Raw genomic sequence first — 56,212 nt, 5'->3', positions numbered from 1 at the left:
ACGCCCGCCTCAGATCCGAGATCGCCATGCTGCGCAACGCGCTCATCGCCGCCCTGCTTCTGGTCCCGGCCGTGGGGCTCGCGGCGGAGGTCGATTGCAGCACCTCCGCGAACCAGATGGACGCCAACATCTGCACGGGCCAGGAATTGGATCGGGTCGATGCGGAGCTGAACCGGCGCTACGCGACCCTGCGCAGCAAGCTCGACGAGAACGGCCGACGCAATCTGGTCGCTGCCGAGCGCGCCTGGATCGCCTTCCGCGACCTCGAGTGCAACCTGAGGACCGGGTTCGACACGCTGGCGCCCGGCAACAACGGAAGCATCGCGCCGATGCTCCTGGGCCAATGCAAGATCGCGTTGACGCGCCAGCGAATCCAGGACCTCGCGGCTCAGATCAGGTGTCCGGGCGGCGACCTGTCCTGCTCGCCGTGACCGCGCCCCGTCGCCCTCTTCCACCACCGCCCTGAGCGAGATCCCATGATCATCGTCACGACCGAGAACATCCCGAACTATCACGTGCGCGAGGTCCGGGGCCCGTGCTTCGGCGCCGTGGTGCACAGCCGCGGTGCGGTGGGCAATCTCACCGCCGGCCTGCGCAGTCTGATGGGCGGCGAGATCAACGAGTACAGCCAGTTGATCGAGCAGGCCCGGTCCCAGGCGATCGACCGCATGGCGCAGAACGCGGCGCAACTCGGCGCCAACGCCATCGTCATGATGCGCTTCGATACGGCAGACACCGATCAGTCGATGATGGGCGTCGTGGCCTACGGCACCGCCGTCATCGTCGACGCCCGCTGAGGCCGCAGGCCGGGGCCGTCCAGGGCTGCGGTCCGCGCCGACCTCTCATCACCAACCGCGCGCAGGATCCCCCTCTGCCGGGTAGCGGAGCGCGCGAACCGGATCCGATCGCCATGAACCACGTATGCTCACGCCTGTTGCGGGCCTCGGCTCCCGTCCTTGCCGGGCTGCTCGCATGCCTCGCGGTGTCGACGGGTTCCAGAGCCGAGCCGCCCTCGGCCAAACTGTGCCTGACCGAGACCTCGACACCGGGCACGACGGATTGCATGAACCGCGCGTTGCACGAGGCGGATGCGAGGCTCAACGCGGCCTACAAGAAGGCGCTGTCGGTGATCGACCACGACGATCGCACGCAGGATCCTGACGCCAGGGCGCTGTGGAAGACGCGACTCGAGAAGGCGCAGCGCGCCTGGATCGCCTTCCGTGACGCGGATTGCGGCGACCTGACCTTCAGCGAGTGGGCCAACGGGAGCGGCGCGAACCCGGCTGTCCCCGCTTGCCTCTACGACAAGACCGTCCAGAGAACCGCGGATCTTCTCGGCCGGTACCCGCTGCATTGAGGGGCGCGACAGTCCGGCGCTTGCCTGATGACGCGCGGACGCGGCTTCGATGGCGTTGCCGATCGTTGGCCGCGTTCGTCGGAAGACGGGCCGATCCGGCCCGCGGCATCGGACGGCCGAACGCTCAGCCCGCTTCGATCGGCCCGGGCGGTCGCGGCGTGGGCGGCTCGGCCGGCGGGTCTCCGTCGGGCGGTGCGGGCTCGGGCAGCGGATCGTCGATGGGGGGCAGCGGATCGTCCCCGGGCCGCGGCGTATCCGATGACATGGCGTGCTGTCCTGTCCGATCCTTCTAACCGTCGCGGACGTAACGCGCGGCGGTCCGGTCGGATGCAGCCGCGTCAGCCGAAGGTCAGCGCCGACCGTTCCCGCAGCGCCCTGCGGAGGGCACGGCTGAGGTCGGCGACCGAGTAGGGCTTGTGCAGGAGCTCGAACCCGTGCGTGCCTTCCGAGGCCAGAACGTGACTGTAGCCTGAGGCCAGCACGACGGGCAGGTACGGACGGCGGCGCCTGATCTCCCGGGCCAGATCGACGCCGTTCATGCCCGGCATCACCACGTCGGAGAAGACCACCTCGATCTCCTGGTCGTTCGCCTCGATCGTGGCGAGGGCTGCCTGCGCGTCCTTGACCCAGACAGCCTCGTATCCGAGCTCCACGAGGGCCTGCCGGGCGAAGGCGCCGACCTCCTCGTTGTCCTCCACCACGAGGACGGGCGTGCCGTGCCCCTCGGCCAGCGGCTCCGGTTCGTCCGGCGCGGCATCGCTGACTTCCGCTTGGTGCGATCGCGGCAGGAAGAGGGTGAAGGTCGTACCGACGCCGACGACACTGTCGACCGCGACGTCACCGCCCGACTGCTTGGCGAAGCCGAATACCTGGCTGAGTCCGAGCCCGGTGCCGTGTCCGACGCCCTTCGTCGTGAAGAAGGGCTCGAAGATGCGCTCGAGCAGATCTGCCTCGATGCCCGAGCCGGTGTCCGAGACCGACACGGCCACGAAGTCTCCCGGCACGGCCGGATGCGCCCGCAGCGCCGGGATGCGGTCCGCGCGTCGCACCTTGATCAGCAGACGGCCCTCGCCCTGCATGGCGTCGCGGGCGTTCACCACGAGGTTGACGAGGGCCGTGTCGAACTGGCTCGGGTCGGCATCGACGTGGCAGCGCAGGGTCCGGCCGCCCGAGTCGGTGCCGGCATCGGTGTCGGTCGCGACGTGGATGCGCGCGCCGGTCAGGGTACCGACCATGTCGGCGATGGCGGCCACGGACTGGACCACGTCGAAGATCGCCGGTCGAAGCGCCTGCCGGCGCGCGAATGCCAGCAACTGGCTGGTCAGCTTGGCGGCGCGGTCGACCGTGTCGGAGATGGCGTCGACGTAGCGGCCCCGGCGATCCTCGCTCAGGCCCGGACGCTTCAACAGGTCGGTCGACGACTTGATGACGGTCAGCAGATTGTTGAAGTCGTGCGCCACGCCGCCGGTCAATTGCCCGACCGCCTCCATCTTCTGCGACTGGCGCAGCTGCTCCTCGAGGGTCCGGCGCTCCGTGACGTCCCGCCCGGTCGCGTGGAACCGGTCCCCGCGCGCGATGGCGTTCCAGGAGATCCAGCGGTACGCGCCGTCGGCAGTCCTGAAGCGGACGTCGAGGTCGGACAACCTGTGGTCGATGCGCAGTGTTTCGAACGCGCTGGCAGCCGTCTCGCCGTCGTCCGGATGAATCAGGCTGTCGATGCGGATGCCGACCAAGCTGCCGGCCGGCCAACCGAGGAGCTCCGTCCAGGCCGGATTGACCGCCTGACAGGTTCCGTCGAGGGCGCAGACGACGAGAAGGTCGCGGCTCGTCCTTCAGACGAGGTCGTGCTCGATCCGCCGGTCGCGAATCCGCGCCTCCCGCCGCTCCTCGTCCGACTGCTTGACGGCAAGATCCTCGAGGAGGACGGCGACGCGGCTCTGGATCCCTGTGCCGATCCGCATCGCGTGAACCTCGAGGACGGGCCCGGTTCGCGACATGGAGCCCTTGAAACGGGCACTGCGCCCGGATCGCGCGACCTCGCCGAGGATGTCGAGCCAGTGTTGCGCGTCGTCCGGCAGGAACTCGCTCATCCAGCGGCTCTCCGCGGCGGCGAGGCCCGACCGGCGCTCGAAGGCGGCGTTGGTCTCGACGAGCTGGCAATCCCGGGTCCTGCCATCCGCGTCGAAGCGCAGCTCGACGATGCAGAAGCCGACCTCCTCGTCCGCCGGCGGACCCCGCAGGTAGGAGGCCTGCGCGACCGCCTGGGCCTCCCGCTCCCGGAAGCGCGTGAGGTCGAGCTGGCTGCCGAAGAAGAACAGCAATTCGCCGTGCGGACCGAACACGGGGCTGATGTACAGCTCGTTGACGAAGGTGCTGCCGTCGCGCCGGTAGTTCAGCAGTTCCACCACGACGTCGCGTCGCGCGGCGATGGCGGCCCGGACGCGGGCGATGTCGGCCGGGTCGGTCGCCGGCCCCTGAAGGAAGCGGCAATTGCGCCCGATCAGCTCCTCCGCCGTGTAGCCGGAGAGTTCCAGGAAGGCGCGGTTGGCGAAGACGATCGGATTGTCGGGCAGGTTCGGATCGGTGACGATCATCGCCATCCGGGTCTTGTCGGCGGCGGTGAACAGGAGGTCGGACCGGGCGGTCCCGACACCGGCCAAGCTCGTGGTCGGGACGGCCGGGAGCTGGGTCGCGCGCAGGCGCGCGTTCTCCTCCACCAGCGCGCGCTCGCGCCGACGCAGCCGCTCGACCTCCCCCCGAAGATCTTCCATGCTCATGGTGCGGTCTTATCCGGAGCCGCTGCCGGGTCCAACGGCTACCCGCACCCGGACGCGAGGCGGGGGTGTGACCTCTGGTCCCGACAGGAGCGTTCGTCGTCGCGCGGCGTTCGGAGGTCACGACCTGGGGGAGGGGCCGTGCGGCCACCCCGATCCCGGCGCAGGACCAGGAAGGGCGCGTTCGGTGTGGCCGAGGCCTGATACGTGAGAGCCGCCCGGTTTCGGAATCGGCGCCCCGCGAACGCGAACGGCCGGGGCGCTGCCCCGGCCGTTGCGGCGTTCTAAGGGTCGCGGCTTACCGCAGGAGCTGGAGGACGCCCTGCTGGGCGGAGTTGGCCAGCGACAGGGCCGAGATGCCCATCGACTGACGGGTCGACAGCGCTTGCGAGTTCGCCGCCTCCTGGTTCAGGTCGGCGTTCGTCAGGTTGGCCGAGCCCGTCTGCAGCACGTTGATCAGCTGCTTGGAGAAGTCCTGGCGGTTCTGAACGACCGACAGGTTCGAGCCCAGCGTGCTCGCCGCGGAGTTCAGGGTCGCGCCCGCCGTGGTCAGGGTGGCCAGCGTCTTGTTGACGTCCGAGTTCAGCAGGAAGTTGCCGAGACCGTTCTGGCTGGTCGAGCTGTTCGAGTTGGTGATCGAGGTCAGGCCGAGGCCGTTCGAGGTCGCGTCGACCGAGGCGACGTTGAGGTTGGAGCTACCGGTGTCGTTGAACTTGATGTTCATGTCATTGCCCTTGCCGGCAATGAGGTTGACGCCGTTGTAGCTGGCGTCGCTGGCGAGCTGCGTGATCTGGTTGAGCAGGTTGTTGTACTGGTTCGCCAGCGAGGCGCGCTGGGCCGTGCCCGAGATCGACAGGTCGCTGGAGACGACAGTGCTGGCGGCGGTGCCGTAGGTCGAGGCGGTGGTCGCCGAGGCGGTGAAGCCGAGCGCCGTCTGGCTGCCGGAGTTCTGGAATTCGACGTCCGCCTGGGCGTTCAGGACGATCTTGGTGCCGGTGCTGTCGGCCGAGAAGATCGCGCCGGCACCGAAGGCACCGCTCGACGAGGTCGAGGCCGAGCTGACCGCGGCGTTGAGCGCGGCCACCGTCGCGCTGATGCTCGAGGAGGCGTTGATGGTGGCGGAGACCGAGCTGCCGTTGATCGTCAGCAGGACCGTCTGGGAGGCGGTGCTGGCGCTGTAGGCGTTGGCGGCGGTGCCGGTGGTGGAGAGCTGGGTCGAGAGCGCCTGGTTGGCGATCGACTTGGCCTGGTCCACGAGCTTCTGGATCGAGGTGATGCCCTGGTTGGCGGCCTGGATCGACTGGATGCCGTTGGAGATGCCGTCGAGGAGCGTGTTCAGGCTCGAGGAGCGGCCGTCGAGGGCCTGAGAGGTGAAGAAGTTGGTCGGGTTGTCGAGGGCGGAGTTGACCGTCTTGCCGGTGGCGAGACGGTTCTGCGTGGTCGCCATCAGCTGGGCGGTGTCCTGCAGCGAGAGCAGGTTCTGGCGCGTCGCGGCCGACAGGGTGATGGAGGACATGGATCGCTATCTTTCCAACCGGAGCAACCCGATTCTCGGGGATGCCTAAGAATACCGGTTAGGGTTAAGTCCGAATTAACTGCGCGAGTATTTTCGGCGAATCGGTAGCCTTACCGGGAAGTGTACGAGCGACGGGCACAAACTTGGCCCGTCGGCATCGGTCAGGGTCGCGGCGGCTCAGCTGCCCACGGAGATTTGCGCAGTTGCTTCCGCGCATTGCTGCACGGGCTGAACAGTCGATTGAGTCGCCGCGCCACGCGACGCATCCTCAGTCGAGGGCGTAACCGAGCAAACCTTCGGACGTGTGTCCCTCGCAGTCCGCTGCCGTCGACACGAAATGATCTTGGCCGCCGGCGATGCAGCGGTAGATCGGGTGGCTGCCCGGCCTGTGCGCCTCGTAGACGTAGCCGGTCTGGCCGAGGGGCGTCTGGCCCTCGCACCGCGGGTCCCGGCTGAGGAAGTGGTTCTGCCCCGCCGCGCAGCTCATCAGCATCGCGGTCCCAGGGGCCGGAAGCGTCAACGCGGTGCCGACGCTGCGCTCGACCGTGTAGCCCGGCCCGATAAAGCCGGTCGTCACCCAGTGGCCGTTGGGCCCGAAGGCGCGCCGCAGGGGAAGGCGGTCGGCGCCGCTGGGCCGCCGCGCCTCGGTGATCCGCCACGTACCGGGGTAGGGGTCGCCGCCCGAGAAGAACACCGTGACGTCCGGCAGGAACGGCGTCAGCGAGCCGGCTCCGTCGCGCTGGAAGCCGGGGCTGTGGTTCAGGTAGAAACCGGTGACGTCGGAGTTCAGGTAGCCCAAGGGCGTCCAAGTGGCCGGCGCGCCGCTCAGCACCGCCTTCAGGGGCATCTTGAACAGACCCATCTGGTAGGTTTCCCGGTCCGGATTGCGCCCCGGGTCCTTGCAGGCCACCTGCTGACACACGCGACCTGGCAGCCCGGTGATGACGTAGACCTCGCCCGCCTTGGGGTCGTAGGCGAAATCCGAGTTCGGGTTGATGGTCGAGCCGTCGGTGGCGACGTTGGGGACCCGCGCCGGCGCCCCGAAATGCACGCCGTCGGCCGTGTGCCGGACGTAGAGGTCCCCGAAGCCCCGCACGCCCTGCGGCCCGGTGAGATCCGTCGTGAAGACGAAGACGCCGGACCGGCCGTCAGAGAAGGTCGCGGGCTGGCCGGTGCCGTAATTGCCCTGCGCGACGACCGGGTTGATCGGCTTGATGACCGGTTCCGGGTAGTCGACCCACGTCACCTTGTCGTTCGAGAAGGCGAGGCCCGTCTGGTTGTTGTGTCCGGGTAGGTTGTCGGCTCCCGAGTAATACATCGCGTAGGCGTAGCTCTGTCCGTCCGCCGGGTTGACGAAGCGGCCACGGATCACGCTGGGATCACAGACGTACTGCCGGTTCCAGGAGCCGGGCGTCGGCTGGAACACGATCCGCGCCGGCGAGAAGCCGGTTTGCGGCGTGTAGGAACGGTGGAAGATGACGTCGGTCTTGCCCTGGCCGCACCACCAGATGTCGGTGGTCCCGTTCTCGGTGATGACGCTCGGCGCGTAGTTGTAGCCGGCCGGATTGGCCTCGTTGACGAACAGCGGCTGCGCCTCCGGCCCCATCCAGCCGGCCTCACCCGCCACCGGCGCGGCGAGCACCGCCAGCAGCACCCCGACGAGAGCGCTCCTCGGCGAAACGAAATCCGGTAACACGCTCACACCCATCCCTCGCTCCGGTCCGCTCCTGCACCCGTGACGCCGCGGCGCTCCGGCGGAGGCTGACGACGCGAATGTGGCCGTCTGATATCCGGCGGCTCGGACCGTCGGATCGTGTCCGGACCTTCCACCGGGGCGGAGAGGCCCTTCAGCCGGGGGCAGGGTCACGCACCGGTCTTGGGTTCGGCAGCGCGGCGGCAGATCGGCCTCAGGGCGCGGTCGAGCAGCGATTGCCGGCCGAGGATCATCTCGAAGAAATCGTACTCACCCGGCCTGAAATTGGCTTTCAGGAACTGGAAGTGCATGTGGAAAGGCTTGAGGCGCAGGCGCTTGTAGTCGTCCTCCGGTATCCTGTCCTTGACTCCTGCGGAGCGGATGAGCGGGTTGCAGGCGAGGAACGCCGGTCGTCCGAATCCGAGATCGAAGATCGGATTGAAACCGTAGCAGTTGAGCCAGTCCTGGGGCGCCTGGTAGTCGCACCAGACGATGCGGTCGCTGAAGACGAGCGTCGCGATGTCTCGGCGCAACGTGCGGGCCTCGTGCTGAAGCGCGACGAAGGGCAACCCCGAGCCCAGCGTGACCAGGGACAGCCGCGGATGCGCTCGATCGTCGGTCCCGAGGCGCGCGAGGACTTGCGCGGCGACCTCGACCGCCATGGCGGCGCCCAGGGAATGGCCCACGATCAGGACCTCGTCGGGCGCGTCCGCGGGGTTCGCACGCCAGTGCGCCATTTCGGCCAGAACACGGTCCCGGAAGACCGCGATCCGGTCCACGTAATCCGGTCGCCGGCCCGTCGCATGCTGCCAGAAGAAGATGCGGATGCTCAGGATATGCCAGAAGAACAGGCGGCCCAGCGCCTTCTTGGCGCCGTACAGGAGCGCGAGCGCGGCGGCGGCGAGAAACAGCGCCACGCAGACCGTGTCCGCCACCGCCGACGGGCTGACGGCGGCGAAGATCGCGGTGCCGAGCGCGATCAGCAGCGCCGGGGCGACGAAGGCGACGAAGAACGGGAAGGCGCTCAGCAGGGTGTAGGGCCATCCGAACCGGGACGTCTTGAAGAACAATCCCTGCGTGAGCCCCGCTACGGCGCTCCGGGCCAGCAGCGCGAGCTTGCGCGACGCGGGGCGCGCGAGATCCGAATGGACGATATCGCTCCAGACCAGGGTCTCGCAGCGGACGGCCGCGCCGTCCCCGTCTGCCGGCGCGCCGACCTCCCAGCTCCGGCTCAGACCATCGGGGTCGGTCCGGATCTCCGAGACGGCGCGCGGCATCGCCCCGAACCGGGCCGTGTGACGGTGGAGTTCCCGCTTGAAGAAGGCGGGGAAGCGGATGCCGCTGCGGGCGTCGAACCCGTGGATGAAAAAGACGTGCCGCCGCGCCACCGGCGCCGGATGAAGGTCTCTCAACTTGAAAGGCGTGAATGATAAGTAGCCGCGGACCATGTGATCGAACAAGAACGAGAGCACGAGGCCGATGCGTGGCGGTCGGCGGCGCCGGCAGGGGCGGCTCCATTGCACGATCGCGGAGGGCTCCACAACAGCGCGCGGGTGAAATCGGTTCCGCCGCCGGCCAGCATTCATGATCCGGCCGGCGTCACGGCCTCTGTCACCCGGCAACACCGCCGGCGTCAAAAAGCGGCGCCGTGCGCGAGAATGACTGGACTTGGGAAAACTGAGCCTCCTACGGTGCGGGACGCGGGGGCGGTGTTCAAGATTCGTATGGGCTTTATCGAGGCCGTGAGGGCGCTCCGCAGCAACGCCCTCCGACGTCACAAGATCGGCCACATCCAGGCCGTCTTCGACGCTGCACCGAGTGGTTGCATCGTGCTCGCGGGCGATTCGCACGCGGCTCACCTGCCGCGACCGGTCGTTTCCCGTCCCGTCCTGAATGTCGGTCTCGCGGGTTCGACGGCGGGTTCCTATCGCCGCGCCCTCGACCTGCTGCGCGCGCCCTTGCCGGCCTTCCTCGCGATCCTGATCGTCGGGACCAACGACATCCGCTCGCCGTCGGCGCTCGCGAGGTCGGCGACCGAGGACTTCTCCAGCCACGCGGATCGCATGGTCGATCGCTTCCAGGCCTGGACCCTCGACACGCTGGTGTCGGCGCTGCCGCCCACGCCGGTCTCGAAGGCCTCCGAGCGCGACCCCGCAGCGGTCGAGGTGTATTCCGATCTCCTCCGCGACGTGTGCGTGCGCCGGGGCGTCTCGTTCTTCGATCCGTTCGCGTCGCTGCGCGGGGCCCGGTTCGGGCTGGCGGAGGATGACGCCTTCATCGACGGGACGCATCTGCGCGATTACGCGGCGGTGGCCGCACGCATCACCGGCCACATCCGCGATCGATATGGGCTGGAGCGCTACCTGGAGACTCCGCTCCCGGGTTTCGATGAGGAGTATTACAGGAGCTGGTACGCCGACACGTGCCAGTACCCCCACGGTCTGGCGCGACACTACCTCGATCTCGGCTGGCGCGAGGGCCGTGATCCGAGCGGGCATTTCAGCACCGACGGGTATCTCGACGCGAATCCGGATGTCCGCGCGGCGGGCGTCAACCCGCTGGTCCACTTCCTGGAGGTCGGCTTCGCGCAGGGGCGGACCGGCTGGCAGAAGTCGCGGGCGCATCCGACGCGCTGTCGCGGCATCGACGCGGGCATCTGACGGCGGCGCTGCCGGCCCCGCGCACGCCATCGTGACCGACGCCGCCGCAAAGCTGGCGCAGGTCCGTGTACGCATGCGACCATGCGCATCCTCCTCGCGGTCCCTCTCATCGTCCTCGTCAGTGCCGGAGCTTCGGCCGGAGAGCCCCTCCTCGACGGTCCCGTCGTCGCCGGCGGATTCGGGATGGGGGGGGCGGACTATTACGGCGATGTCCGCAGCCGGATGCCGTTCACCGGGGAGGCTCCGCCGCGGCCGGTCGGGATGGCCGACATCGTGCGCGTCCGGGCGGCCCGCGGGCGCGCCGCTACCGCTTCCCGGCGGCAGGCCCCGCATCGACCGGCGCATCGCGGCTGAGTTTCTCCGGGCTCCGCCGATCCGGAGCGACGCGGTCCAGGTGTGGGCTCAGTGCCGGTAGCGTTCGGCCAGGGCCATGAGGGCCTGGGCGAGTTCGGTGAGGTTGGCGGACGCGGCCTCGACCTGCCGGGTGCCGGCGGCCGTCTGCTGGCTGGCCTGGCGGATGTTCTGCAACGCCCCCATCACCTGCTCGATGCCCAGCTGCTGCTGGTTGGTCGAGGCCACGATCTGCTGGAACGTCTGCACGTTCTCCTCCACCCGCGCGGTGATCTCCTCGATCGTGCGCTGCGTCGTGTCCGAGCGCGTCTTGCCCGCCGCCGCGCGCTTGACCGCCTCCTCGGTCAGCATCACCGACGTGTTGATGCCCCGCTGGATCTCGCCCAGGATCGCCCGCACCTGACCGGTCGCCGCCTTGGCCTGGTCGGCCAGGAGCTTCATCTCCGCGGCCACCACCGCGAAGCTGCGCCCGCTCTCGCCGGCCGCGGCCGCCTCGATGGCGGCGTTGAGCGCCAGCAGGTGCGTGCGCTCCGAGATGTCGTTGACCGTCTCGATGATGTCGCCGATCGTCTGGGTCTTCTCCGACAGGCTGACGATGTTGCCCGCCACGGCTTCCGCCTGCTCGCGGATCGCGTCCATGGCCTTGGCGGTGTCCGACACCGCGCGCAGGCCCTGGCGCGAGGTCTGCGCGGTCGCCTGGGCGGTGGCGATCACCTCCGTGGCGCGCTTGGAGATCTGCGCGCCCGAGTGGGTGATCTCGTCGACCGTGGCGGCCGTCTCCTGAACCGCGGCGAACTGCTGCTCGACCGAGGCGGCCTGCTCCTGCGCCGAGGCCCGGATCTCCGCCGCCGCCGCGTTCAGGTCCGCCGTCGCCGCGCGGTTCGTCCGTGCCAGGTCCGACAGCCCCGCGACCATCGTGTTCAGCGTCGTGCTCAGACGGCCGACTTCGCCGCCAGCGCGGACATCGAGCTTGCTCGACAGGTCCCCCTCGCCGACCCGTCCCACGAAGCCCATCACCCCCACCAGCGGCCGGACGACGAGGCGGTTGATGGCGACCCCGATGCCCAGGCAGATCAGCAGCGTGATCAGCGTGCCGCCCCAGAGGGCCAGGCCCTCGTTGCGCTCGCCGCGCGCGACGCGCTCGGCCAGCCCGGCCCGCACCGCCCCTTCGAGGCCCTCGATGGCCGCGAGCTTCTCGCGGAAGGTATCGAACAGCCGCTTGCCCTGACCGTCCGCCTCGATGTGGACAGCCTCGTCCCTCTTCGCCGGATCGGCCGCGATCCGGACGGCGACCTCGCCCACCTCGGTCTGCCAACTGCGCGCCGCCGCCACGGCGTCGGCCAGAAGGCGCGTCCGCTCGGGATCCTCGCCGATCAAACTTCTGAGCCTGTCGATCGCCTCGTCGAGCGTCTGGCGACCCAGGCGATACGGCTCCAGGCTGCCGTCGCGGCCGGTGATCAGGTAGCCGCGCAGTCCGGTCTCCTGATTGAGCATGGCCGCGCGGAAGCCGTCGAGGGCGCGGATCAGCTGATTCGACCGGCTCCGGGCATCGGTCGCGTCCCGCAGCTGATCGGCCGTGATCAGGACCGCGCCGCTGGTGAGGACCGACACTAGGGCGATGACACCGATCGCACCGCCCAAGATGCGGTTTAGTCCCAGCGTTCGCGGCATGGTCTGCTTCATCCTGCTCGGCCCTGCGGACGGCTCTGGCTGGGCCGCGACCCGTACACGCTCGCCTCTTAGCGCCGCCGACCGGCCGACGCGAGCCGCATCGTCCGGCTCAGCCCCGATATTTACGAGTTATAAACCTACAAGCGACTTGTACTTGTGCAAGCGAGCGATCGTGTATGCATCTCAACAGCCGTAGCCCCAGTTTTCGATCGTAAAGGCTTTTCAGAAGGCGTTTGCGTCGCGCGAGATGTTGATTTCTTTCCTGATCGATACCGATCGCAAGGCGGATCCACTCGACGCGAACCTTCGCGCGCGCGCCCGCGTCGAGCAGCTGGACGTCGCGCTGCGCTTGGTACCCTTCACGATTCTTGTGAGTCTCAGCGTCGTACAGGTCATCGTCTACCTGTTCTGGAACCCGGCCAATCGCGCCTATCTCGCCGGTCTCGAAACGCTCATCCTGCCGCTGGCGGTGGTCTCGCTCCAGCAGTGCTGGCGCTGGCGCTCCCGTCCCAAGCCGCTCCAGGTGCCGTCGTCGTTCGTGCAGGGCGTCGTGCTGGCCGCGCAGGCCTACGGGTTTCTCCTGGCCTCCATCCCGGTCATGCTCTTCTCCGGCGCCGACGCGCACGGGCGGCTGCTGATCGCCTCCAGCATCGCGGGCCTGATCGCGACCGGCATGAGCGCGGCGGTGCTGCCGCGGGTCGCCATCGGCTATTCCGGCCTGATCATCCTCGGCTCGTTCATCGCCCTCGGGACGACCGGGGAGGCCTTCTACATCTACGTCGCGGTCCTGCTGTTCTTCTACGCGATCTTCATCTGCTTCACGATCCTGCATCTGAGCCGGCTCCTGACGATGCGGGTCATCGCGCAGATCGAGCTGGAACGGCAGCAGGAGTTCACCCACCTCCTGCTCAACGAGTTCGAGGAGAGCGCCAGCGACTGGCTCTGGGAGACCGATGCCGACCTGCGCCTCCAGCACGTCTCGCCGCGCCTGATCGAGGTCGCCGGCTCCTCCGAGCGCCAGCTGATGGGCCTGCCGCTGGAGCGGCTGCTGCTGCCGCCGGTGGCGCCGCCCAGGAGCCACTCGAGCACCACCCTCTGGAGCTGCATCGCCGAGCGGCGGGCCTTCCGGAACCTGCACCTGCAGCTCGATATCGCCGGCGAGCGGCGGACCTGGTGCCTCAGCGGGAAGCCGACCTTCGACCGGGCCGGCGCCTTCTCGGGTTACCGCGGCGTCGGCTCGGACGTGACGGAGAAGCGGCGCTCCGAGGAGCGCCTGTCCTATCTCGCCCTGCACGATTCCCTGACGGATCTGCCCAACCGGGTCCTGTTCCACCAGCTCCAGGAAGCGGCGCGGGAACGGCTCGCGCAGGGCGATCGGTTCGCCGTGCTGGCCCTCGACCTCGACGAGTTCAAGAGCGTCAACGACACGTTCGGCCACGCGGCCGGCGACAAGCTCCTGAAGTCGGTCGCCGAGCGGCTCCGGAGCTTCGAGGCCTCCGATGTCCAGCTCGCCCGCCTCGCGGGCGACGAGTTCGCGGTCCTCGCCACCGGCCGGAGCGCCCGGGACCTGCACGCGATCGAGGCGCTCGCCAACGGCATCGTGGAGGCGCTCGCGTCGCCGTTCACCATCGACGGCATCCGGCTGACCGTCAGCGTCAGCATCGGGATCGCGATCGCTCCGCAGGACGGTTGCCAGGAGATCATGCGGCGCGCCGATCTCGCGCTCTACCGCATGAAGAGCGAGGGCCGGAACGGCTACCGCTTCTACGAGGCCGAGATGGACGAGCGGATCGAGGCCCGCCGCGCCCTGACGGCCGATCTGCGGGGCGCCCTCGATCGGGACGAGTTCGTCCTCTACTTCCAGCCGATCGTGGCGGCCAAGGAGTGCCGCGTGCGCGGCTTCGAGGCGCTGATCCGGTGGAAGCACCCGGTGCGCGGCTTCGTCTCGCCCGGCGAGTTCATCCCCCTCGCCGAGGAGACCGGGGTGATCATACCGCTGGGCGAGTGGATCCTGCGGGAGGCATGCCGGATCGCGGCCGGCTGGCCGGGGGATGTCCGCATCGCCGTCAACCTGTCCCCGCGGCAGTTCCGCCACTCGGACCTGACCCAGCTCGTCCGGTCCGCCCTGCGCACGAGCGGGCTGGCCGCCGCGCGCCTGGAGCTCGAGGTGACCGAGTCGGTGTTCCTGGAGGCCACGCCGGCGATCAACGCCACGCTCTCGAAGCTGCGCGAGATGGGCGTGCGGCTGTCGCTCGACGATTTCGGAACCGGCTATTCGAGCTTGAGCTACCTGCGCCGGATCGCCTTCGACAAGATCAAGATCGACCAGAGCTTCGTCCGGGACCTGCCGCAGGAGCGCGGCGCGGCGGCGATCGTGAGCGCGATCATCGACATGGCGACGAGCCTCGACATGACCATCACCGCCGAGGGCGTGGAGACGGACGCGCAGCGCGCCTGCCTGCTGGAGCAGGGCTGCCACGAATTCCAGGGCTACCTGTTCAGCAAGCCGCTGCCGGCCGAGCAGGCCGCGGCGCTGGCGCGCAGCCGTCAGCTCCTCCCGGCGGCGGTCCGGGCGGCGTGAGTCGGCCTCAGACGCCGAGGGGCGCGACCTCGGTCGGGCCGCCCCCACCCGCGACGGCGTGCGGAGACGTCTTCGGCCAGTACGGCAGGAAGCCCTCGATGATGGTCCGCGGGATATCGAGGGGCCGATAGTGGACGGTGTCCACGAACATCAGCGACTGTTCACCCCGCCCGAGCAGCCCGTTGACCTCGCTGTGGATCTCGTGCGCCAGGGTCACGAATTTCCGGTTGTGGCTCGCGATCGAGATCCGGACCGTGACAGGCTCGAACTCCATCGCCTCTCGGCGAAAATCGTGATGGAAGGACTTTGTCAGGATGTAGAAGTCCGTCGATTTCAGGTCGAAATTCGGCATGCAGATGTTGAAGAACAGCTCGCGCGCCTTGCCGACCCAGCGGACGTAGTTGGCGAAATAGACGTTCCCGACCGAATTGGTGTCGTCGTAGGTCGGGATCAGGCGCAGGACGAACCAGTGGCCGTCGAACCCGTGTGACGCCACGGCATCCGTCTGGTCCACCGCGACGGGTACCGGCGCCGCCCGCGGCGTTCGCTCCGCCGCCGGGATCAGCTCAGCGACCGGCGGCGCCGCGCGCCAGCCGAGGATCTCCGCGATCATCGGGAGGGCGCCGATCAGGCCGATCAGCGGCGCGATGGCGAGCAGCGCCCAACTCGGCGCCAGGTAGCCCGTCGCGAAGATCAGGCACGCCGTCGCTCCGATCATGGACGTGAGGACCGAGTCGTACCGGCGCGTCGCGCCGAGCGTCTCGCATACGAGACACGCCGCCGCCCCGACGAGGAGCGTGGCGAAGGGCATCATCAGGTAGAGGAGCGAGAGGTTCGCCCAGATCGCCGCCGCCGCGGTGGCGAGCGCGGCACCGAGGATCCAGACCGGCGACGCCACGAGTCCCGCCGGCACGAAAGCGAGGAGCGGCGAGTTGCTGCGCGCCGTGATCGATGTCCCGAGCCAGCGCGTGGCGGTGTAGAAACTGTCGATCGTGGTCGCGGCGGCGATCGCCGTCCAGATGACGAAGGCCGCAACAGCGCCGGCCGCGGGGTCGCGACCGATCGCCTGCGCCACGGCCGCGTAGGCTCCCGGAACACCGTCCGACGAGATGATCGGCGTGCCGAGTCCCGCCCGCGCGGCGAGCAGCGCGTTGATCGTCAGGAGGCCGAGGAACAGGAGCGCGCCGGTGACGTAGGCCGCGCGCACCGATCCGCCCGACCGCCGGATCTCCACGGCGCGCTGCCACTGCTGGATGTCCATCCAGGGCCCGAGCAGGAAGCCGACGAGCGAGGGGATGACGAGCCCGTAGAAGCGCTCGTCGAAGGCCTGGAGCGGGACCTCCCAGCCGCTCCCGTCCCCGGGCAGCCCTCCGAGCAGGACCGCGCCCGCCGCGAGCCCCACAACCAGCGCCCCGCCGTGGATGACCCGGATGCCGCGCAGCGGGACCGCGTGGCCGATCGAGCAGGCGACGAGGACCAGCGCGACCACGCCGACGGCGGCCTCGTGGCCGAACAGCGGGATCCACGCGTAGGCGGCGAATCCGAAGATCGTGATCGCGACGGCGAAGAACTGTGCCCCCATGAACAGCAGGGCGTACGGCCCCTGAACGGCGGCCACGATCGTGTCGAGGTTCCGGCGGGGCGCGCCGAGGACCCAGCCGAACAGGCCGAGCCCCGTCGCGTTCGGCAGCGCGAAGGCAAGAAACCCGAGCCAGCCGTAGGTGAGCGTCACATGGATCGCGTAGAAGAACCCGAGCCCCCAGAACCACGACAAAGCAATCGTGGGCGCCCAGGCCGCGGAGCGGATGAACTGGGAAGGCATTGTGGCTGCAAGCGCTCCGAACCTAGAGCAGCAATAGCGTATCAGATTCGTTTCGGGAATATGGCGGCCAAAAAAGAAGGCGGATATAAGATATCCATTAACGGAAAAACATCGGGCTTCTGGCCTGCGGTGGGCGCTCCGAGGAGCCCGTATTCCCGCGGCTCTCGGCCTGTGTCGTAGGGTCCGGTGCTCCGCCTAGTCGGCGGTCTTCTGACTGTCGCGGACCAGATCGACGAAGTTGCCGACCAGAGCGGCTTTCGCAGGGGTCCACAGCGCGAAGACGTCGGCGCGGATGCGGGGCCCGTCCAGCGGCCTGTAGACCACGCCGGCGTGCGCCAGCCGGGCGACGTATTCCGGGATGATGGCGATGCCCAGGCCGGACGCGACGAGGCTCGTCAGCGAGGCGGCCTCGACGGCCTGATGGGTGATGGTGGGGACGAACCCGGCCTCGACGCAGCAATCCCAGAGGTATTTGGCGAACAGCGAGTCGGACATGCGCAGGAACACGAACCGCTCGTCGCGCAGGTCAGCGAGCCGCAGCCTGCCCCGCGCGAGGCGGTGCCCGTTCGGCAGGACGGCCTTCACGGTCTCGCTCCACGCGCGGACTCGGACCAGATCGGCATCCTGCGGTGGGGCCCGCAGGAAGCTCACGTCGGTCTGGCCGGCCTTCAGCATCGCGATCTGACGGTCCGGCGACATCTCGTGGATCCGCAGATCCACGGCCGGGTAGGCCTGCGCGAAGCTGCGGATCGCGTGACCGAGCGGCCCGGCCAGCATCGAGCCCGTCAACCCGACATTGATGATGCCGGCGGTGCCCGCGCCGATGGCCCGAGCCCGCTCGACGGCCTCGGCGGCCCGCTCCAACAGGTTGATGGCCTGCATGTGAAAGTCCTGACCGGCCCGTGTCAGCGCCACGCGCCGGGTCGTCCGCTCGAAGAGGGCCGTCCCGATCTCGTCCTCCAGATCGCGGATCTGCTGGCTGAGCGGCGGCTGCGCGACGCCGAGGCTCTCCGCCGCGGCGGTGAAGCTCAGGTGCTTGGCGACGGCGACGAAGTAGCGGAGATGGCGCAGTTCCATCGCGTCATTAGAACTCTCAAAGTTTCAATCTAAACGAAATAGATATTTGACGTCTAGATCGTCCGGCACGATTTTGCCGCCGGGAAGGCCGGCCCGGCACTGCGCCGCCTCAGGCCGCCGCGCGCCGCGATCGCGTCGATCGAACCCGCCCACGAGAGGCGGGGCGTTCGCGGCCGGGTCCGGGCTAGCCGTTCCAGGGAGGTTGCGTTGAAGCGCTTGTTCGGGTCGCTGTTCGGGCAGGTTGTCGCCGCCCTGATGATCGGCATCCTCGTCGGCCGGCTCTGGCCCGACTTTGCCGTCACCCTGAAGCCGCTGGGCGACGTCTTCATCAAGCTCATCAAGATGGTTGTCGCGCCGCTGGTCTTCGGCGTCGTCGTGCACGGCATCGTCGGTGCGGGCGACCTTCGGAAAGTCGGCCGCGTCGGCCTCAAATCCCTGATCTATTTCGAGGTGGTGACGACCATCGCGCTCACGCTGGGCCTCGTCCTCGCCTACGTCGTCGCGCCCGGTCACGGGATGAACGTCGATCTGGCGACGCTGGATGCCAAGTCGCTCGCCAGCTACACCGACCGGGTCGGTCAGGTGACGGGCACCGTCGACTTCCTGATGAAGCTGGTGCCGACGACCTTCGTCGACGCCTTCGCCAAGGGCGACATCCTCCAGGTCCTCCTCCTCGCGCTCCTGTTCGGCTCCGGCCTCTCGCTCCTCGGCGAGCGCGGCAAGCCCCTGGCCGACAGCCTGGAGCGCATCACCGAGGTCCTGTTCCGGATCATCGGCTTCATCGTGCGGCTGGCGCCGCTCGGCGTGCTCGGCGCGGTCGCCTTCACGGTCGGCAAATACGGCGTCGGCTCCCTCAAGCAGCTCAGCATGCTGGTGGTGCTGTTCTACGCGGGGGTGGCGCTCTTCGTGGTCCTGGTGCTCGGCAGCATCATGCGGCTCGCCGGCTTCAGCCTGTTCAAGCTGCTCGTCTACCTGCGCGAGGAACTGACCGTCGTGGCCGGAACCGCCTCCTCCGACTGCGTGCTCCCGCAGGTCATGCGCAAGATGGAGCGGCTCGGCATCAAGGAATCGACCGTCGGCCTCGTGATCCCGACCGGCTACTCTTTCAACCTCGATGCCTTCTCCCTTTACCTGACCCTCGCCACGGTGTTCATCGCCCAGGCGACCAACACCGACCTGTCGTTCGGCCACCTGATGCTGATCCTCGGCATCGCGCTCCTGACCTCGAAGGGCGCCCACGGCGTGCCAGGCTCGGCGATCGTCGTCCTCGCCGCGACGCTCTCGGCGGTTCCCGAGATCCCGGTGATCGGGCTGGTCCTCGTCCTGTCGGTCGACTGGTTCGTCGGCATCGCCCGCGCGCTCGGGAACCTGATCGGCAATTGCGTGGCGACCGTCGTCATCGCCGCCTGGGAAGGCGACATCGACCGGGCGCAGGCCAACCGCGTCCTGAACGGCGAGGACACCACCGACACGGCGGAGATCCTCGACGCACCGGTCGCGGAGCCGCACACCGCGTGACCGATCCCCGGCCCGACGTTTACAGCTTGAAGTCGAATCGCGGAGACCGACCATGAGCGCTGGAGCCTACAATCCCCCCTGCGGAGGCCTGCCCGGCCAGACGCGGCTGATGACGGGCCGGGCGGTGTTCACCGAGGCCTACGCGGTGATCCCCCACGGCGTGATGAGCGACATCGTCACCAGCCGCCTGCCGGGCTGGGACGATGCCCAGGCCTGGATCTTGGCCCGGCCGCTCTCGGGCTTCGCCGAGACCTTCGCCCAGTACCTCATGGAGGTCGCCCCCGGCGGCGGCAGCCAGGCCCCCGAGCCGGAGCCGCAGGCGCAGGGCGTCCTGTTCGTGGTCGCCGGCACGGCCAACCTCACACTGGACGGTGCGCGCCACCCCCTGCGGCCGGGCAGCTACGCCTACCTCGCCCCCGGCGCCGCCTGGGCCCTGCGCAACGACGGCCACGAACCCGTGCGCTTCCACTGGGTCCGCAAGGCCTACCAGCCCGCCGCCGGCCTGGACGCGCCGAGCTCCTTCGTCACGCACGAGTCGGCGGTCGAGCCGGCCGGCATGGTCGGCACCGACGGTGCCTGGGCGACCACGCGCTTCGTCGCCTCCGACGACCTGCGCCACGACATGCACGTCAACATCGTCAGCCTGCGCCCGGGCGCCTCGATCCCGTTCGAGGAGACCCACGTCATGGAGCACGGGCTGTTCGTGCTGGAGGGCAAGGCGGTCTACCGGCTGAACCGCGACTGGGTCGAGGTCGAGGCGGGCGACTTCATGTGGCTGCGCGCCTTCTGCCCGCAGGCCTGCTACGCGGGTGGCCCGGGCCCGTTCCGGTACCTGCTGTACAAGGACGTCAACCGGCACCCGGCGCTGGCGCCGCGCGGGCTCGGCCGGTGAGCGCGGACCCCCGCACGCTCGTCGCCCGGCCGCTCACGGCCGAGGCGTTCGCGCCATTCGGCACGGTGATCGACGCGGCCGCGGTGGCGCCGCGGCCGATGAACGGCGGGATGGCGCGCCGCTTCCACGACATGGCGGCGGTCGAGGTCGTCGGCGAGGGCTCGCGCGTGGTGATCGGGCTCGTGGAGGCGCAGCCCTACCCGATGCCGCTGCGGCTCGACCTCGTTGAACGGCATCCGCTGGGCGCGCAGGCATTCCTGCCACTGAGCGCGGCGCCGTTCCTGGTGGTGGTCTGCCCGGACGCGAGCGGGCGTCCCGGGCCGCCGCGCGCCTTCGTGACGGCGCCGGGGCAGGGGATCTGCTACGCGCGCAACACGTGGCACGGCGTGCTGACGCCCTACGGCCAGCCGCAGGACTTCGTCGTGGTCGACCGCGGCGGCCCGGGCGCGAACCTCGAGGAACACACCTTCGCCGAGCCCTGGACGGTGCATCTGCCCGGCCAGGACTGAAGGCCGGCGCGGATCGCGCCATCCGCGCCGTCGCCGCGCGACCTCGGTCACGCGCGTGCGGGACCGCCACGCGCGGTGCAGAGCGTGTCAGGGGGCACCCGGATGCAATCATTCCCGGGGGCGAGGCTGCGAAAGTCCGTTGACTGGCACCGGTCAGCGGCTATCGAGGCCGCAACCAGAGAGTCCGCACCAACGCGGACCCGAGGAAACGCCGGGCCGGCAGGCCCGCACCGGAAAGGCCGCCATGTCACTGGACCGCACGCCCCTGTCCCGCCGCCGATTCCTGGTGACCGGCTCGACGGCCCTCGTCGCCGGCACGCTGGCGGCCCCGCACGTGGCGCGGGCGCAGAAGGCAGAGTTCACCTACAAATACGCCAACAACCTGCCCGACACGCACCCGATGAACATCCGCGCCCGCGAGATGGCGGAGGCGCTCCGCACTGAGACCGGCGGCCGGTTCGACCTCAAGATCTTCCCGACGAGTCAGCTCGGCTCCGACACCGACACGCTGAGCCAGCTGCGCTCGGGCAGCGTCGAATTCTTCACGATGTCGCCCCTGATCCTCTCGACCCTGGTGCCCAACGCGTCGATCAACGGCATCGGCTACGCCTTCCCGAGCTACGACGCCGTCTGGCCGGCCATGGACGGCGAGCTCGGCGCCTGGGTCCGCCAGCAGATCGCCAAGGCCGGCCTCGTCGCCATGGAGAAGATCTGGGACAACGGCTACCGGCAGACCACCTCGTCCACCCGGCCGATCGCCACGCCCGACGACTTCAAGGGCTTCCGGATCCGCGTCCCGGTCTCGCCGCTCTGGACCTCGATGTTCAAGGCCTTCGACGCGGCACCCGCCTCGATCAACCTGAACGAGACCTACTCGGCCCTGCAGACCAAGATCGTCGAAGGCCAGGAGAACCCGCTCGCGGTCATCTCCACGACGAAGTTCTACGAGGTGCAGAAGTACTGCTCGCTCACGAACCACATGTGGGATGGGTACTGGTTCCTGGCGAACCGCCGCGCCTGGGAGCGCCTCCCGCCGGACCTGCGCGAGACGGTCGCCCGCCACATCAACGCCGCCGGGATGAAGGAGCGGGCCGATGTCGCCCAGCTCAACGCCAACCTGCAGGCGGAACTCTCGAAGAACGGCATGGTCTTCAACAAGCCCGACCCTGAGCCCTTCCGCGACAAGCTGCGGAAGGCCGGGTTCTACGCCGAGTGGAAGGGCCGGTACGGCGAGGAGGGCTGGTCGCTGCTCGAGAAGGCCTGCGGGAAGCTCACCTGATGGTCGCCGCGGGGGCGCCGCGCGGCGGGGTCGCGCCGTGCTCCCGGCGGGTGATGAATCTCGCCCATTTCCTGCGGAGGGCCGCGCGCCGGTTTCCGGACGCGATAGGGCTCGCCTGGGGTGCGCGGCACTGGACCTGGGCCGAGCTCGACGCCCGTGTCGACGCGATGGCGGCGGCGCTCGCCGCCCGCGGCGTGACCAAGGGTGACCGCGTGCTGGTCCAGGCGCGCAACAGCAACCAGCTCTTCGAGTCGATGTTCGTCTGCTTCCGGCTGGGGGCGGTCTGGGTGCCGGCCAATTTCCGGCAGACACCCGCGGAGATCGCCTATCTGGCGCGCGCCAGCGGCGCCTCCACGCTGATCTGCGGCGCGGGGTTTCCGGACCACGCCGCCGCCGTGCGCGAGGCCTGCCCCGACCTGGACCGCGTCGTCGAGATCGGGGGCGCAACCTTCGGAGCCGATTACGACACGCTCGTCGCCGACCATCGGGGCGCGGCCGCCCCCGTCGCCGATGTCGAGCACGACGATCCGTGCTGGTTCTTCTTCACCTCGGGGACGACGGGCCGCCCGAAGGCGGCGGTCCTGACACACGGCCAGATGGCCTTCGTCATCACCAACCACCTCTGCGACCTGATGCCGGGCACGACGGAGGCCGACGCGTCCCTGGTCGTCGCGCCGCTGTCGCATGGGGCCGGCATCCACCAGCTCGCGCAGGTCGCGGCCGGCACCAAGACAGTGCTGACCGCCGGCGAGCGGCTGGACCCCGCGGAGGTCTGGGCGCTCGTCGAGGCGTGGCGCGTCACGAACCTCTTCACCGTGCCGACCATCGTGAAGCTTCTGACCGAGCATCCGGCCGTGGCGGCGCACGATCATTCGAGCCTGCGCCACGTCATCTACGCGGGCGCGCCGATGTACCGGGCGGACCAGCAGCACGCGCTGCGGGTGCTCGGCCCGGTGCTGGTGCAGTACTTTGGCCTGGGCGAGGTGACCGGCAACATCACGGTGCTGCCGCCTCGCCTGCACGCGGCCGAGGACGGGCCGGACGTGAAAGTCGGCACCTGCGGGTTCGAGCGCACCGGCATGCAGGTCCAGATCCAGGACACGGAGGGCCGCGAATGTTCGCCCGGCGCCACCGGGGAGATCTGCGTCTGCGGCCCAGCCGTGTTCGCGGGCTACTACGACAATCCGGAGGCCAACGCGGCGGCCTTCCGCGACGGTTGGTTCCGGACCGGCGATCTCGGCCACCTGGACGCGGAAGGCTTCCTGTTCATCACCGGCCGCGCCTCGGACATGTACATCTCCGGCGGCTCGAACGTGTATCCGCGCGAGATCGAGGAGAAGCTCCTGACCCATCCGGCAATCACCGAGGCCGCGATCCTCGGCGTGCCGGATCCCGCCTGGGGCGAGGTCGGCGTCGCGGTCTGCGTCGCGCGTCCCGGAACCGCGGTGGAGGAGGGCGAGCTGATCGCGTGGCTGTCGGCCGACGTCGCCCGCTACAAGCTGCCGCGGCGCGTGTACTTCTGGGACTCCCTGCCGAAGTCCGGCTACGGCAAGGTGACGAAGCGCGCGATCCGCGAGGGACTGGAAGAGCGGGGCGACCTGCCTCTCGACGGGCGGACGGTCCGACAGAGCCGATGAGGCACTCGGCGATCCCGCCCGGTCGATGCGGCGCCCTCTGTCCTCGCGCCGCCGAACGGATCTGATCCCCTCGCGAGGCCGGCTGTGTCCAAGCCGGCACCGACTCGGTACGAGGATCCGAGCGCGCGTCGCCGCCGCACTGCACCGACCGACGGCAGACATACGTCCGAGGCGAACGGCCCGGTCCGCTTCGCTCCGCGCGCATCATGATCCCGCTGCATGACAGCTCGGAGATGCGGAGCCCCTGACATGTCCCCACGGCCCGCGCATATTGCATTGCAGCAATCCGGGCGCCCCGCCCGGCCCTGAGCGGGATCCGAATCCGATGACAGTGCTCGCGAACCTCGTCAGCCGTCTCGAGGATGCAGTGCGACGCGCCGCGGCCGAACGCTACGCCGAGCAGCGCGAGCGGATCATTCGCACCGGCGGCGCCGGCATGATCTGACCGCGCTCGGCGCCTACGCCTTGGTCGCGGTCGTCAGAGGAAGCCGATCGAGAACCAGGGGACAAGGATGATGACGAGGAGGCCGATCAGCAGGGCCACGATGTAGCCGACGATCGGGCGCATCCCGGCATCGGGATGGATCCGGCTGATGGCGCAGGCCGCGTAGTAGCCGACGCCGAAGGGCGGGGCGAACAGGCCGATTCCCATCGCGAGGATCACCACCATCGCGTAGTGGACCTCGTGGACGCCGACCGCCCGCGCGATCGGGAACAGGAGCGGCCCGAACAGCACGATCGCCGGGATGCCCTCCAGCACCGAGCCCAGAATGATGAAGGCGAAGGCCGAGACGAACAGGAAGCCGAGCGCGCCGCCCGGCAGGCTCTTCATTACCTCGGCGAGCGTCTGAGAGAAGCCCGACTGCGTCAGCGCCCACGCCATCCCGGTGGCCGCGCCGATGATCAGGAGGATCGCGCCGGACAGGGTCGCTGTGGTCACCAGCATCGGGTAGAGCCGCCGCCACTCGAACTGGCGGTAGATCAGCAGACCTGCCAGAGCCGCGTAGACGATGCCGATGGTCGAGACCTCGGTGGCGGTGGCGATTCCCTCGACGACAGCGAAGCGGATCACGAAGGGCAGGGCGAGCGCCGGGATCGCGACCAGGAAGGCGCGGCCGATGACGCGGCCCGACGGACGGGCCACGTGGCTCAGGTCCTCGCGGCGGTAGCGCCACCAGACCAGCGCGCACAGCGTCGCGGCCAGAACGAGGCCCGGGAGCAGGCCGCCGGTGAACAGGGCGGTGATCGAGACGCCGGTGACCGAGCCGATCGTGATCAGCACGATCGAGGGCGGGATTGTTTCGGTTTGCGCACCGGTGGTGGCGAGCAGAGCGACGAGATCGCCCTCCTTGGCGCCCCGGGCCTTCATCTCGGGGAACAGCACCGGCGCCACGGCCGCCATGTCGGCGGCCTTCGAGCCGGAGATGCCCGAGACGAGGTACATCGCCCCGACCAGAACGTAGTGCAGGCCGCCGCGCACGTGGCCCAGCAACGAGGCCAGGAACCCGACCATGGCGCGGGCCATGCCGGTCATCTCGATCAGCAGGCCGAGGAACACGAAGAGCGGCACAGCGAGCAGGATGAGGTGGCTCATGCCCTCGTCCATGCGGCCGACCACCACCATGGAGGGCGCGTCGGTGGTGAGCGCGATGTAGGCGAAGGTCGAGAGGCCGAACGCGAAGGCGATCGGCACACCGGAGAAGACCAGCGCGCCGACGCCGACGACGAAGAACAGCAGCAGGTTGAGATTGCCGAGGTTGGCGAGCCACGGCTGCAGCGCCAGCAGGCCCGCGGCAACGCCGCCGCCGAGGACCAGCGCCCCCGCGGTCAGCTTCCAGTCGGCGGTCTCGAGGAGGCGGATGAGGGCCACGATCAGCATGAGGCCGAGGCCGATCGGCAGGGCGGCGGCGCGCCAGGCGTTGTTGAGCTCCAGAGCCGGCGTCTGGACGAAGGTCTCCTCGCTGGCGAACTCGAAGGCCGGCTCCAGCAGCAGGGCCACGAAGATCAGGCCGGCGACCAGAGCAACGGTCTCCAGGAAGGCGCGCAGACGCGGGCCGCTCATGGCCACGAAGGCGGTCATGCGCATGTGCTCGGCGCGCCGGAAGGCGACCACGGCGCCCAGCATGGCGAGCCACAGGAACAGGATCGAGGCGAGTTCGTCCGACCAGATGATGGGGTCACGGAACACGTAACGGCTGACGACACCGCCGAGCAGCACCGCGATCTCGGCCAGGACGAGCAGCGCCGCCGGGATCTCCACGAGGTAGCCGAGCCCGGCATCCAGCCGGCGCAGCCAGCCCCGGGCGCGCAGTGGCGGTCCCGACAACCCAATCCCAGCCGTCGACTCGACGGCCGCAACATCGATCTGCATGGCGCCCCTCCGTCGGAGCCGCTCCCGACGCCGCTGGCGGCGGGATCGGCCCACATGCGTCTTCGCGTGTTTCTCGTGGTGCGTCTCGGCGCGCCTTCGCTCTCCGATACCGTTATCCGGTCCGCCGGCAAACACTTCCGGTCGGTCCGCGCGATCCGTCCTCAGGATGCGGGCGTGCCGCGCCGCCGTACTTCCTTCTCCAGTCCCTACGTGTGGCCGCCCCGGCGCCGCTCGGGATCGCGCCAGCGGTTCGGTGTCCGAGCCCTGCCCATGGGCGGGTCACGGCTCCGTCTCCCGGAAGCCGTCGGTCTCCTCGCGAAACGTGTCGAGCGCCGCGAGCGACCGTAAGGTCGGGTCCGGTGCGGCGCCGGGCGAAGATGCGCAGGCCGACAGGGCGAGCGCCGGCGGTAGCAGACGCTGGAGGCCGAGGCGCGTCTCGGGCGTCGGACGGCGCGTCAGGGCTTCGGTCCGCGCGAGTTCCGCCGTCGACTTCCGGCGGATCCGGGCCCGTCGTCGCATGGCCCGTGCCGCGTCAGGCCCCCGCGCCGTTGAGCAGGCGGTAGGCGCGGATCACCTGGCTGTCGTCGGCGGCGCCGTCGCCGCGCCCCGCGCTCGAGACGAAGAGCTGGTGGGCGAGCGCCGCGAGCGGCAGCGCCGCCCCGACGCCGCGGCCGGCTTCGAGCACGATGCCGAGGTCCTTGACGAAGATGTCGACCGCGCTCGTGACCCGGGGCGCGTCCTCCAGCATCCGGGGACCGCGGTCACGCAGCATCCAGCTGGCGGCCGAGGAACCCGAGAGGATCTCCAGACACACGCCGAGGTCGACGCCGACCTGCCCGGCGAGCGCCAGCGCCTCGGCGGCCGCGGCGATGTGCACGCCGCACAGGAGCTGGTTGACGGCCTTCACGGTGGCGCCCTGTCCGGGTCGCTCGCCGACGTGGAAGATCCGGTCGCCCAAGGCGTCGAGAACCGGCCTCAGCGCGGCGAGGGTCCCCGCGGGCGCCGCCGCCATGACGGTGAGGGTGCCGGCCTGCGCGCCGACGACCCCGCCCGAGACCGGCGCGTCGACGAAGCGGCGGCCGGACGCCGCGACGCGCTCGGCGAGGTGCTCCACCGATCGCGGCGGGCAGGTCGCCATCAGGACCGCGATGCCGTCCGGCGCGAGGGCTTCGAGGGCGCCCTGCGCGAACAGCACGTCCTCGGCCTGCGCGGCGTTCACCACCATGAGGAGGAGCGCGTCGGCGCCCGCGGCGGCTGCGGCCGGCGTGTCGGCCGCGGCCCCGCCGGCCGCCGCGAAGGCGCCCCGGCTCTCGGGCCGCAGGTCGTAGCCGCGGACGGCGAATCCCGCCGCGACCAGGTTGGTCGCCATCGGCAGGCCCATGGCGCCGAGGCCGACGAGGGCGATCTGGCTCAGAGCCATGCGCGGATGCTCCGTGCCATCGCGGTGGCCGAGATACCGTAGCGGTCGTGGAGCGTCGGCAGGGCGCCGGCGTCGAGGAACTCGTCCGGCAGCCCGATCTGGCGGAAGCCGCGGCCCGGTCCGACGCCCGCGCGCATGAGGAGACCGGCCACCGCCTCGCCGAGCCCGCCGATCACGCTGTGATTCTCGGCGACCACCACGAGCCGGCCGCCGCGCCCGGCCTCGTGGAGGATCGTCGCCGCGTCGAGGGGCTTGATCGTCGGCACGTGCAGCACCGCCACGTCGACCCGGTCGTCGCGCAGGGCCTCGGCGACCTCCAGGGCGCGCATGGTCATGAGGCCCGAAGAGATCACGAGGACGTCGCGGCCGTCGCGGATCGTCTTGGCCTTGCCGAGCTCGAACCGGTAGCCGTACGCGTCGAGCACGAGGGGGACGTTGCCGCGCAGGAGCCGCAGGTAGACCGGCCCCCTGTGGGCCGCCATGGCGGGGACGACCTGCTCGATCTCGTGGGCGTCGCAGGGGTCGATGATCGTGAGGTTCGGCATCCCGCGGAAGATCGCGAGATCCTCCGTCGCCTGGTGGCTCGGGCCGTAGCCCGTGGTCAGGCCGGGCAGGGCGCAGGCGATCTTGACGTCGAGATTCTCCTCCGCGATCGCGAGGCAGATGAAGTCGTAGGCGCGCCGCGCCGCGAACACCGCGTAGGTGGTGGCGAAGGGCGTGAATCCCTCCCGGGCGAGGCCCGCGGCCGCGCTCATCAGCAGCTGCTCGGCCATCCCCATCTGGTAGAAGCGCTCGGGATGGGCCTGCGCGAAGATGTGCAGGTCCGTGTATTTCGACAGGTCGGCCGAGAGGCCGACGATGTCGGGGCGCGTCTCGGCGAGTGCGACCAGGGCGTGGCCGAAGGGCGCGGCCTTCGTGCGCTGCCCGGGCGCAGCGAGTGAGGCGATCATCGCCGAGGTCGTGGCGCCGCCGGCCGCGCGGAGGGAGGGCCTCTCGTACTTGGAGCGTCTCACCGCGCTCTCCCCTCGTCCAGGATCGCCAGGGCCCGCTGCCACTCGTCCGGCTCGACCCGCAGGAAGTGGTTGCGCTCGCGCGTCTCCAGGAACGGCACGCCCTTCGCCATGCGGGTGTCGCAGATGATGATCCGGGGCCGCGGGCCGGGGTGGTCGCGGGCGGCGTCGAAGGCCCGGACCAGCGCGTCGATGTCGTTGCCGTCGACCCGCTGCACGAACCAGTTAAAGGCCTCGAATTTCGGTGCGAGCGGCTCGAAGTCGAGCACCCCGGTCGAGGCGCCGTCCGCCTGCATGCCGTTCACGTCGACGAGGCCGATCAGGTTGTCGAGCCTGAACGAGCCGGCCGACATCGCGGCCTCCCAGGTCGAGCCCTCGTTCAGCTCGCCGTCGGAGAACAGGTTGTAGACGAAGCTCCGGGAGCGCTTCCGCTTCAGCCCGAGCGCCATGCCGACCGCGATGCCGAGCCCGTGGCCCAGCGAGCCGCCGGTGATCTCCATGCCGGGCGTGTAGGCGGCCATGCCGGACATCGGCAGGCGGCTGTCGTCGCCGCCGTAGCTCGCCAGCTCGTCCTCGGGGAGGATCTCGGCCTCGATCAGGGCCGCGTAGAGGGCGATGGCGTAGTGGCCGATCGACAGCAGGAAGCGGTCGCGACCCTCCCATTCGGGATCCGCGGGCCGGTAGGTGAGGGCGTGGAAGTAGCTCACCGCCAGCACGTCGGCGATGCCGAGCGCCTGGGCGATATAGCCCTGGCCCTGAACCTCGCCCATGCGCAGGGCGTGGCGGCGGATGCGATAGGCGCGCTCGGCGAGCGGCACGTTGGAGCCGGCGCGCGGCCGCTCGGTCGGGACGTCGATCGCCACGTCGGCCTCCTCAGTGGATCAGCATGCCGCCGTTCACGTCGATCACCGCGCCGGTGATGTACGTGGACAGGTCGGAGGCGAGGAACAGGCAGGCGTTGGCGACGTCGTCCGCCACACCGAGGCGCCCGAGCGGGATGCCGCTGGCGATCTCGGCTGTCAGCTCGGGCGTGAGCTTGCCGCCCGTGATGTCGGTCTGGATCAGGCCAGGGGTCACGGAATTCACCCGCACCCCGTCGGGCCCCAACTCCCGGGCCATCGCTTTCGCCAAGCCGAGGACGCCACCTTTGGCGGCGCTGTAATGGGGCCCGCCGAAGATGCCGCCGCCCCGCTGGGCCGAGACCGACGACATGCACACGATCGCGCCTGAGCCCCGGCCGCGCATCGTCGGGATCACCGCCTGGCTCATGTAGAGCGTGCCGCGCAGATTCACGTCGGTGACCGCGTCGTAGTCCTCCGGCTCGATCTCCATGATCCTGAGAGGCTGGGTGATGCCGGCGTTGTTGACGAGCACGTCGATGCGCCCGAGGCGGCCGACGATCTCATCCGCCGCCGCAGAGCAGGCCGCCCGGTCGGTGACGTCGCAGGCCAAGCCGACATGGCCCGGCCCGATGTCGCGGGCGGCGGCCTCGGCCTGGCCGACGTCGAGATCGAGGACGGCGACGCGGGCGCCGTGGCGCGCGAAGAGCCGCGCGGTGGCCTTGCCGATGCCGCGGGCGGAGGCTGCGCCGGTGATCACGCACACCCGGTCGTTCAACAGCATGGAAGAGTCCTCCCGCCGATCCGCGACTGCGCGGGATCGAACCTGTCGTCGCGACGGGAGACACCGGGCCGTCAGCCGCGCGTCGAGTCCTGAGGCCGCGGATCGAGCACTCTGCGGCGTCGTCTTCTCGCGCCTGTCTTGTCGGGAGGAGAGTGTCGGCGCGGCGCGCCCGCGACAAACGCGGAATTTGCACCCGCAGGTGAATCCCGGTCATCTTTGTCCGCGTTCAGGCGAGGTCGGGACCCAGCGGTACCCCGAGCTCCTCGGTCAGCCATCGCGCGAAGACCCGGAGCGGCGCCCGCCGGCGCGCGTCGGCCGGACAGACGAAGTGGTGGCCGACGTAGCTGAGGTCCTGCGAGCGCCCGGACAACGGGGCGACGAGGCGCCCGGTCGCCAGTTCCCGCTCGGCGAGGCGGGTGGATTCCAGGGCGACGCCGAGGCCGTCCGCGGCGGCCGCCAGGGCCAGGAAGCTCCGGTCGAAGCGGATGCCCGCGCTCGGCTGCGTCGCGAGTCGGTTCCGCTCGAACCAGTGTGTCCAGCGCACCTGCTTGTTGTCGCTCTGGATCAGGGTCTGCGCCAGCAGATCGGACGGCTCGCGGATCCGGGCCGCCCGCGCCGGGTCGCAGAGCGGCGTGACGGTCTCCGGGCCCAGCGGCAGCCGCACCAGACCTTCGCCGCGGGGCGGTCCGTACACGATGTCGGCATCGAACTCGTCGGTGATGAACCGGGCGTAGTCCATGCCCGCGGCGAGCCGCACTTCGACGCCCGGATGGGCGCTCAGGAACCGGGCCAGCCGCGGCGCCAGCCACTGCGCGGCGAAGCTCGGCGCGCAGTGCAGCCTGAGCAATTGCGGCCCGCGATTGGCCACGAGATCGAAGCCGCGGTCCAGTTCCGCGAAGGCGCGGCCGACATGGTCGCGGAGCGCCTCCCCGGCCGGTGTCGGCGCGATGCCCTGGCCCACCCGCTCGAACAGCGCGACGCCCAGGGTCTCTTCCATCTTGCGCAGGGCATGGCTGACCGCGCTCGGGGACAGGTTGAGTTCACCGGCCGCGGCCTTGAACGACCGCCGCCGCGCGGCAGCCTCGAAGATCCGGACGGCGGAGAGGGGTACGGGCGGCCTCATCGCGGGTAGAATGGGCCGCGACCGGCGCTGCTGGCAACGGGGCCGGCCGCAACACCGGTATTGCGGCCGGCGTGCGGCGGGATCAGGCCGACCGGGGACCGCGGACCCGGACCGGTGCGGCGACCGGGACGATCTTGCCCTGTTGCGCGACTTCGCAGAGGACGGCCACCATCGCGTCGGCCTGCGCCTCGAGATCGGGCGGCCCGACATCGTCGCGGGTGTTGCGCCACGCGATGAAGATGCAGGCGAGGATGGCGGACGCGCTAGCCGCGAGGGGCGCGATGATCATTGCCGCCAGGGCGCTCACCGGCGCCAGGATCGCGGCTGTCGCGAGGCCGCTGACGATGGCTGCGGCAATCAAGACGATCATCGGAACCTCGCCCGATCTGCGTGCCGGGTCCTGCGCCCGATCACTGTCCCAGGATCACGTCACAAAAGTTTACGCTTCGTTAACGGGAAGCTTCCGGTCGATAATCTTTCGTCGAACGCCCCCCCGATTGCTGCACAATCAGCGATTCCGAGGCCGCGTGAACAGCTCGGCGGCCAGGTTTGTCCCGCCGCCGTCGGTCTTTCGGGTCGTGCGGCGCGTACCGGCCAGGCGTTGACATCCTGATCGACGCCGCGGGCGGCATCCGGATCGACAGGCGATGGTGATCCAGCAGGTCCGGTCGATCGCGGTGACTGATCCGACGCGGCTCACTGCCAGACCCGGGCGGTCGCGGGCCGCGACTACGCCGGTCGTGACGGGACCTTACCGCCCCTGATCACGTCTTCGGCTTTTGCAGAGGCGCACCCGTCGCGGTCGACGTGGAGACCACATACCCCGATCTGTTCGAACTGATACGTTCGGATCAGGTCTGGTACAGACCGATCCCTTGATGCCCCGGGTTCGGCGATGGTAGCCCGAGCGCTAGTGTCGTGTGGGAATTCCGTCTCCGATGGCCATCGATGTTCGAGCAGTCGCGCGCCTGCGCGAGATCGCAGCCGTCGTTGGCTGTCCGGTCGAGGCCTTCTACGCACCGGACGGCGACGCCTGCGAGCTGTGCATGACCTCCGAGCTGTTCCGCCTCTGGCAGGCGATACAGGAGCCCCAAGCCCGGCAGCGCATTCTGAACAGCGCGCGGCGCGAGGCTCTCGGTGAGGCCATCCACGCGGAGGCCGCGGAATAGAGGTCTTGCCGTCGCCGCTCGCTCGGCCGCGCCGAGGGGCGGGAAACGGCTCCCTGTGCCGTCAGCGCCCCTGCGCGATCCAGCCCAGAACCGTCGCGCAGCGCTCAGCCTGCTCGCGGGTCAATCCCGACGCGACGGCCGCGCCGTTGCGGTAGACCACGAAGGTCCCGTCGTCGGTCGCGCGGATCTTCACGGACGCCATCATTCGGCTCCCGACGTCAGAGCCTGAAGCTGCGAGAGGCCGGCCGCGGTGATCTGCCAGACTGCCACGGATCCATCCGGGCCATCGTGCAGGTCGATCCGCTGGAGATGCCCCGTGCTCTCGAGCGCCGTCAGCCGGCTGTGATCGCTGGGCCAGGAGGCGTCGGCTTTCTGGCGGATCGAGATCTGGTAATCCCGTGCCTCTGCAGCCTTGTTGAGAAGGCGGCGCTCGTGATTCACTCGCATCGGCACTCCGGCTCAGCTCGGATCGGTACGCAGTAACTACGGACAGGCTGGCCGATACGGTTAAGCTTTGCAACCCCGGGGCCGGAACGGCCTTTGGATCGTCCCGGCCGCGCACGCCGCCATGAGCGGATGGGAGCTCGCGCCAAGACGCCTTGCCGGGTCGGCCCTGCGCCGTGCTCCTCGCGTTCGTGCGAGCGCGACCAAAGAGAAGGGCCGACCGGGGAGACCCGGCCGGCCCGTCTCTTCGACGTGCGTGGCGCTTACCGCAGGAGCTGGAGGACGCCCTGCTGGGCGGAGTTGGCCAGCGACAGGGCCGAGATGCCCATCGACTGACGGGTCGACAGCGCCTGCGAGTTCGCCGCCTCCTGGTTCAGGTCGGCGTTCGTCAGGTTGGCCGAACCCGTCTGCAGCACGTTGATCAGCTGCTTGGAGAAGTCCTGGCGGTTCTGAACGACCGACAGGTTCGAGCCCAGGGAGCTCGCCGCGGAGGTCAGCGTGTTGCCGGCGCTGGTCAGGGTCGCCAGGGTCTTGTTGACGTCCGAGTTCAGCAGGAAGTTGCCGAGACCGTTCTGGCTCGACGAGTTGTTCGAGCTGGTGATCGACGACAGACCGAGACCGCTCGCCGTGGCGTCGACCGAGGCGACGTTGAGGGTCGAGCTGCCGGTATCGTTGAACTTGATGTTCAAGTCATTGCCCTTGCCGGCAATGAGGTTGACGCCGTTGTAGCTGGCGTCGCCGGCGAGCTGCGTGATCTGGTTGAGCAGGTTGTTGTACTGGTTCGCCAGCGAGGCGCGCTGCGTCACGCCCGAGATCGACAGGTCGCTGGAGACGACGGTGCTGGCGGCGGTGCCGTAGGTCGAGGCGGTGGTCGCCGAGGCGGTGAAGCCGAGCGCCGTCTGGCTGCCGGAGTTCTGGAATTCGACGTCCGCCTGGGCGTTCAGGACGATCTTGGTGCCGGTGCTGTCGACCGAGAAGATCGCGCCGGCGCCGAACGAGCCGCTCGACGCGGTCGAGGCCGAGCTGACCGCAGAGTTCAGGGCCGCAACGGTGGCGCTGATGCTCGAGGAGGCGGCGACCGTTGCGGAGACCGAGGTGCCGTTGATCGTCAGCAGGACCGTCTGGGAGGCGGTGCTGGCGCTGTAGGCGTTGGCGGCGGTGCCGGTGGTGGAGAGCTGGGTCGAGAGCGCCTGGTTGGCGATCGACTTGGCCTGGTCCACGAGCTTCTGGATCGAGGTGATGCCCTGGTTGGCGGCCTGGATCGACTGGATGCCGTTGGAGACGCCGTCGAGGAGCGAGTTCAGGCTCGAGGAGCGGCCGTCGAGGGCCTGAGAGGTGAAGAAGTTGGTCGGGTTGTCGAGGGCGGAGTTGACCGTCTTGCCGGTGGCGAGGCGGTTCTGCGTGGTCGCCATCAGCTGGGCGGTGTCCTGCAGCGAGAGCAGGTTCTGACGCGTGGCGGCCGACAGGGTGATCGAGGACATGGGTCTTATCTTTCTGATTTGATGCACCCGTTTCTCGGGTACGGCAGTAATCGTCCGCCAAACGTTTCGCAGGGGTTAAATCAATTGCCGACTCCAGGTGCGTCCGAAGTGATCGTTAATGAATCGATCCTTGAGAGGCTCAGTATTTATGCATCTCGGGCCGTCTTCAAGATCCATTAACCATCCGCAGCCATAAGCTGTGACGCAGACCAATTCTGTCGCGCCTGCCCGACCGGGGCCGATCCGGTTCGGCCGGCGCGGAGAGGACGGGGCGAACCTTGCAGGGAGCTCAGATGTGATCGCTCAAGCGTCCAGTGATGTTGGCGCCGCGACCCCTTCCGCGTCGCCGAAGTTACCCCATGTGGCGATCGCGATCCCCTGTGGGACCATGGTCCACGCGGACTTCGCCGTGAGCCTCGGATCGATGATGCACTCGCTCGGCGAGATGCCGATGTCGATCGTCGTCGGGAAGTCGTCGATCGTCGCCGACGCCCGCAACCTCGGCCTCGAATACGCGCAGAAGTACGGGGCGGAGTACGTCCTGTTCATCGACAGCGACATGACGTTTCCGAAGGACGCGCTACTCAAGCTCCTCGTGCGGCAAGTCGACATCATCGGCGCGACCTATTCGCGCCGCACCGCCCCGTTCCACTTCCTGGGCGACATTCTGCCGGAGCAGCCGGCCGACGCGCCGAAGGGTCTGCTGGAGATGTCCCGGATCCCGACCGGCTTTCTGCTGATCAAGGCCACGGTCTTCGACAAGCTGAGGAAGCCCTATTTCCGCTTCCGCGTCGACGAGGAAGCCGGCGTGAACATCGGCGAGGACTTCGACTTCAGCGATCGGGTCCGCGCCGCCGGCTTCCGGATCTGGTGTGATCCGTATCTCAGCAAGGAGCTCGGCCACATCGGCGAGCAGTCCTTCAAGCTCTGACAGCGACGCGTGCCGAGGCGCGCGTCGCCCGACACGGTGAGGCCTGGGAATGAGGATCGCGATCATCACGCCGTCGAGGCTCAAGCCCTCGACCCTGGCCGGAAAGGCCGGTCAGTACTTCCTGGAACACGCGATCGAGAGCGCCAACGCCCAGGAGCTCGACCGGCCGGCGACGATCCACTTCTTCGTCGGGACCGATCCGGAGACCGAGATCCCGGCGCGGCTCGCCGCGCACCCGCAGGTCACCTTCGCGCGCGGCGCGCGCAAGGGGCAGATCCCCGCGCTGAACGCGGCCATCGGCGCCGTCGACGACAGCTGGGACCTCGTCGGCTTCCTCGAGGACGACGATCACTGGCTGCCGCCCTATCTGGGCTTCGCGTTGAGGGCTCTCGAGAGCTTCGATTTCGTGTCCTCCACGCAACTGGAGACCGACGAGGCCGGCGAGGTGGTCCGGATCAACGACTTCGCGACGCCGTCGGGCTGGCTGATGCGGCGGGCCACCTTCGCGCAGGTCGGCGCGATCAGCCCGGCCTCGAAGTGGCACTACGACAACGAGTGGCTCGGCCGCCTCGCCGAGACCGGCCTGCGCCGCGCCCACCTCGTCGAGGCGACGGCGCCGGTCACGCTGCAGGACGCGATCCAAGTCCGTCCGTGGCTCGCCAACGTCCTGCGCAACGGCGGCCCCAACGTGCGGCTCGTGCGCCACAGCTTCGTCCTGCCGCTGGTGTGCCGCCTCGTGCATCCGGGCTCCGGGACCTCGGATGTCGGCCAGGGCGGCACGTCCAAGGCCGAGAGCAACGCCGAGTACCAGCGGCTGGTCGACCGCTTCGGCCGCATCCCCTGGTGAGGCGCCGGGCGGATCACTTGGCGCCGGCACCCTGATGCCCCGGAGGCGCGCGCCCTAGGCGGCCCGCCCGCGAGCGCGCCCGCGCAAGGCGTCCTGGAACGCCGCGAAGACCCGGCGCATCTGCGGCGCCTTGTAGGGAAACAGGTCCACCGGATCCATGTCGTGGACGACCATTCCGGTATCCGCCTCGAAGATCAGCAGCCGGCCGTCCGCGCTCTCGGCGCAGTCGATGACCAGGTAATCGAGACCGATCCTGCGGTGGATCTCGGCGAACGCGGCGCGGTGGCGCTCGGCGAAGTCGGTGTCGAACGCGGCCATGGCCGCGGCCTCGACCTGCCGCTTCACCGGATCCTCCAGCATGCCGGCGTTGAGGTAGTGGATCATCCAGTGATCGCGGATGGCCATGTGGCAGAGGTAAGGCACACCGTCGATCAGGACGACGCGGAGCTTCCGGAAGAGGCCGTCGGGACCGCGATAGTCGCAGTACTGCGTGACGTAGAACGCCTCGGCGGCCGTGTGCGCGAGGTAGAGTTGCAGGTCCTCCGCCCGATCGACCTTCTGGAGCTCGTTGCCGGCATGCGTGTCGAGGGGGCGCACCAGCAGCGGGTAGGTCGGGCCCTCCGTCTGGCGGGACGCGGCCGCGCTCAGAACGGACCGGCTCACGCGGACGACGTCGGGTGCCAGGATCCCCTCCGCACCGCGCAGCGCGTCCGCGATGCCGTGCCGAGAGGTCTTGAGCACGTGGCGCGGGTGATTGACGATCGGCCGCGTCCAGTGGTCGGCCGCCGCCGCGAGGGCTTCCAGCAGCGGCTCGGCGGTCCGCGCGTAGGCGATGCCGGTGACGATCACGTCGTGCGCGGGCAGATCGCGCGGCACCGGCTCACCGGGCCGAAGATAGAGGTAGGTGAGGCCGAAATCGCCGTCGTTGAGCAGGAAGTCGATCGGCGTGTTGGCCATCAGATCGCCGGCGGTCACCAGGACGAGGACGCGGACCCGCGCCTGATCCGGGTTCGAGCGCAGCGAGAAGAGCCGCTGCCCGTCCAAGACCTCGTTCTGGAGCGCGAGGCCTTCCGTGAAGCGGTGCTTCAGCAGCAGGATCGTCGCCATGTCCAGCGCCGTTCCCGCGTCGAGAGCGGAGTCGCCGCCTTCCGCGAGGATCTCGGCGGCCAGGGCGGCCATGTCGGCCCCCTCGAAGGCGGCCCGGATGAGGCGTGCCGGGCCGATCATCGGGTTCGGGTTGTCGATCCCCGCAACGTGCGCTTGCATCAGAGCCTCCGAGCCGTGGGGCCGCCGCGGCGATCCCGGAATCGCGATCAGGTGTTTGGAATCGCGCACCGCGGCACGACGCCCACACTCTGACGGCACGGAGGTTTACGAAGCGCTAACCATGTTCCCGGTCCGCGGGGCGGTCGCCGCTCAGTCGCGCCGCGGCGCCGCGCCCGCGCGCCGGAGCGCCTCGGCCAGCGCCCCGCCCGGAGCGGGATCCGGCACCGGGCTCGGTCGGCTCCGCGGCGCGTCCTGCTTCGGCTCGCCCGTCCGCCGCGCCGGCTGGCCCGGCTCGACGGGATCGTCGAGCCGCATCGACAGCGCGATGCGCTTGCGCGGGACGTCGACGTTGAGGACCAGCACCCGGACGACCTCACCGATCCGGACCACCTCGGTGGGCGAGGCGATCCGTCGCCGGGCCATCGCCGAGATGTGGACGAGGCCGTCCTGATGGACGCCGATATCCACGAAAGCCCCGAAGGCGGCGACGTTGGTGACGACACCCTCCAGCTGCATGCCGGGCTTGAGGTCGCCGATCGTCTCGACGCCTTCTTGGAAGCGCGCCGTCTTGAACTCCGGCCGCGGGTCCCGCCCCGGCTTCTCGAGCTCGGCGATGATGTCGCGCACGGTCGGCAGGCCGAAGCGCGCGTCGACGAACGGCTCCGGCACGAGGCGGCCGAGCAGGGCGGCGTTGCCGAGCAGGACGTGGATGTCGCTCTTCAACGCCTGGAGGATGCGGCGGACCACCGGATAGGCTTCCGGGTGGACTCCCGACCCGTCGAGCGGGTCGTCGCCGCCCTGGATGCGGAGGAAGCCCGCGGCCAGCTCGAAAGTCTTCGGGCCGAGCCCCGGGACCTTCTTGAGCGCCGCGCGCGTCCGGAACGGGCCCTGGGCGTCGCGATGGGCGACGATCCGCGCCGCCATCGCGCCGCCGAGACCCGAGACCTGCGCGAGGAGGGCCGGGGAGGCCGTGTTGACGTCCACCCCCACGGCGTTGACCGCGTCCTCCACCACCGCCGCGAGCGACCGCGACAGCTTCGCCTCGCTCACGTCGTGCTGGTACTGCCCGACGCCGATCGACTTGGGGTCGATCTTGACCAGTTCCGCCAGGGGATCCTGGAGACGGCGGGCGATCGACGCCGCGCCGCGATGGGACACGTCGAGGTCGGGCAATTCCTTGGCGGCGATCTCAGAGGCCGAGTAGACCGAGGCGCCGGCCTCGGAGACCATCACCTTCGCGAGCGGCAGGTCCGGGTTGGCCGCGATGATCTCCGCGGCGAGGCGCTCGGTCTCGCGGGAAGCGGTGCCGTTGCCGACGGCGAGAAGCTCCACGCCGTGCAGCCGGCACAGCCGGCCGAGCGTCGCGACGGCCTCGCGCCAGCGCCGTTGCGGCTCGTGCGGGTAGGTCGTCTCCACCGCGACGACCCGCCCGGTTCGATCCGCCACGGCGACCTTCACGCCGTTCCGGTAGCCCGGATCGAGCCCCATCGTCGCCCGCCCGCCCGCCGGGGCAGCGAGCAGCAGGTCCTTCAGGTTCCCGGCGAAGACTGTCACGGCCTCGTCCTCGGCCCGCTCGAACAGACGGCCGCGCAGGTCCTGCTTGATTCCGGTCCGGATCTTCATCCGCCACGCCGTGCGGACCGTGTCGAGGAGCCAGGCATCGCCGGGGCGCCCCCGCGACGCGATCTCGAAGCGGCGGCAGATCGCCGTCTCGAACGGCCCGGGTAGACCCGGCGGCGAATCCTCGCCCTCCGCGTCGAAGCCGACGTCGAGCACCTCTTCCCGCTCACCGCGAAAGATTGCCAGGATCCGGTGCGAGGGCATCCGCTCCAGCCGCTCGCTCCAGTCGAAGTAGTCCGAGAACTTCGCCCCCTCGCTCGCCTTGCCCTTGCGCACCCGCGAGACAAGCTGCCCGGACCGCCAGTAATCCGCCCGCAATCGTCCCACGAGGTCGGCGTCCTCAGCGAAGCGTTCGATCAGGATGGCGCGGGCGCCGTCGAGCGCGGCCTCGACGTCCGGCACGCCGCGCGCGTCCGACACGTAATCGGCCGCGACCGACGCGGGCGCGCGGTCGGGCCGGCTCAGCAGGGTCTGGGCGAGCGGTTCGAGGCCGGCTTCGCGGGCGGATTGCGCCTTCGAGCGCCGCTTGGGCCGGAAGGGCAGGTACAGGTCTTCCAGCCGCGCCTTGGTGTCGGCGGCGTCGAGGGCCGCCGCCAGGGATGGGGACATCTTGCCCTGCGCCGTGATGCTCGCGACGATCGCGGCGCGCCGCTCGTTGAGATCGCGCAGGTAGGACAGCCGCTCCTCCAGCCTGCGCAGCTGCGTGTCGTCGAGGCCGCCAGTATTCTCCTTCCGGTAGCGCGCGATGAACGGCACGGTCGAGCCGCCGTCGAGGAGCGCGACGGTGGCGGCAACCTGCGCCTCCCCGACACCGAGCTCCTCGGCGATCAGAGCGTTCACGGCTTTCATGGCTTCTCCGACTGGGGTCGCGGCGACGGACGGGCTGCCTGCGTGGAGCGCCAAGCCGCCGGAAACAAGGCACCGGTCAGGCGTGCGGCTGAGCCTCCGCCTTCTGGGCCCGGGCACAGTCCAGGATGCGGTGCCGGGCTGCTGGATCCTCGATGGAGAACCACAGGTTCAGCAGCTCTTCGGTCATCGACAAGTCGTCGTTCTGGCTCGGATCGAAGAAGACGTCGACCGAACATCCGAGTGTCTCGGCCAGATCGCCGAGGATGCGGCGCGACCGCGCGTTCGGGACTCTGCTGTGATCTGTCATCACGTCGATCCGCGTCGCAGCGCCACCGGGTGCTGGCGCCAGAATGCCCTCGACCCCGCCCGCAACGGGCTAGAGCATCGAGATCCAGACAATCCAGTCAAGTCCGCGCGCCGCAATCCTGTTGCAGTCCCGATGCAGCTTGGGGTCGGCGGAGCTGAGCCGGACCCAGCGGGACCAGCACAGATTCTCGGGATAGCTGGCCGGCCGCTGGGTTATCCTGGCACGGGATTCGCAGATGCCTGGGTCGATCAGATCACGATGGATAGCTGGCGCGATGCCGAACTATCGATGTCCCGGCGATCCGTTCACGGAAACAGAAGTCTTCGCACGGATTCCTGGACGGTCGGCACGTCTTGATGATCGAGACGCACCGTCATCGGGATGTCACCCGTCGATGCAAAACTTCCGCTTCGCATGTCCCGCAAAGGGAGGCGCTCGTGCAATTCGAGATCCGAGAGCGTAGCCGGTCGCTCTGGTCCTGGGTCCTCGTCAACGAGACTGACGAGCCCGTTGTCGAGTCGCGGCGCAGCTTCCCGTCCCGCGCCCAGGCCACGGCGGCGGCCCTGGCCTTCTCCCAGCTCGTCGCCCGCGCCGGGCGAAGCCTCGGCGGCGGCCCGCGACAGGTCGGGTTTCTCTGACGCCGCTCGCCGCGCCGGCGTCAGGTCGTCCGGATCCGGTGGCGCACGAGGCTGACCACGCTCGTGGCGGCGATAACGCAGCCCACACCCATCGCGCCGAGGCAGCTGATGGTGCGGATCGGCTCGCCGCGGGCGAGCACGATGGCGACCGCGAGCGGCAGGAGCAGGAACACGAACAGCAGGGTCATGACCGGATCCGAGTGACGATGATCGAGACTAGGATCCGAATGGTTAATCACTTGTCACGATCCAACCCTGTCCGCGGCCTCGGTGCGCCCTCCTGTCGGACCGGGACGGCACGTCTCCGTGAGCCGCTCGGAGCGATCCCGAGCTCGGCGCCCGGCGCGGGCGCGCCGTCACCCGGCAGGCTGCCGGACCGCGATCACCGTCCGCTCGCGTCGAGGCGGACGAGGCGATCGACGAGCGCGCGATCGTGCAGGAGCGCCATGCGCTCCTTCGGCGACAGCCAAGCCTGGGCCTCCGCGACGGTCTCGGCCTCGCAGATCTTGGCGGTCGCCAGCGTGTGGTCCGGGTCGATCGCGCCCCTTGGGCGGCGATGTCCCGGGGGGAGCATCTGGCCGTGGGCGCGCGCGAGGTCGGGGTCGGCGTGGACGGCCGCGAGGGCTTCCGCATCGTCGAACCCGCGCTCCGCGTTGCGCGCCGCGAGGGCGGCGGCGCGGACGGCGATCTCAGGCGGCGCCGCCTCTTCGGGAGTGGCGAGGAGCAGGCGGCGCTTGAGCGCCAGGCCGAGCCCGAGCTGGCCGCTCGCCCAGGAGATCGGGATCGCGAGCACCAGACCCAAGATCGTCGGGCTCATCCAGAGGAACAGCGAGGTGGCGATCGCGAAGGCGGCGACGCCCGCCACCAGCCCCAGCAGCGTGTGCCACCGATGGCGGACGACGATGTCGCGCAGCGGTATCGAGCCGTCGTCCCGCCGCTGCGGATTCCAACCCGTGTCCCGTCCGAGCAGGATGCCCATCACGGAGCCCGACTGGATCACCATCGCCACCGGCGCCACGAGGGCGGACAGCAGGATCTCGACGAGGCTGGACAGGACCAGCCGCCCGGCGCCCCCGCAGGCGCGCCGCACCGGGCCGTCCAGCAGGGCCAGGATCAGGCCGAGGAGCTTGGGTGCCAGCAGGACCGCCATGGTGAGGCCGAACAGCTGGAGCGCGCGGACCGGATCGAAGCGCGGGAAGACCGGCGAGAAGCCGGCGCCGCCGAAATAGTCCGGCCGCTCCGTGGCCGTCTGCAGAACCAGCAGGATACCGACCATCAGCTGCAGCAGCCAGAGCGGCGAGGCCAGGTAGCCGGCGATGCCGGTGGCGAAGTGCTGCCGGGTGGCCGGATGCAGCCCCGCGGCGCCGATGACGCGCGCGTGCTGGAGATTGCCCTGCGCCCAGCGCCGGTCGCGCACCGCCACGTCGATCAGCGACGGCGGGCTCTCCTCGTACGAGCCCGGCAGGCGATGGAGCATGTACACCGCCCAGCCGGCGCGACGGATCAGGGCCGCCTCGACGAAGTCGTGGGACAGGATGTGTCCACCGAAGGGCGGCTTCCCGGGCAGGTCGGGCAGGCCGCAGGAATCCGCGAAGGCGCGGGTCCGGATGATCGCGTTGTGCCCCCAGTAGTTGCCGTCCCGACCGGACCACGCGGCGAGGCCGGCCGCGATCACCGGACCGTAGATCCGGGCGGCGAATTGCTGGAGGCGGGCGAACAGGGTGTTGCGGTTGATGATCAGCGGCAGCGTCTGGATGATGCCGGCATCCGGGTCCGCCTCCATGGCGGCGGCGAGCGCCACGACCGCCGATCCGCTCATCAGACTGTCGGCGTCCAGGACGAGCATGTGGTCGTAGCGGCCGCCCCAGCGGGTGACGAAATCGCCGATGTTGCCTGCTTTGCGGTGATGATTCTTCGGCCGGTGCCGGTAGTAGAGCCGGGCCTCGGGACCGAGCCGGCCGCGCAGGTCGAGATAGGCGCGCTCCTCGGCGATCCAGGCGTCGGGCTGGGTCGAATCCGACAGCACGAACCAGTCGAAATGGTCTCCGAGCCCGGTGGCCTCGACCGCCTCGCGCATGGCCTCGATCCCCGCGAAGGTGCGGGCCGTGGCCTCGTTGTAGACCGGCATCAGGACCGCGGTCCGCGTGCGCAGCGCCGTCGGGTCCGGCGTCGGCCGCGGTCGGCGCAGGAGCGTCCCGAAACCCAGCACCGCGCTGGTGAAGGCGAGCGCGATCCACGAGAAGGTCAGGCAGAACAGGACGACCAAGACGAGCTGGAGCGCGGTCGGGCTGCCGGAGACCGACACGGTCTCGACCATCTGCCAGCCGCCGTAGGCCGTCAGGGCCACGGCGCCACCGAACACCAGGAGCCGCTCCGGCCAGGGCGTCCGGGCCCGGCGCACCCATCGGTGCCCGAGCCCCGGATCCCAGCGCGCCAGGTCCTGAACCGGCATGGACAGGGGCGCCTCGGGCGGCAGGTGGCGGCCGCCGTCGGTCGCGGTGTCGCGCCCGGACCCGGCGTCCGTCGCTGGCGGCAGGGTCATCGTCTCGTCCAATCGCACGGGGTAGGCCGGTCCTCAGCTGTCGTGATGACGGGTCAAGGCGTCCAGCGAAACAGCCATGTCTCGCTCGCCCGGGCCTGACCGCGCCGGAGCGCGAGGCGCAACTCGCTCGCGCGCTCGCTCCCCGGATCGAGTTCGAACAGGATCCGCAGGGTCTTACGATCGGAATACCGAAACCGTTCCTGGCGCGTGATCGTCCCGGCCGAGGCCGCGAGGTCGACGTCGATGTCGCCGGGCTGGAACAGCGCGTCGCCCTCGAAATCCACCGCGAAGAGCCGGCGATTGCCCGAGCTGCCGCGGCCGCAGCGGCTGTCGCGCACCCGGGCGATCTCCGGCGGCAGCGGGTCCGGCCAGCCCTTCGACCAGTGCTGACGGCACTGGAATCGCATCTCCGCGCCCTTCGCCAGCTTCGCCTTGGGCCGCCAATAGGCGAAGACATTCTCGTTCAACTCGGAATCGCTCGGGATCTCCAGCAAGGTGACCGCGCCCTCGTTCCAGTCGTCGAGCGGCTCCAGCCAGAGGGACGGGCGCTGCTCCCAGTGGCGGCGGTCGTCCTCGAAATCGTCGTAGGCGCGGGCCCGCTGCATGAGGCCGAAGCCCTTGGGCCCGCGATCCACGAAGGCCGAGACCTGCAGCGCCTCGGGATTGTGAACGGGGCGCCAGATCGGCTCGCCGTAGCCGTTGTGGATCGCCAAGCCCTCCACCGAGAAGGCCGCAGCGCGCAGGTCGTCCACGCGGTTCCGGTCGAGGGCGCCGAACAGGTAGCTGCCCTGCATGCCGCCGAGCCCGATATGGTCCAGCTCGGTGCGGGCGAAGACCGTTCCGTCGATCTGCGCCGTGGAGACGTCGCGGCCCGGCGTCAGCGTGATCCTGAACGCCGCGGTCGCGGATTCCGATTCCGCGAGGGCGTGGACGACGACCGGCTGACCCGCGCGCGGCGTCTCGATGAACAGGGCCCGGAACAGCGGGAACTCCTCGCCGCGGGAATCGGCCGGACGCAGGGCGAGGGCCCGGGCGTTGATGCCGAAATCCTGGCCCTCGGCGACGAGGCGGAAGAACGAGCCGCCCTGGAACAGGGCGAAGTTCGAGAGCCCGTCGGCGCCGTCGAACCGGGCGCGCAGGCGGAAGCCCGAGAAGGCCGTGTCGGCGGCCAGGTCGGGCAGGTCGAGGCCAGGCGCCGCGATGGCGGACTTGTCGTACCCGACCGGCTGAACGAGGCCGTTCTCCACGACGAACAGCGAGACCGGCGTCTCGAAGATCGAGCCCCGCAGCAGCGGCTCCAGGACGTAGCCGGCGTTCCGGTCGGCCCAGACCGCGCGGCCCTCCGCGGGCCGGATGGCCTCGTAGGCCTCGCGGGAGAGGTTCTTGAGAACGGCCGGCACGTCGCCGGTCTTCGGCGCCGCGTAGGGGGCGGCGGCGCGGGCGCGAGCGAGGTCGGTCAGCGTGTTCGCCTCGAACGCCTCACCGCTTCCGGGCAGAGCCGGGACCTTCTCCGGGTCGGCTGCCCGCGCGGCCGCCGGGAGCAGTCCCGCGGCAGCACCGAGTGCGCCGCCCAGGACGGCGCGGCGTGTCGCGGTGGCGGAGAATCCGGAGTCGATCGTCATGCAGGCGGTGGTCTCACGTCGCGGGCTGGGGTTCGGGCGGCCCCGTCTATACGGACACGCCGGCTGAACCCAGGGTTAAGCAACTGCTTGAACCGCAAGGGGCTCCGTTGACTTAACCCGAGCCGGCTCTCTAATTCGGCCGACTGCATCAGAACGGGGGAGGCAGCATGGGATCGTTGCGGGTGACTGGCCACGGCGTGGATCTCGGCGAGAGTCTGCGCGGCCGCGTCGAGGAGCGGATGTCCGCGATCCAGGCCAAGTATCTCGACTCGCACATGCACGATTCCTGCAACGGCCACGTCACGCTCCGGCGCGACGGCACCGCCTTCCGGACGGATTGCGTGCTGCATCTCGTCTCCGGTCTGACCATCGAGGCGAACGGCTTCGCGCACGACGCGCGCTCGAGCTTCGAGCAGACCGCCGAGCGCCTGGAGACCCGACTGCGGCGCTACAAGCACAAGCTGAAGCAGCACGCGACCGGCCCGGGCGACGCCGCGGCCATCGAGGCTGCCTACGCGGTGTTCGCCGCCCCGGAGGTGGAGGAGGACGACGCCGCCGAGGGCGACGCCCACCCGCCGATCGTCGCCGAGAGCACCAAGACCCTCCAGCGCCGCACCATCGGCGAGGCGGTGACCGCCCTCGATATGACGGGATCCCCAGTGGTTGTGTTCGTCCACGCTGGCACCGGCCGCGTCAACGTCGTATACCGGCGGAGCGACGGAGCGATCGGCTGGGTGGACCCGCCGAACGCCACCGAGTGACGCTGCGGGTCGGGTGGAACGGAGCCGGAACCGGCTGGTTTCCCCGCCCATTGAATCCAGCGGGGGCGCGGCCGGAACGGTCGTCGACGCCCCTGCGACGAGGCCCGCTTCCTCGCGAGCGGGCGACGGGGCAACGGTCGTTCGATGCCAGTTCTGGAATTCCTCGACCCCGAGTCGGTCGTGCCGGCCCTGCGCGCCCGCGCCAAGAAGCAGGTGCTGCAGGATCTCGCCGCGCAGGCGGCGCGGCGCCTGCCCGCCCTCGGCGAGCGCCCCGTCTTCGACACCCTTCTCCAGCGCGAGCGGCTCGGCTCGACCGGCATCGGCGACGGGGTGGCGATCCCGCACGGCAAGCTGCCCGGCCTGGACCGTCTCTTCGGGCTGTTCGCGCGCTTCGACCGCCCGGTGGATTTCGAGGCCCTGGATGGCCAGCCCGTGGACATCGCCTTCCTGCTGCTCGCGCCCGAGGGTGCCGGCGCCGACCACCTGAAGGCCCTGGCGCAGGTGGCCCGTATCCTGCGCGAGCCGGGCATGCTCGCGCATATCCGCGCCGCCCGGGACGCCGGGGCGCTCTACGCGCTCCTGACGCGCTCGACGGCACCGCAGGCCGCCTGATGATCCCGAGCTTCCGCATCGCCGCCCTGATCCTCGCGGCCGGCGTCTCCGGCGCCGCCGCCCAGGGCGAGACCACCTGCGCCCGCGACGTCCTGGTGGCGCAGTCGATGCAGCGCCAGGCCCTCGAGCAGCTGGAGCAGGCCGACGGCGACGATGCCAAGAACTGCCGCGTCTGGCGGCGACACGTGGAGACGATGCGGCGCGTGGCGAGCGTCTACGGGCGCTGCCTGTCCGGCTCGGAGCGCAGCGAGCGCCTCGCCCAGGTCCAGGGATCGGACCGCGAGTTCTCGGCGGCGATCAAGGCCCGCTGCAAGGGGCAGTAGGGCGAGGGCGGAGGGCGCGCCGCGCCCTCAATCGACGCCGCGCAGCATCAGCGGCTCGGCCACCATCTTCACGGGCTTGCCGCGGCCGATCAGGATCGCGGCGCGGGAGCGCTCGGGATCGGCCTCGAAGCGCGTGCGCACCCAGCTGACCAGGAACTTCATGTACTCGGAGGCCAGGAGTCGCGCGGCCGGCGGGTTCTGCCACCAGCGGTCGGCGTCGAACGCCTCGGTCACGACGGGATGCGGCAGCACGCGGTCGCTGTCCTGCAGGGCGTGGTCGAGTTCCACCAGCGTCCGCGGCATGTGGTAGTTCGAGGTCACGACCGCGACCGTGCTGAACCGGTGCGCGCGCATCCAGCGGCGCGTCTCGATGGCGTTGCCGATCGTGTTGCGCGCGCGGTAGTCGAGGTCCACGCAGCAGGCGATCAGGGCGCGCTGGGTCGGGTTCAGCCGGGCGATCTCGTCGCGGCTGGTCCGCTCGTTGACGCCGGTGATGAGCAGGCGCCGGCCGTAGCCGCCCGCGAGGAGGTCGATCGCGTCACCGATCCGCTGGGCGCCGCCGGTCAGCGCGACGATCCCGTCGGCCCGGTCGGTGGGCGTCCGCTCGTGGCGGGCGAGGGCGCTCACGAATACCAGAAACCCGGCGAACAGGGCCAGCATCCCGAGTCCGGCGCCGAGGCTGCAGGTCCAGAGAGCGATCCGCCGCCGTTCGCGCGGGCGCACGACGGCGCGGCGCGGGAGACCCCACTCGTGCCAGGCCCAGCCGACGGCGTCGGTCGAGGGCGGATCCGATGCGCGCAGCATACGCGTGGTCATCCTCCGGAGAATCAGCGCCGATTGCGGCGGCTCGGAGGCCGGCGCTGTCGGCTGTTTCCACACCGCAACCATAAAGTTTCCAGATGGTAAACGTGCCGGCTAGACCCCCTATTTCCACGTCTTCGTGACGCAGCCGGGCGTTAAGCCAGGAAGCGCCGCACGGTCACGCGCGAGACGACGCCCGTGACGAGGGACGCGATCACGCCGATCAGGATCACGCTGGCGTAGCCGCGCAGGCCGATCTGGAACGCGCCGAACAGCGCTTCGACCTCCTGACCGGCCGGTCCGGAGCGCGCGGCCCGCGCGAGGACACCGGCGATCACGAAGGCGACGAGCGCCAGACCGGCCCCGATCGCGCCGCCGCGGAGACCCAGGCCGAAGAAGCGCCGCTGGAACGCCCGGGCGATGTAGTCGTCGTCGGCGCCGACGAAATGCAGCACCTCCACGACCTCGCGGTTGCTCGCCATGGCGCCACGGGTCGCGAAGGTCACGGCGAGGCCGGTGGCGATCAGGACGAGCAGCACCAGCCCGATCCCGATCCCCACGAAGGCGTTGGCGGCGGTCGAGAGCCGCTGGAGCCAGAGGGCGTGGTCGTCGAGACTGGCGACGCCCGGCAGCGCCTCGACGAGGCGTGATCGCAGACGCTTCAGGTCCGCCGCCTGGCCGCTGGAGAGCTTGAGGGCGATCAGGCGCGGCACCGGGAGGTCGGAGAGGTCGAGCCCGGTGCCGAGCCACGGCTCGAGCAGGCGCTCGGCCTCGGCCTTGCTGAACACCCGCGTCTCCGCGATCCCCGGTTCGGCCTTGGCGATGGCGTCGGCGCGGCCGACGTCGGCGTCGACGTCCCGGCCGGGTCCGGGCCGGACCTGGATCGTGACCTCGCGGGCCACGTCGCCCTGCCACTGAGCGGCGTTCGTCGCGACCATCTCGGCCGCGCCCGCGCAGAGGCCGGCGAGGAAGGTCAGGATCGCGATGACCGCGGCCAGGGAGCGGCCGGCGGCCGTGTCGGTGGGCACCAGCGGCGCGTTGCGGCGCAGGTTGGCCGGCACCGACGGGTCGGGCGGCACGGCCGGTCCACCGGCCTTCGTCCGCGGCATCGCCTGAGTGCTCATTCCTCGATCCGCAGCCGGCCTTCGCCCAGGACCATCCGGCGGGCATCGACGGCGTCCATGATGCCGAAATCGTGGGTGGCGATGATGACCGAGGTCCCGAGTTTGTTCAGCTCCAGGAACAGGCGGAGCAGCCGCCGCCCCAGGCCCGGATCGACGTTGCCGGTGGGCTCGTCCGCGAGCAGCAGGTCGGGCCGCGCGATCAGGGCGCGGGCGATGGCGGCGCGCTGCTTCTCGCCGCCCGAGAGCAGCGGGGGCAGGGCGTGCATGCGCTCGCCGAGGCCGACCCAGCGCAGCAGCTCCACCACCTCGGCCCGGTAGCTCGCCTCGGCCCGGCCCTGGACGCGCAGGGGCAGGGCGACGTTCTCGTAGGTGGTCAGGTGGTCGAGGAGCCGGAAGTCCTGGAACACCACGCCCATCCGGCGCCGGAGCCCGGTCAGCGCCTTCGCGGAGATGTCGCTCACCTCCTCGCCGAAGATCGAGACGAGCCCGCGGGTCGGCCGCACCGACAGCAGGATCAGGCGCAGCAGCGTCGTCTTCCCGGCCCCGGACGGGCCGGTCAGGAACTGGAAGGAGCGCGGCGCGATGCGGAAGCTCACGTCGGACAGCACCTCCGGCCCGAGGCCGTAGCGCATGCCGACATTCTCGAACTGCACCACCGGCCGCTCCGCGCCGGGCAGCAGGCTCTTCATGCTCGCCTGTAGGTTCAAGGCCGTGCCGTATCTCGTCTGTCCATCCCTCGGGAATCGCCGGAGCGGCGGGCGTTTTCAAGGCCTCGGGGATTTCACGGCCCCTTAACCCTGTTCGGCGACACTTCTTCAAGCAATTCACTGTCCGGCCCGGTCGCGGCCGATCGATGCGAGTATGGCGCGGATGCTGATCGCCTGCCCGAGCTGCGCGAGCGAATATCGCATCGACGCCAGCAAGGTCGGCATGGAGGGCCGCTCGGTCCGCTGTGCCGCCTGCCGCGAGACGTGGTTCATCTCGCCGGCCGACGTCCTCGCCGGCCACGAGGCCGAACTCGCCGCGCAGACCGAGACCGATCCCGTCGCGGACGCGGCCTGGGAGGAGGCGACCGCCTCGGTGCGGAACGCGACCGAGGTCCCGGCTCCCAAGGCCCGACGGTCAGCCAAGCCCAGGAAGGCCGCCGGACAGCCCCGCCGCGCGATCCCGGGCCTGACACCCTCGCTGGCGTTCGGCCTGACGCTCCTGGCGGCGATCCCGCTGGTCTGCCTCGCCCGCACCGCCGTGGTCCGGGCCGTCCCGCAGACCGCCTCCCTGTTCGCCCGCATCGGCTTGCCGGTGAACGTGCGCGGCATCGAGATCCGCGACGTCGTCGCCTTCAACAACCCGGCGGAGGACGACAGTCCCGCCGAACTCGTCATCGAGGGCGACCTGGTCGGCGTCGCCCGCACGGACGCGCCCGTGGGGCCGCTGAGCGTCGAGATCCGCGACGCCGGCGGTCGGACGATCAAGACAGTGTCGGTCCCGCCGCCCCGGACGGTCCTCGCCGCGACCGAGACCGCGCGGTTCCGCGCGAGCCTGCTCGCGCCGCCGGCCGCAGGGCGCGCCGTGATCGTGCATTTCGCCGACGCGGCCGCGACCCGCCCCGAGCCGCGGGTTGCGGCCGCGGAGCGTTGAGGCGGGGCCGCCTCAGCACTTCGTTCAGGTTGCGGCTGATGGTCGGATCTGCAACCTTCCCAACAGGCCCGCGGCGCGGATGTGAGCGGCGCCCGTCGTCGGCGCCCGGGACCGCCATGCTGTGAGTGTTCGCGAAACCGTTCCCATCCTCGTCGAGACGACCGACGCGGTCGAGCAGAAGCACGCCTTCGACTACTGGCGCAGTACGGTGCTGGCGCGCGTCCACGCGACGCCGCTGGCGCCCGACGTGCCGTTCGCGGCGGGCCGCCGCCTCGCGATCACCCGTCACGGCGCGGTCCTCCACACCCTCAGCAACCCGATCGGCGTGGAGCGCACGGCGCAGCACGTGCGGCGCGACGGGCGGGACGACATCGCGATCGTGCTCCTTCTGCAGGGCAGCGGCTACGTCGAGCAGGGCAATGGCGGTGCCTTACTGAGCGCCGGCGACGTCACCGTCCACGCCATGGACCAGCCCTTCGCGATCGGGAGCCGCGACTCCTACGAGGAGATCCGCCTCCAGGTGCCGCGCGCCGCCTTCCTGAGCCAGGTCGGCAGCGTGCAGGCCTTCGCCGGGCGCAGGCTCCGCGCGACGCCGCTCAGCGGCCTGTTCGCGACCTATCTCCGCTCCTTCTCCGAGACGATCGGCGGCCTGTCGGAGGCGGAGGCCGGCATCGCTCTCGAGGGCGTCCTGCATCTGCTGCGGGCTCTCGCGGACGGGCAGGGCGAGAAGGCCGGCGATGACCTGTCCGGCGACGCCGTGCGGGCCCTGGCGCTCGCCCATATCGAGCGCCGGCTGCACGATCCCGCCTTCGGGCCGGAATCGCTGCCGGCCGCCCTGCGGGTCTCGCGGAGCCGGCTCTACGCGGCCTTCACGGGCGACGAGGGGGTGGCGGCGAAGATCCGCGACGCCCGGCTCGACCGGGCCTACCGGCGGCTCCGCGGCGGTACCCGCATCGCGTCGGTGATGACCAGCTGCGGATTCACCGACGCGGCCACCTTCAGCCGCGCCTTCCGCCGCCGGTTCGGCGTGGCGCCCCGGGACGTGCTGGAACGCCGCCCCTGACGAGATCAGACCCGGCTGCCGCGCGGGTCGGTGACCGGCCGCTCGGGCGCGGCCGCACCCGCGATCCGCTGCGCCGCGCCGGCGAGCCCCAGGCCGAGGCGGATCGCGACCACGCCTACTCGCGCGATCCGGATCTGCGCCGGGAGCTGGCGCGGGCCGATCGGGCGGTAGGCCAGGCGCGGGCTGGCGCGCTCCGCCTCCGCGATGGCCTGCCCGAGGGGGAGGGCCGCGATGCGCCGCGCCTCCGTCGGGGCGATCCCGATCGCCCGCGCCCAACCGTCGCCCCGCGCGAGCGCCCCGCGCCCGTGCATCTGGCGGAAGCGCCGGCGCCAGAGGTAGCGCCGCACGGCGCGCGGGAAGGTCTCCATGCGGGCGTCGCAGAGCGCGTCGGGCTCCTCGCAGCGAGAGCGGATCGTGTCGGCCACGCCGCCCGGAGCGCGCCCGGCGAGGCGGGCCGAGATGGTCACGCACACGTCGGTGGCGTGCCGGACCCGCAGACCGTGCTCCAGCAGCCGCGCGACGAAGGCGCCGTCCTCGCCCAGCGGGATCTCGGGCATGCCGCCGACCGCGAGGTAGGCGCGGCGGGTTACCGCGAGGGTCGCGCCGATCGCGGTCCGGTGGCAGGGCCAGGGGTCGTTCGGATCGGGGTCGATCCGCGCCTCGGCCTCGGTGATCAGGGCGTCGTAAGCGTCCTCCAGACGGCCACGGGCGGGGAGCGAGGGCGGCAGCAGCGCCGCCTCGGCCGCGTCGAGCTCGACCCGGCCGGCCACCGCGTCGGCGCCCGCCTCGATCGCCGCGCGGTTGCGCGCCACCCAGTCGGGCGGGACGCGGCTGTCGGCGTCGGTCGACAGGATGATCCCCGCATTCCCCGCATCACCCAGCCACGCGGCGGCGGCGTCCATCGCCCGCCGGCGGGCCCATCCGGCATGGGCGCCGGAGAAATTCTCGACCAGCACGCGGACCGGGATCGACAGCGTCGGCACCAGCGCGGCCACGAGCGCCTCGGTGCCGTCCGTGCAGTTGTTCAGGAACAGCACGAGCCCGACCCGCCCCGGTTCGGCACCGGCCTGGGCGTCGATCGCCCGCAGGCAGGCGGCGATCCGCTCCTCCTCGTTGCGCACGGGTACGGCCACGATCGCGTCGGGACCCGGGACGTCTGACAAAGGGGTGCTCGACACCGGTGACATTCTCCGCCGGACCCGTCGCGCGGGCCTGGTCCGGGCTTATGCCGGAGCTTCCCTGAACGGGACCGGACAGGGGGTACGGGCGAAGCGCCCCCGGTCAGAGCGTCTTCTCGACGAGCCCCTCGATCCATTCCGGCTGCGTCTCACCGACCGACCGGCCGACCTCGGTCGCGCCCTTGTAGGCGATCAGCGTGCTCTGCATCCGCACGTTCAGGCGCCGCAGCAGGTCCTTCTGGCTGTCGAAATCGATATCGAAGATCTGGAGGTCCTTGAAGCGCGGCTCGGCCGAGAGCCTCGCGAGGATCGGCTTCTGCGTCCGGCAAATCGGGCACCAGGGTGCGCTGACCGCGATCAGCACGGGCTTCCCGCTCCTCTGCGCGGCCTCGAAGGCGGCGTCCGAGAACGGTCTGGTCTCGCCCGCCCGGGCAGAAGCCCCGAGCAGGCTCGAACCGGCGAGGGCGAGGCCGACGAGCGCGAGGACGTGGCGGCGGCTCTTCATGGCGTGCGTTCCTCCCGCGACCCCGTCCGAGCGGGGCGCGCTGCTGTTGGAGGGATGCTACGTCGCGCGCGCGGGCCCGTCCCTGTGACCTGAGCGCCGCGGAGACCGATTGCCCCCGCGCGGGATCACATTGTTGAGACGTCGCCCGGCCGCGCTTCGGATGACCGGTCTTCCGCCACGACCGCCGCGATGTCGTCGGGGTCGACGGCGTCGATCGGGCGCCTGATTCGCAGGGCTCGCGTGGGCGCGCCGGCGCGCATCACCAGCACGATGGTCTCCATGTCGGGGCAGCCCGGATCGGCGCAGGCGATCTCGTTGACCGCCAGCGTGTCGGCCTCGCCGAGGCCGAGGGCCGCCCGCAGGTCCTGCTTCAGGCGCGCCGCGATCGCGGCGCGCTCCGCCGAGCGGGCCCGCCACGCCTTGAGGCTCACGAAGGCCATGCGCGATGCTCGTCGTCCTGCGATGGAAGCCCCAGCGGCCCGCGTGTAATAGTGTTACGCCGGCCCGGGGGCGGTCAAGCGTCGCCCCATGCGCCCGAAACAACCGTCGTCTTCGGCTGTCATGTAGAGGCCGACCTCGAAAATCCGCGGTCGTTGGTCTTCGGACTCGACAGCGGTGCAGAGGTTCGGTGAGGTGTAATAGGCGCGTGAAGGATATGAGATCTTGCGACCCTGGCGGGACGGGCCGGACGACCGGCGGAGCTACCATCACGGCAATCTGAAGGAGGCCCTCCTGGAGGCCGCGCGCCGGTTCATCGCCGAGCGCGGGATCGGCGGCTTCACCCTTGTCGACGCTGCGCGCCTCGTGGGCGTGACGCCGGCCGCGCTGTACCGCCATTTCCGGGGCCGCGAGGCGCTTCTCGAGGAACTCGCCGGGCGCGGCTTCGCCGAGCTCGCCGCGCGCCTGGCGCGGGCCCTGACGTCGCGCGGGACGCCCCTGGAGCGGTTCACCCGGATGGGTGAGACCTACCTCGCCTTCGCCGAGGAGGAGCCGGCCTACTACGCGGCGATCTTCGAGACCCGCGGTGCGCCCGCGGGCGGGGCCGAACCGGATACGCCCGCCGGAGCCGCCGGCGCGGAGGCGCGGCCGAGCCCCTTCGATCTCCTGGTGGAAGCACTGCAGTCGACCTTCGCGGACGGATTCGGTGGCGTGGCGCCGCGCTTCATCGCCCTGGAAGTCTGGGCCCTGGCCCACGGCCTCGCGACCCTCTCGGCCGCCGGACATCTACCGCGCGGCCCCGGCTTCCCCGACAAGTACGAGCTCCTGCGGGCCGGAGTGCTCGCCCTCGTCCACGGGGCTGGGCGCCCCGGCGAGCGCGACGACGGCGCCGGGCGGCCTTGAAAGGCCCGCGCCGCACCCGCATGTTAACCGCGTTCACATGAACAGCGGAGCACAGCCGTGACCTCTCAATCCTCCTCTCCCTGGGCGACCGGCAGGCTCTGCCGGTCCGGCCCGTTCCCGCGTCGGTCGCTCGAGATCGGCGCGATCGTGGTCGGCTTCATCTACTGGTGGCCGATCGGCCTCGCGCTGGTCGCCTGGAAGTTCGCCGGCTACCCGGCCTTCGCCGAGCTGCGGGACGCCGCGCGCCGGACGGTCTCCGAGTTCGACGGTGGGCGTCCCGCGTCCCGCTTCGCCCGCGCCTTCGAGGCCGCCAACCGCCGCGGCGGCACCGGGAACGCCGCGTTCGACGAGTATCGCCGGGCCGAGCTCGACCGCCTGGAAGCGCAGCGCCGCGCTCTCGAGGAAGAGAGCCGCGCCTTCTCGGACTTCGTCGAGGAGCTGAAGCGCGCCCGGGATCGCGAGCAGTTCGACGCGTTCATGGCCAAGCGCCGGAACGAGGGCGGCAGCCGCTCGGTCTAGGTCCTCAAGACGACGGCGTCCGGGCGGATCGGCCCGGACGCCGTCGGGAGCGCGTCGGGGGCCCGCGTCAGGCCGCGCGAACCCGGTCCAGGAAGCGCGCCACTTCGGCGTTCAGGTGCTCGGACTGCTCCGAGAGCCGCGACGCCTCGGCCAGAACCAGCCCGGCGGCGCCCCCGGTCTTCTCGGCGGCGCTCGCGACGCTGACGATGTTGCTGGTGACCTCGCCGGTGCCGGCCGCCGCCTGCCCGACGTTGCGGACGATCTCGTGGGTGGCCGCGCCCTGCTGCTCGACCGCCGCCGCGATGGAGGTCGCGACGCCGTCGATGTCGCGGATCCGCGCCGTGATCGTCCCGATCGCCGCCACGGCCTGACCGGTCGAGGCCTGGACCCGCCCGATCTGGCCGGCGATCTCCTCGGTCGCCCGGGCGGTCTGCTCGGCCAGCGCCTTCACCTCGGTGGCCACGACGGCGAAACCGCGACCGGCCGCACCGGCACGCGCGGCCTCGATCGTGGCGTTGAGCGCCAGCAGGTTGGTCTGGCCCGCGATGGTCGAGATCAGCCCGACCACGTCGCCGATCCGCGTCACCGCCTCGCTCAGCTCCTGGACCAGCGCGCCGGTCTGATCGGCCTCGGCGACGGCCGCGCGCGCGAGGCTGGCCGAGCCGTCGACCTGCCGGCCGATCTCCTGGACCGAGGTGCCGAGCTCCTCGGCCGCCGCCGCCACGGTGCCGACATTGCTGGCCGCCTGCTCGGCCGCGGCCGCGACGGTGCTCGACTGCTCGGCGGTCTGCGCGGCGGTCTCGGTCATGCTCCGGGCCGTCGCCTGCAGGCCGGTCGCCGCGGCCGAGACCTGCGCGACGATCCCGCCGACGGTGTCGGCGAACCGGTCGGCGATCTGCCGCATGACGAGGCTGCGCTGGCGCTCCGCGTCCTGCCGGGCCGCCTCGGCCTCGGCCTCGAGCTGCCGGCTGCGGATCAGGTTGTCCTTGAACACCTGCACGGCCGCCGCCATGGCGCCGATCTCGTCGCGGCGATGCTGGAACGGGATCTCGGTTGCCGCCTCGCCCCGCGCCAGCCGCGTCATCGCGCCGGTCATCGCGGAGATCGGCCGCGAGATGTAGACCAGGCCGAAGATCGCCGCGGCCAGTGCCGACACCAGCGAGAGACCGATGCCGGTGATGGCTGCGGCGGACGCGGTGTCGATCCGCGTCATCGCCCTGTCGGCATCCTGTGCCGCAGCCTTCTCGTCGTGGTCTACCAAGCGGGCCAGGGCGGCACGGGCATTGTCGTAGAGCGCGACGACCTCGGGCTTGATCAGCAGCTTGGCCGCCTCCGCCTGCTGACCTGCCTCCATCAGGCGCCGCACGTCCCGATCCGCCTGCTCGAACCGGCTCCACGCCGCGTCGAAGACGTCGTAGTGTTGCCGTTCGTCGGCGGTGCTGATCAGCGGCTCATAGGCGCGGCGCGCGTCGCGCAGCTGCGCGTGCGTCTTCGCGAGGGCTGCCTCGTTGATCACCCGATGCTCCGGCGTGTCCGACAGGAGGATGAGCCGGTACTGCTTGATGCGCACCTCGGACGCCGCAACTTCGATCGCGCCGACCTTCTCGAGGGAGGGGACCCAGTCCTTGGCCAGCGCCGTCGCCACCTCGCCGATCGCGGCCAACTGATGGAGCGATAGGCTGCCCTGCGCGGCTGAAATCAGGGCAAGTCCTGAAAAGAGGAGTGCCAATATTACTTTGAGCGGAAG

51 protein-coding genes and 1 pseudogene (1 of these 52 only partly in view) are annotated in these 56,212 nt (G+C 70.4%); 21 read left to right on the top strand and 31 right to left on the bottom strand.

What is annotated here, in order from left to right; translation table 11 throughout:
* The first annotated feature begins 26 nt into the window (after positions 1-26).
* The 3 genes from J3A75_RS20600 to J3A75_RS20590 all read left to right on the top strand — a co-directional run bounded on the left by J3A75_RS20600 (position 27) and on the right by J3A75_RS20590 (position 1,357).
* Entirely contained in the window at positions 27-431 is a 405-nt protein-coding gene (locus tag J3A75_RS20600) for a lysozyme inhibitor LprI family protein (protein ID WP_051252354.1), read from the top strand.
* Between the two features lie 45 nt (positions 432-476).
* Positions 477-797 carry a YbjQ family protein gene (locus J3A75_RS20595; RefSeq protein WP_024829581.1) on the top strand — a complete coding sequence of 107 codons (321 nt, stop codon included), beginning with the start codon at positions 477-479 and terminating at the stop codon, positions 795-797.
* A gap of 113 nt (positions 798-910) precedes the next feature.
* The gene (locus tag J3A75_RS20590) at positions 911-1,357 is read left to right on the top strand and encodes a lysozyme inhibitor LprI family protein (RefSeq protein ID WP_012319973.1); all 447 of its coding nucleotides are present in this window, start codon (positions 911-913) and stop codon (positions 1,355-1,357) included.
* 338 nt (positions 1,358-1,695) lie between these two features.
* Here the strand turns inward: J3A75_RS20590 and J3A75_RS37065 are convergent.
* The 4 genes and pseudogenes from J3A75_RS37065 to J3A75_RS20570 all read right to left on the bottom strand — a co-directional run bounded on the left by J3A75_RS37065 (position 1,696) and on the right by J3A75_RS20570 (position 9,190).
* Positions 1,696-4,134, bottom strand: a pseudogene (locus tag J3A75_RS37065) (PAS domain S-box protein).
* Positions 4,135-4,429: 295 nt separating this feature from the next.
* Positions 4,430-5,647 (bottom strand): flagellin, encoded by a 1,218-nt coding sequence (locus J3A75_RS20580; protein ID WP_024829584.1) that lies wholly within the window; start codon positions 5,645-5,647, stop codon positions 4,430-4,432.
* A gap of 268 nt (positions 5,648-5,915) precedes the next feature.
* Entirely contained in the window at positions 5,916-7,355 is a 1,440-nt protein-coding gene (locus J3A75_RS20575; RefSeq protein WP_209650710.1) for a hypothetical protein, read from the bottom strand.
* A 155-nt stretch (positions 7,356-7,510) separates the two neighbouring features.
* Entirely contained in the window at positions 7,511-9,190 is a 1,680-nt protein-coding gene (locus J3A75_RS20570; protein ID WP_245295790.1) for a lipase family protein, read from the bottom strand.
* On the opposite strand from J3A75_RS20570, the gene J3A75_RS20565 reads away from it, so the two are divergent.
* Positions 9,170-10,000: an SGNH/GDSL hydrolase family protein gene (locus J3A75_RS20565; protein ID WP_234740640.1), complete on the top strand. Its 831-nt coding sequence runs from the start codon at positions 9,170-9,172 to the stop codon at positions 9,998-10,000. The genes J3A75_RS20570 and J3A75_RS20565 overlap by 21 nt on opposite strands.
* 402 nt (positions 10,001-10,402) lie before the next feature.
* Here J3A75_RS20565 and J3A75_RS20560 read toward each other — a convergent pair whose 3' ends face one another.
* Positions 10,403-12,022 (bottom strand): methyl-accepting chemotaxis protein, encoded by a 1,620-nt coding sequence (locus J3A75_RS20560; protein ID WP_071000697.1) that lies wholly within the window; start codon positions 12,020-12,022, stop codon positions 10,403-10,405.
* Positions 12,023-12,269: 247 nt separating this feature from the next.
* Between J3A75_RS20560 and J3A75_RS20555 the strand changes: the two genes are divergently transcribed.
* Entirely contained in the window at positions 12,270-14,603 is a 2,334-nt protein-coding gene (locus J3A75_RS20555) for a putative bifunctional diguanylate cyclase/phosphodiesterase (RefSeq protein ID WP_070999815.1), read from the top strand.
* Between the two features lie 7 nt (positions 14,604-14,610).
* On the opposite strand, the gene J3A75_RS20550 is transcribed toward J3A75_RS20555, so the two are convergent.
* Together J3A75_RS20550 and J3A75_RS20545 are read right to left on the bottom strand one after the other, a co-directional pair.
* Positions 14,611-16,425 carry an acyl-CoA thioesterase gene (locus J3A75_RS20550; RefSeq protein ID WP_070999814.1) on the bottom strand — a complete coding sequence of 605 codons (1,815 nt, stop codon included), beginning with the start codon at positions 16,423-16,425 and terminating at the stop codon, positions 14,611-14,613.
* A gap of 195 nt (positions 16,426-16,620) precedes the next feature.
* The gene (locus tag J3A75_RS20545) at positions 16,621-17,502 is read right to left on the bottom strand and encodes a LysR family transcriptional regulator (protein WP_012319964.1); all 882 of its coding nucleotides are present in this window, start codon (positions 17,500-17,502) and stop codon (positions 16,621-16,623) included.
* 207 nt (positions 17,503-17,709) lie between these two features.
* Here J3A75_RS20545 and J3A75_RS20540 point away from each other — a divergent pair, with 207 nt between their 5' ends.
* The 5 genes from J3A75_RS20540 (at position 17,710) to J3A75_RS20520 (ending at position 23,337) form a co-directional block, all read left to right on the top strand.
* Complete coding sequence (locus tag J3A75_RS20540; RefSeq protein ID WP_053622422.1) at positions 17,710-19,020, top strand: dicarboxylate/amino acid:cation symporter; 1,311 nt, start codon at positions 17,710-17,712, stop codon at positions 19,018-19,020.
* Positions 19,021-19,072: 52 nt separating this feature from the next.
* On the top strand, positions 19,073-19,912 hold the full coding sequence (locus J3A75_RS20535) for a bifunctional allantoicase/(S)-ureidoglycine aminohydrolase (protein ID WP_070999813.1): 840 nt from the start codon (positions 19,073-19,075) through the stop codon (positions 19,910-19,912).
* Complete coding sequence (locus tag J3A75_RS20530) at positions 19,909-20,421, top strand: ureidoglycolate lyase (RefSeq protein WP_070999812.1); 513 nt, start codon at positions 19,909-19,911, stop codon at positions 20,419-20,421. Before J3A75_RS20535 ends, J3A75_RS20530 begins: the two co-directional genes overlap by 4 nt.
* Before the next feature lie 244 nt (positions 20,422-20,665).
* Positions 20,666-21,700 carry a TRAP transporter substrate-binding protein gene (locus J3A75_RS20525; RefSeq protein ID WP_012319960.1) on the top strand — a complete coding sequence of 345 codons (1,035 nt, stop codon included), beginning with the start codon at positions 20,666-20,668 and terminating at the stop codon, positions 21,698-21,700.
* Positions 21,700-23,337: an acyl-CoA synthetase gene (locus tag J3A75_RS20520; RefSeq protein WP_070999811.1), complete on the top strand. Its 1,638-nt coding sequence runs from the start codon at positions 21,700-21,702 to the stop codon at positions 23,335-23,337. The genes J3A75_RS20525 and J3A75_RS20520 overlap by 1 nt, the downstream gene beginning before the upstream one ends.
* 478 nt (positions 23,338-23,815) lie before the next feature.
* On the opposite strand, the gene J3A75_RS20515 is transcribed toward J3A75_RS20520, so the two are convergent.
* From J3A75_RS20515 to J3A75_RS20480, 8 genes are all read right to left on the bottom strand, one after another.
* A complete protein-coding gene (locus tag J3A75_RS20515) occupies positions 23,816-25,708 on the bottom strand; it encodes a TRAP transporter large permease subunit (protein ID WP_012319957.1) in 1,893 nt (630 codons plus the stop codon).
* A gap of 279 nt (positions 25,709-25,987) precedes the next feature.
* Positions 25,988-26,227 (bottom strand): hypothetical protein, encoded by a 240-nt coding sequence (locus J3A75_RS20510; protein WP_012319956.1) that lies wholly within the window; start codon positions 26,225-26,227, stop codon positions 25,988-25,990.
* A 13-nt stretch (positions 26,228-26,240) separates the two neighbouring features.
* The gene (locus J3A75_RS20505) at positions 26,241-27,128 is read right to left on the bottom strand and encodes an NAD(P)-dependent oxidoreductase (protein WP_070999810.1); all 888 of its coding nucleotides are present in this window, start codon (positions 27,126-27,128) and stop codon (positions 26,241-26,243) included.
* Positions 27,119-28,141: a transketolase family protein gene (locus J3A75_RS20500; protein ID WP_070999809.1), complete on the bottom strand. Its 1,023-nt coding sequence runs from the start codon at positions 28,139-28,141 to the stop codon at positions 27,119-27,121. The genes J3A75_RS20505 and J3A75_RS20500 overlap by 10 nt, the downstream gene beginning before the upstream one ends.
* Positions 28,138-29,001, bottom strand: coding sequence for a transketolase (locus J3A75_RS20495; protein WP_029360996.1), 864 nt, complete (start codon positions 28,999-29,001; stop codon positions 28,138-28,140). Before J3A75_RS20495 ends, J3A75_RS20500 begins: the two co-directional genes overlap by 4 nt.
* A gap of 10 nt (positions 29,002-29,011) precedes the next feature.
* Positions 29,012-29,761, bottom strand: coding sequence for an SDR family NAD(P)-dependent oxidoreductase (locus J3A75_RS20490; RefSeq protein WP_012319952.1), 750 nt, complete (start codon positions 29,759-29,761; stop codon positions 29,012-29,014).
* A 226-nt stretch (positions 29,762-29,987) separates the two neighbouring features.
* Entirely contained in the window at positions 29,988-30,884 is an 897-nt protein-coding gene (locus J3A75_RS20485; protein ID WP_012319951.1) for a LysR substrate-binding domain-containing protein, read from the bottom strand.
* A gap of 82 nt (positions 30,885-30,966) precedes the next feature.
* Positions 30,967-31,254, bottom strand: coding sequence for a hypothetical protein (locus J3A75_RS20480; RefSeq protein WP_012319950.1), 288 nt, complete (start codon positions 31,252-31,254; stop codon positions 30,967-30,969).
* Positions 31,255-31,822: 568 nt separating this feature from the next.
* On the opposite strand from J3A75_RS20480, the gene J3A75_RS20475 reads away from it, so the two are divergent.
* Positions 31,823-32,053: a hypothetical protein gene (locus J3A75_RS20475; RefSeq protein WP_012319949.1), complete on the top strand. Its 231-nt coding sequence runs from the start codon at positions 31,823-31,825 to the stop codon at positions 32,051-32,053.
* A 61-nt stretch (positions 32,054-32,114) separates the two neighbouring features.
* On the opposite strand, the gene J3A75_RS20470 is transcribed toward J3A75_RS20475, so the two are convergent.
* The 3 genes from J3A75_RS20470 to J3A75_RS20460 all read right to left on the bottom strand — a co-directional run bounded on the left by J3A75_RS20470 (position 32,115) and on the right by J3A75_RS20460 (position 33,978).
* Positions 32,115-32,258 (bottom strand): hypothetical protein, encoded by a 144-nt coding sequence (locus J3A75_RS20470; RefSeq protein WP_158682009.1) that lies wholly within the window; start codon positions 32,256-32,258, stop codon positions 32,115-32,117.
* On the bottom strand, positions 32,255-32,500 hold the full coding sequence (locus J3A75_RS20465; protein WP_012319947.1) for a hypothetical protein: 246 nt from the start codon (positions 32,498-32,500) through the stop codon (positions 32,255-32,257). The genes J3A75_RS20470 and J3A75_RS20465 overlap by 4 nt, the downstream gene beginning before the upstream one ends.
* A gap of 260 nt (positions 32,501-32,760) precedes the next feature.
* Positions 32,761-33,978, bottom strand: coding sequence for a flagellin (locus J3A75_RS20460; protein ID WP_012319946.1), 1,218 nt, complete (start codon positions 33,976-33,978; stop codon positions 32,761-32,763).
* 361 nt (positions 33,979-34,339) lie between these two features.
* On the opposite strand from J3A75_RS20460, the gene J3A75_RS20455 reads away from it, so the two are divergent.
* Both J3A75_RS20455 and J3A75_RS20450 read left to right on the top strand, forming a co-directional pair.
* Positions 34,340-34,909 carry a glycosyltransferase family 2 protein gene (locus J3A75_RS20455; protein ID WP_041372344.1) on the top strand — a complete coding sequence of 190 codons (570 nt, stop codon included), beginning with the start codon at positions 34,340-34,342 and terminating at the stop codon, positions 34,907-34,909.
* A 49-nt stretch (positions 34,910-34,958) separates the two neighbouring features.
* The gene (locus J3A75_RS20450; protein ID WP_070999808.1) at positions 34,959-35,756 is read left to right on the top strand and encodes a glycosyltransferase family 2 protein; all 798 of its coding nucleotides are present in this window, start codon (positions 34,959-34,961) and stop codon (positions 35,754-35,756) included.
* Positions 35,757-35,810: 54 nt separating this feature from the next.
* Here J3A75_RS20450 and J3A75_RS20445 read toward each other — a convergent pair whose 3' ends face one another.
* The 3 genes from J3A75_RS20445 to J3A75_RS20435 form a co-directional block, all read right to left on the bottom strand.
* Positions 35,811-37,022: a hypothetical protein gene (locus J3A75_RS20445; RefSeq protein WP_059409773.1), complete on the bottom strand. Its 1,212-nt coding sequence runs from the start codon at positions 37,020-37,022 to the stop codon at positions 35,811-35,813.
* Positions 37,023-37,172: 150 nt separating this feature from the next.
* The gene (locus tag J3A75_RS20440; RefSeq protein ID WP_024829600.1) at positions 37,173-39,491 is read right to left on the bottom strand and encodes a Tex family protein; all 2,319 of its coding nucleotides are present in this window, start codon (positions 39,489-39,491) and stop codon (positions 37,173-37,175) included.
* Positions 39,492-39,567: 76 nt separating this feature from the next.
* On the bottom strand, positions 39,568-39,798 hold the full coding sequence (locus J3A75_RS20435; RefSeq protein ID WP_024829601.1) for a hypothetical protein: 231 nt from the start codon (positions 39,796-39,798) through the stop codon (positions 39,568-39,570).
* Between the two features lie 437 nt (positions 39,799-40,235).
* Here J3A75_RS20435 and J3A75_RS20430 point away from each other — a divergent pair, with 437 nt between their 5' ends.
* Positions 40,236-40,436, top strand: coding sequence for a hypothetical protein (locus J3A75_RS20430; protein WP_012319940.1), 201 nt, complete (start codon positions 40,236-40,238; stop codon positions 40,434-40,436).
* A gap of 20 nt (positions 40,437-40,456) precedes the next feature.
* On the opposite strand, the gene J3A75_RS20425 is transcribed toward J3A75_RS20430, so the two are convergent.
* The 3 genes from J3A75_RS20425 to J3A75_RS20415 all read right to left on the bottom strand — a co-directional run bounded on the left by J3A75_RS20425 (position 40,457) and on the right by J3A75_RS20415 (position 44,600).
* Positions 40,457-40,624: a hypothetical protein gene (locus tag J3A75_RS20425; protein ID WP_012319939.1), complete on the bottom strand. Its 168-nt coding sequence runs from the start codon at positions 40,622-40,624 to the stop codon at positions 40,457-40,459.
* Positions 40,625-40,818: 194 nt separating this feature from the next.
* Positions 40,819-42,978 (bottom strand): glucans biosynthesis glucosyltransferase MdoH, encoded by a 2,160-nt coding sequence (mdoH, locus tag J3A75_RS20420; RefSeq protein ID WP_245364410.1) that lies wholly within the window; start codon positions 42,976-42,978, stop codon positions 40,819-40,821.
* A 53-nt stretch (positions 42,979-43,031) separates the two neighbouring features.
* The gene (locus J3A75_RS20415; RefSeq protein ID WP_059409775.1) at positions 43,032-44,600 is read right to left on the bottom strand and encodes a glucan biosynthesis protein D; all 1,569 of its coding nucleotides are present in this window, start codon (positions 44,598-44,600) and stop codon (positions 43,032-43,034) included.
* Between the two features lie 167 nt (positions 44,601-44,767).
* On the opposite strand from J3A75_RS20415, the gene J3A75_RS20410 reads away from it, so the two are divergent.
* The 3 genes from J3A75_RS20410 to J3A75_RS20400 all read left to right on the top strand — a co-directional run bounded on the left by J3A75_RS20410 (position 44,768) and on the right by J3A75_RS20400 (position 46,296).
* Positions 44,768-45,361 (top strand): HPF/RaiA family ribosome-associated protein, encoded by a 594-nt coding sequence (locus J3A75_RS20410; protein WP_012319936.1) that lies wholly within the window; start codon positions 44,768-44,770, stop codon positions 45,359-45,361.
* 144 nt (positions 45,362-45,505) lie between these two features.
* Positions 45,506-45,973 (top strand): PTS IIA-like nitrogen regulatory protein PtsN, encoded by a 468-nt coding sequence (ptsN, locus tag J3A75_RS20405; protein WP_012319935.1) that lies wholly within the window; start codon positions 45,506-45,508, stop codon positions 45,971-45,973.
* A complete protein-coding gene (locus tag J3A75_RS20400) occupies positions 45,973-46,296 on the top strand; it encodes a hypothetical protein (protein ID WP_012319934.1) in 324 nt (107 codons plus the stop codon). The genes ptsN and J3A75_RS20400 overlap by 1 nt, the downstream gene beginning before the upstream one ends.
* Before the next feature lie 27 nt (positions 46,297-46,323).
* On the opposite strand, the gene J3A75_RS20395 is transcribed toward J3A75_RS20400, so the two are convergent.
* From J3A75_RS20395 to ftsE, 3 genes are all read right to left on the bottom strand, one after another.
* Positions 46,324-47,100, bottom strand: coding sequence for a YdcF family protein (locus tag J3A75_RS20395; protein WP_012319933.1), 777 nt, complete (start codon positions 47,098-47,100; stop codon positions 46,324-46,326).
* Between the two features lie 152 nt (positions 47,101-47,252).
* Positions 47,253-48,221, bottom strand: coding sequence for a cell division protein FtsX (locus tag J3A75_RS20390; RefSeq protein ID WP_012319932.1), 969 nt, complete (start codon positions 48,219-48,221; stop codon positions 47,253-47,255).
* Positions 48,218-48,910, bottom strand: a complete 693-nt coding sequence (ftsE, locus tag J3A75_RS20385) for a cell division ATP-binding protein FtsE (protein ID WP_020093599.1) — start codon at positions 48,908-48,910, stop codon at positions 48,218-48,220. Before ftsE ends, J3A75_RS20390 begins: the two co-directional genes overlap by 4 nt.
* 181 nt (positions 48,911-49,091) lie before the next feature.
* On the opposite strand from ftsE, the gene J3A75_RS20380 reads away from it, so the two are divergent.
* Together J3A75_RS20380 and J3A75_RS20375 are read left to right on the top strand one after the other, a co-directional pair.
* A complete protein-coding gene (locus J3A75_RS20380; protein WP_071000695.1) occupies positions 49,092-49,859 on the top strand; it encodes a zinc-ribbon domain-containing protein in 768 nt (255 codons plus the stop codon).
* A gap of 121 nt (positions 49,860-49,980) precedes the next feature.
* The gene (locus tag J3A75_RS20375; RefSeq protein WP_024829605.1) at positions 49,981-50,922 is read left to right on the top strand and encodes a helix-turn-helix domain-containing protein; all 942 of its coding nucleotides are present in this window, start codon (positions 49,981-49,983) and stop codon (positions 50,920-50,922) included.
* Positions 50,923-50,927: 5 nt separating this feature from the next.
* Here J3A75_RS20375 and J3A75_RS20370 read toward each other — a convergent pair whose 3' ends face one another.
* The 3 genes from J3A75_RS20370 to J3A75_RS20360 all read right to left on the bottom strand — a co-directional run bounded on the left by J3A75_RS20370 (position 50,928) and on the right by J3A75_RS20360 (position 53,045).
* Entirely contained in the window at positions 50,928-52,109 is a 1,182-nt protein-coding gene (locus J3A75_RS20370) for a glycosyltransferase (RefSeq protein ID WP_024829606.1), read from the bottom strand.
* Positions 52,110-52,203: 94 nt separating this feature from the next.
* Positions 52,204-52,605 carry a thioredoxin family protein gene (locus tag J3A75_RS20365; RefSeq protein ID WP_024829607.1) on the bottom strand — a complete coding sequence of 134 codons (402 nt, stop codon included), beginning with the start codon at positions 52,603-52,605 and terminating at the stop codon, positions 52,204-52,206.
* A gap of 125 nt (positions 52,606-52,730) precedes the next feature.
* On the bottom strand, positions 52,731-53,045 hold the full coding sequence (locus J3A75_RS20360) for a hypothetical protein (RefSeq protein ID WP_012319926.1): 315 nt from the start codon (positions 53,043-53,045) through the stop codon (positions 52,731-52,733).
* A gap of 223 nt (positions 53,046-53,268) precedes the next feature.
* On the opposite strand from J3A75_RS20360, the gene J3A75_RS20355 reads away from it, so the two are divergent.
* Complete coding sequence (locus J3A75_RS20355; RefSeq protein WP_024829608.1) at positions 53,269-53,946, top strand: TetR/AcrR family transcriptional regulator; 678 nt, start codon at positions 53,269-53,271, stop codon at positions 53,944-53,946.
* Between the two features lie 57 nt (positions 53,947-54,003).
* A complete protein-coding gene (locus tag J3A75_RS20350; RefSeq protein ID WP_012319924.1) occupies positions 54,004-54,465 on the top strand; it encodes a DUF2852 domain-containing protein in 462 nt (153 codons plus the stop codon).
* Between the two features lie 67 nt (positions 54,466-54,532).
* Here the strand turns inward: J3A75_RS20350 and J3A75_RS20345 are convergent, their stop codons facing one another.
* Positions 54,533-56,212, bottom strand: partial view of a methyl-accepting chemotaxis protein gene (locus J3A75_RS20345; RefSeq protein WP_070999807.1) — the 3' portion only. 12 nt of this gene lie beyond the right edge of the window; the window shows 1,680 of its 1,692 coding nt (coding positions 13-1,692); the start codon falls outside the window, past its right edge; it ends in the stop codon at positions 54,533-54,535.

This window comes from Methylobacterium sp. PvP105 (assembly GCF_017876975.1).
Classification (GTDB): domain Bacteria; phylum Pseudomonadota; class Alphaproteobacteria; order Rhizobiales; family Beijerinckiaceae; genus Methylobacterium; species Methylobacterium radiotolerans.
This window is presented reverse-complemented; position numbering and strand designations above follow the sequence as displayed.

Coding starts and splice junctions, on each gene's coding strand:
- J3A75_RS20600 (WP_051252354.1), top strand. CDS start 27: ATGCTGCGCAACGCGCTCATCGCCGCCCTGCTTCTGGTCCCGGCCGTG.
- J3A75_RS20595 (WP_024829581.1), top strand. CDS start 477: ATGATCATCGTCACGACCGAGAACATCCCGAACTATCACGTGCGCGAG.
- J3A75_RS20590 (WP_012319973.1), top strand. CDS start 911: ATGAACCACGTATGCTCACGCCTGTTGCGGGCCTCGGCTCCCGTCCTT.
- J3A75_RS20580 (WP_024829584.1), bottom strand. CDS start 5,647: ATGTCCTCCATCACCCTGTCGGCCGCGACGCGCCAGAACCTGCTCTCG.
- J3A75_RS20575 (WP_209650710.1), bottom strand. CDS start 7,355: ATGGGTGTGAGCGTGTTACCGGATTTCGTTTCGCCGAGGAGCGCTCTC.
- J3A75_RS20560 (WP_071000697.1), bottom strand. CDS start 12,022: ATGCCGCGAACGCTGGGACTAAACCGCATCTTGGGCGGTGCGATCGGT.
- J3A75_RS20555 (WP_070999815.1), top strand. CDS start 12,270: ATGTTGATTTCTTTCCTGATCGATACCGATCGCAAGGCGGATCCACTC.
- J3A75_RS20550 (WP_070999814.1), bottom strand. CDS start 16,425: ATGCCTTCCCAGTTCATCCGCTCCGCGGCCTGGGCGCCCACGATTGCT.
- J3A75_RS20545 (WP_012319964.1), bottom strand. CDS start 17,502: ATGGAACTGCGCCATCTCCGCTACTTCGTCGCCGTCGCCAAGCACCTG.
- J3A75_RS20535 (WP_070999813.1), top strand. CDS start 19,073: ATGAGCGCTGGAGCCTACAATCCCCCCTGCGGAGGCCTGCCCGGCCAG.
- J3A75_RS20525 (WP_012319960.1), top strand. CDS start 20,666: ATGTCACTGGACCGCACGCCCCTGTCCCGCCGCCGATTCCTGGTGACC.
- J3A75_RS20520 (WP_070999811.1), top strand. CDS start 21,700: ATGGTCGCCGCGGGGGCGCCGCGCGGCGGGGTCGCGCCGTGCTCCCGG.
- J3A75_RS20515 (WP_012319957.1), bottom strand. CDS start 25,708: ATGCAGATCGATGTTGCGGCCGTCGAGTCGACGGCTGGGATTGGGTTG.
- J3A75_RS20510 (WP_012319956.1), bottom strand. CDS start 26,227: ATGCGACGACGGGCCCGGATCCGCCGGAAGTCGACGGCGGAACTCGCG.
- J3A75_RS20505 (WP_070999810.1), bottom strand. CDS start 27,128: ATGGCTCTGAGCCAGATCGCCCTCGTCGGCCTCGGCGCCATGGGCCTG.
- J3A75_RS20490 (WP_012319952.1), bottom strand. CDS start 29,761: ATGCTGTTGAACGACCGGGTGTGCGTGATCACCGGCGCAGCCTCCGCC.
- J3A75_RS20485 (WP_012319951.1), bottom strand. CDS start 30,884: ATGAGGCCGCCCGTACCCCTCTCCGCCGTCCGGATCTTCGAGGCTGCC.
- J3A75_RS20480 (WP_012319950.1), bottom strand. CDS start 31,254: ATGATCGTCTTGATTGCCGCAGCCATCGTCAGCGGCCTCGCGACAGCC.
- J3A75_RS20475 (WP_012319949.1), top strand. CDS start 31,823: ATGGCCATCGATGTTCGAGCAGTCGCGCGCCTGCGCGAGATCGCAGCC.
- J3A75_RS20470 (WP_158682009.1), bottom strand. CDS start 32,258: ATGATGGCGTCCGTGAAGATCCGCGCGACCGACGACGGGACCTTCGTG.
- J3A75_RS20465 (WP_012319947.1), bottom strand. CDS start 32,500: ATGCGAGTGAATCACGAGCGCCGCCTTCTCAACAAGGCTGCAGAGGCA.
- J3A75_RS20460 (WP_012319946.1), bottom strand. CDS start 33,978: ATGTCCTCGATCACCCTGTCGGCCGCCACGCGTCAGAACCTGCTCTCG.
- J3A75_RS20450 (WP_070999808.1), top strand. CDS start 34,959: ATGAGGATCGCGATCATCACGCCGTCGAGGCTCAAGCCCTCGACCCTG.
- J3A75_RS20445 (WP_059409773.1), bottom strand. CDS start 37,022: ATGCAAGCGCACGTTGCGGGGATCGACAACCCGAACCCGATGATCGGC.
- J3A75_RS20440 (WP_024829600.1), bottom strand. CDS start 39,491: ATGAAAGCCGTGAACGCTCTGATCGCCGAGGAGCTCGGTGTCGGGGAG.
- J3A75_RS20435 (WP_024829601.1), bottom strand. CDS start 39,798: ATGACAGATCACAGCAGAGTCCCGAACGCGCGGTCGCGCCGCATCCTC.
- J3A75_RS20425 (WP_012319939.1), bottom strand. CDS start 40,624: ATGACCCTGCTGTTCGTGTTCCTGCTCCTGCCGCTCGCGGTCGCCATC.
- mdoH (WP_245364410.1), bottom strand. CDS start 42,978: ATGACCCTGCCGCCAGCGACGGACGCCGGGTCCGGGCGCGACACCGCG.
- J3A75_RS20415 (WP_059409775.1), bottom strand. CDS start 44,600: ATGACGATCGACTCCGGATTCTCCGCCACCGCGACACGCCGCGCCGTC.
- J3A75_RS20410 (WP_012319936.1), top strand. CDS start 44,768: ATGGGATCGTTGCGGGTGACTGGCCACGGCGTGGATCTCGGCGAGAGT.
- ptsN (WP_012319935.1), top strand. CDS start 45,506: ATGCCAGTTCTGGAATTCCTCGACCCCGAGTCGGTCGTGCCGGCCCTG.
- J3A75_RS20400 (WP_012319934.1), top strand. CDS start 45,973: ATGATCCCGAGCTTCCGCATCGCCGCCCTGATCCTCGCGGCCGGCGTC.
- J3A75_RS20395 (WP_012319933.1), bottom strand. CDS start 47,100: ATGCTGCGCGCATCGGATCCGCCCTCGACCGACGCCGTCGGCTGGGCC.
- J3A75_RS20390 (WP_012319932.1), bottom strand. CDS start 48,221: ATGAGCACTCAGGCGATGCCGCGGACGAAGGCCGGTGGACCGGCCGTG.
- ftsE (WP_020093599.1), bottom strand. CDS start 48,910: ATGAAGAGCCTGCTGCCCGGCGCGGAGCGGCCGGTGGTGCAGTTCGAG.
- J3A75_RS20380 (WP_071000695.1), top strand. CDS start 49,092: ATGCTGATCGCCTGCCCGAGCTGCGCGAGCGAATATCGCATCGACGCC.
- J3A75_RS20370 (WP_024829606.1), bottom strand. CDS start 52,109: ATGTCACCGGTGTCGAGCACCCCTTTGTCAGACGTCCCGGGTCCCGAC.
- J3A75_RS20365 (WP_024829607.1), bottom strand. CDS start 52,605: ATGAAGAGCCGCCGCCACGTCCTCGCGCTCGTCGGCCTCGCCCTCGCC.
- J3A75_RS20360 (WP_012319926.1), bottom strand. CDS start 53,045: ATGGCCTTCGTGAGCCTCAAGGCGTGGCGGGCCCGCTCGGCGGAGCGC.